This is a genomic window from Collinsella sp. OM08-14AT (assembly GCF_003438115.1).
Classification (GTDB): domain Bacteria; phylum Actinomycetota; class Coriobacteriia; order Coriobacteriales; family Coriobacteriaceae; genus Collinsella.
Genome location: NZ_QSTE01000004.1, coordinates 1 through 57,671, shown reverse-complemented (window position 1 = coordinate 57,671; position 57,671 = coordinate 1). Strand labels below are relative to the sequence as shown.

Sequence of the window (57,671 nt, the reverse complement as noted above, 5' to 3'; positions counted from 1 at the left end):
AGCGAGGACTATCTCCCACTTTGAGTGCGAAATTGCGCCCAAAACGGGAGATAATCCACGCTCGATATTTCGACGGGAGAAAAACCTCGCTCGGTTACTCGTCGACGATCTCGGCAAGCCAGACGTTCAGCGTATCAATCTCGGGGCAGCAGAACTTTGCCGTGCCAGGCTCGTTGCCAGGCACGGTTCCGCCATAGCGCAGGATATCGATATAGGGAAAGCCCACGTGACAGGCCATGGCGCACATCTTGCCGCGGTCTCGGTCAAAGTCAAAGACGTCGCCCGGCTTGTGACCATGGTGGCAGCGGCACGTCCCCAGCTGGTCCACGCAGCTCACGCGGATACGCGGCCGCTTGCCACGCGGCGCGCCGAGTGGCCTGTTCTCGCCCGCAGGCTTGACGCCGCCCTCGCCAGCGTTACTCATGGTCAATCACATCCAGGCAGGCCTCGATGGGAAGGCCGGCCGACTTGTCCTCTTGGTCGGCATTGCGCTCGATAAGCTCAGCCACCACACGCATGGCATCGGACGTCGCGCGCTGCAGACTCCAACCTGCCATAACGCGGCCCATGAGCACCGCCGAGAACGTATCGCCCGTACCCGGGAAATAGACCGGAATGAGCTCAAAGGGAATCGTGAAGTACTCCCCCGCCACATGGTCGTAACCGATAACCGCGTTCGTTCCATTTACCACGGCGCTCGTAATGACCACCGACTTGGCACCCAGCTCGCGCACGGCGTCCACAAGGGCGCGGGCCTCATCGGGCGTGATCTGCTCTGCAACAGGCGTATCGGCGAGCAGACAGGCCTCGGTGTAGTTGGGCACCGCGTAGTCTGCGCACTCCAACAGGTGCCGCATAAGACCAATCGTGGACTCGGGCACACCGGCATAGAGCTTGCCGTTGTCGCCCATGATGGGATCGACGAACACCTTGGTGCCCTTTTGCGCGCGGCGGTGGCAAAAGTCCGAGATGATACGCGTCTCTTCCTCGGTCACGATAAAGCCGGTCGAGATGGCGTCGAACTCAAAGCCGAGCTCCTCCCAGATGGCGAGGCTCTGGCGCACGTACTCGGTGGTGTCGTGGATGTAGAACTTGGGATAGTTGAGCGTATCGGACACAAGTGCCGTCGGCAGGTTATGGATACGGTAGCCCATGTGCGACAGCACCGGCAGCATGGCGGAAAGCGCGACCTTGCCGTAGCCGCACATATCGTTAATCAGCAGCAGCTGAGTATTCTTCATGAGGGTCTCCCTTGTTTCGGGCATGGCGCGACGGCACAACAGTGCAACCAAGTGTAGCGCAGGGGACGTTGTGAGCGGAGGCGAGCGGTGCGAAGTGCAAATTGTTGCGGAAAGGTTTCGGAAATGGGGGCTGTTTGCTCCATGGCGGCCTAGTTGATGCTACTCATATAGCGCCATTTCAAAACTATGCCTATTTACTACGTTTAACCGCCCGCCTCTAACCACAACGAATTTCTCTCCAACAAAACCGCAGGTAGATAGCTTGCGTTTTTTCAGAAACAGCTGTTGTGGTCAGCGATGCTGGATTCATCGTAGTAATTAGGCATAGTTTTTGGCAAGGCCGCTTCGAAAGGCATCATCGCAGCCCAAAACGATACCTTTTCCTCCGTCCCCCCAGGGATCAGATTGCCGTTTAGGAGCGTTTGCAGCGTCGAGCGGTTACGGCGTTTGGCAAAAGGCCGTAACTTAATAAGTTTGGTACCTTGACATTCATTTCTCATGCTCCTAGATTGGTTAGGCACAAAACAATTCCACTACCTAACTAAAGAAAGGAGCAACACTAATTCATGTGCGATGAACCTCTTAACCTTTGTTCGCACGAGCCCGGCGGCGGCCCGTCGCAGCCGGCGGATGTACCCGAAGCGGTTAGCTCAGAAGACAAGCTTGCCAAGCGCATCCTCAATGGCCTGGGCTTTTGCGGCCATTACATGCATTTTCATGGCGGAGGCGTGTCCGGCAAGGCGCCCATCATCTGCCTGCTGGCCAAGCAGCCCGGCGGCGAGATGTCGCAGCAGGAGCTCGGCATGCACTTTGACCTCAAGCCGGGATCGCTTTCCGAGATCCTGTCCAAGCTCGAGCTCAACGGCCTCATCGAGCGCAGCCGTAACCCCAAGGATCGACGGCAACTCACCATTCGCCTGACCGAAACCGGCCGGGAAAACGCCCGCATCGACCAGGCAGCCCGCATCCGCTTTAGAGAGCAGGCCTTTAGCGCGCTCACCCATGACGAGCGCGAGGACCTCGCCGAAATGCTCGATAAAATCCGCGTAACCTGGGAGGAACTGGATGATTAAAACCCTCATGGGCAGCATCCGCGACTATATGAAAGTCACCGTTGCCACGCCGTTGCTCGTGCTTGGCGAGGTGCTCTGCGAGATGCTGATTCCATTTATCACCGCCAACCTGATCGACGCTATCAAAGACGGCGCCACCGTAGCCGAGATGCTTCCCACCGCAGGCTTTTTGGTGCTCATCGCGCTGACGTCGCTTGCTTTTGGCGCCGCGGCCGGCGTCACCTGCAGCCATGCGAGCTGCGGGTTCGCCAAGAACCTGCGTCACGACCTGTTCTACAAGATCCAGACGTTCAGCTTTGCCAACATCGATGAGTTCTCGAGCTCATCGCTCGTCACGCGCCTGACCACCGATATCAACAACGTGCAGCAGGCCTTTATGATGATCATCCGTATCGCCGTGCGCGCGCCGCTGGTATTGATCTTCGCCTTTACCATGGCGTTTATCATGGGCGGCAGCGTCGCCATGGTCTACCTGGTCATCATTCCGCTGCTGGGCTTTGGACTGTTCTTTATCATCTTTAAGGTGCGCCCCATCTTCTCGCGCGTGTTCCACAAGTACGATGCCCTTAACGAGTCCGTCGAGGAAAACGTCACCGGCATGCGCGTGGTCAAGAGCTATGTGCGCGAAGACTTTGAGAAGGAGAAGTTCGCGACCGCCGCGCGCGACGTCCAGATGGACTTCACCCGCGCCGAGAAGCTGCTCGCCTTTAACAACCCCATGATGAACATCTGCGTCAACGGCGCGTTTGTCGTCATCATCTACCTGGGCTCCAAGCTCATCATCACGAGCCAGGGCACGCTGTTCGACGTGGGCCAGCTCTCCTCGACCTTTACCTATGGTTTCCAGATTCTCATGAGCCTGATGCAGCTGTCGATGATCTTTGTCATGGTGACCATGGCCGACGAATCGGCGCACCGCATTGCCGAGGTGCTGGCCGCCGAGCCCACGATCGCCGATCCCGCCGAGCCCGTGCTCGAGGTTGCCGACGGTTCCATCGACTTTGACCACGTGAGCTTTAAGTATTCCAAGCATGCGAAGCGCCAGGCGCTCGACGATATCGACCTGCACATTACGAGCGGCGAGGCCATCGGCATCATCGGCGGCACCGGCTCGGCCAAGTCCACACTCGTTAACCTCATCGCCCGCCTGTACGACACCACCGAAGGCGCTGTGCGCGTGGGCGGCGTGGACGTGCGCGACTACGACCTGGACGCGCTGCGTCACCAGGTCGCCATGGTGCTGCAGAAAAACGTGCTGTTTAGCGGCACCATCGCCGAGAACCTGCGTTGGGGCGACCCGAACGCCACCGACGAGGAAGTCCGCGAGGCAGCGCATCTGGCCTGCGCCGACGAGTTTGTCGACGGTTTCCCCAAGGGCTACGACACCTGGATCGAACAGGGCGGCTCTAATGTTTCGGGCGGTCAGAAGCAGCGCCTGTGCATTGCACGCGCCCTGCTGCGTCGCCCCAAGATCTTGATCCTGGACGACTCCACCAGCGCCGTCGACACCAAGACCGACGCCAAGATCCGCGCAGGGCTGGCAAGCTATCTGCCCAACACGACCAAGCTCATCATCGCCCAGCGCATCAGCTCCGTGCAGGACGCAGACCGCATCATTGTCATGGAGGGCGGCCGCATCGCACAGATCGGCAACCACGAAGAGCTGCTCAAGACGAGCGAGATCTACCGCGAGACCTTTACCTCGCAAAACAAGATGTCTGCCGAGGGCGAAGGGGCCGTCGAGGCCGACACCGAGGCATCCGCAACGCAAGCTCAGACCCAGGAAGGAGGCGAGGCACATGAGTAAGGCAACGACCGCCGAGCGCGCGCTCAACCGTAAGGGCGGCACCATGTCGCGCCTCATCAAGACGCTCTTTGGCTTCTATCCCGTGCTTTTGCCCCTTGTCGTCGCCGGCGTGGTGCTCTGCGCCATCATCAACTCCATCGGCGCGACCTTCCTGCAGAGCGCCCTGCAAATTATTAGCGAATCGTGGCAGTCGGGCGATTGGGAAGCCGCGCAGCCCAAGATTCTGCAGCTCGTGACCACCCTCGCCTGCATCTACGGCGTCGGCGTCCTGTCCTCGCTCTTCTGGAACCGCGCCATGGCTATCGTCACGCAGGGCTCGCTCGAGAAGCTGCGCGAGATGATGTTCAACCGCATGCAGGACCTGCCGATCCGCTACTTCGACACGCACCAGCGCGGCGATATCATGAGCCACTACACCAACGACATCGATACGCTGCGCCAGATGATCAGTCAGTCGCTGCCCAACCTGCTCATGACGATCATCATCATTGTCACGGTGTTCTTTATCATGCTGTACTACAGCGTGTGGATGTGCCTGGTCATCATCGCCGGCGTCGCCTTTATGACCTTTATGACCAAGCTGCTCGGCTCCAATTCCGCGCGTTTCTTCATTGCGCAGCAGACCGAGCTCGGCGTGGTCGAGGGCCATATCGAGGAGGTCATGAACGGCCAGAAGGTCGTCAAGGCGTTCTGCCACGAGTCTGCCGCCGAGGCCGATTTTGACGAGCGCAACGAGAAGCTCTTCGAGGTCTCGCAAAAGGCCAACATGTACGCCAACATCCTCATGCCCATCCTTATGAACCTGGGCAACCTGCTCTACGTGCTGGTGGCCCTTGCCGGCGGCATTTTCCTGGCACTGGGCGTGCCCAACCTGAGCATCTCGGGCATGGCGCTGTCCATCGCCGTCGTGGTGCCGTTCCTCAACATGACCAAGCAGTTCTGCGGACAGATCGGCCAGATCTCGCAGCAGATCAACGCCGTGGTCATGGGCCTCGCCGGCGCCGACCGCATCTTTGAGCTCATCGACGAGAAGCCCGAGGCCGACGAAGGCTATGTGACGCTCGTCAACGCACAGGTGAACCCCGAGACTTGGGAGTTCGAGGAGGCTGACCACCACACCGGCATGTGGGCATGGAAACATCCGCACCGCGCAACCGGCGAGATCGAGTACGTACCGCTGCGCGGCGACCTGGTCATGGACAACGTCGACTTTGGCTACACGCCCGACCACGAGGTGCTGCACGGCGTGTCCGTGTTTGCCAAGCCGGGCCAGAAGGTCGCGTTTGTCGGCGCCACCGGTGCCGGCAAGACGACCATCACCAACCTCATCAACCGCTTCTACGACATCGCCGACGGCAAGATCCGCTACGACGGCATCAACGTCAACAAGATCCGCAAGGCCGACCTGCGCCGAAGCCTGGGCGTCGTGCTGCAGGACGTGAACCTGTTCACCGGCACCGTGATGGATAACATCCGCTACGGCAACCTGGATGCGACCGACGAGGAGTGCATCGCGGCGGCCAAGCTCGCGGGCGCGGACGACTTTATCACCCGCCTGCCCGACGGCTATGACACCATGCTCACCGGCAACGGCGCCCAGCTGTCGCAGGGCCAGCGCCAGCTGATCTCGATCGCCCGCGCTGCCGTCGCCGATCCGCCGGCAATGATTCTGGACGAGGCAACGAGCTCCATCGACACCCGCACCGAGGCCATCGTGCAGGCGGGCATGGATAAACTCATGGAAGGCCGCACGACGTTTGTCATCGCACACCGCCTGTCCACCGTGCGCAACTCTGACGCGATCATCTGTCTGGACCACGGCCGCATCATCGAGCGCGGCAACCACGACGAACTGATCGCCAAGCGCGGGTATTACTACCAGCTGTACACGGGAGCGTTTGAGCTGGAGTAGGAACGGTTACTGACGGAGGGTGCCCCGGGGCGTCGGGGTAATTCCTCCGTGCTCAAACATTCTCGCTTCGCTGCGAAACTGCGCGCGGAGGAAATACCCCGCCGCCCCGGGGCACCCTCCTGCGCGCAATCAGCCCGTTGTTTAAAACGGAATAAAGGTTAGTGAGGCCCTGGCCGTTTGGCCAGGGCCTCGTTTTGTAGCCGTCCTCTGTTGCAGGCTTACCGGCCATCGCGTTGCGGACCGGCTGCCTCGGCCGTCTTTATGCGGTTCTTGTCGATGTACATGTTTTTGTCGGCCTGTGAAAAGAGCTCGCGCATCGTGGGCAGCTCATCAAAATCACTGGAAAGCGCATAGCCCACCGCGTAGCTGATAGGCATGTCGGAGTGAGCCTCGGAATACTCGTTCACGTTCGCACGGACCCGAGCGAGACGGGACTCCACGGCAGCTCGATCGGCATCACACAGCACCGCGATAAACTCATCGCCGCCGTCGCGGCCCACAAAGCAGGCCTCGGACGCCACGCGCCCCAGCTGCTGGGCAAAAGAACGGATGTATTCGTCACCCTTCTCGTGGCCAAAGCGGTTATTGACCGTATGCAGATTATTAAGATCGAAGACACACAGCGCAACGGGCGCTTCAGCGGAAACGGGATGCTCCTGACCCAAGATTTCCTCGCATTTGTTCTTGTTGGGCAGTCCCGTAGCTTCGTCGAGATAAACTTTGCTCTGCAGCTCGCGATTGAGTGCGGCAGTGCGCACCGCGCGAACAAGTTCGACCGCAAAGGTCGTCACCAAGCCCACGATGTCGATGATCACCAAGCCCTCGAGATAGTTGAGCGCCGACGCCTTCTCCTGAGAGTAGTCCTCTGCGAGTCGCGTAGCATCGTCGCAAATACCAAAGAACTCCTCGCTCATGGCGATGATGTCGGTGTTCTCGTAGCCGACTTCGCGCACATGGATGATCTCGGCGCAAAGCTCATCATAATAGTTTGCAAGCTCGGTCATCTTTGCCTGATACTCGTCGTCGTCGAGACGGACGAGGTTGAGGTCATCACTTCCGTAACGCAAACCGTTGATGTATGAATCAACGGCTCTGAGCAGGTCATCTCGAGGCTGGCCCGCGTCCTCGAGCTTAACGATTCGCTGCGTAGTGCCGCGCACCAGACCGGCGTAGTTGACCACGCGCGCTGTGCCCTGGATATCGGAGACGAGCAGCATAACATTGATGAAAAAGAAGATGAGAACTGCCGTGAGCACCATCATGAGCAGGCGCACCGCCCGGCTGGCTTTCTTGGCGACAGAAGGATTCACAAGTTCACTCCTCAAATGACAAAAGTGCAGGTAGCACACAGTGTGCTGAAATTCACGTGAGGTCAACTCTACCAGATGATTTTTCTAGGACGGGGATTAAAGAATCATCGACACGATAGCTATTTAGAAGTTGGACCATGGCGTTGACGAATTTTTGGACTTGGAGGGTGGGCTCAAGCGGGTAGTGCAAATAGACCGGCACCTCGCGGCCACATAGGAACGGTACGCCCACAAAGGCCGGGTGCACGCCCGACCACGCTCCGCAGGTGAGCACCGCATCGCCCTTTTCCTCCGCTTCGTTAAAGAGCGCAAAGTCAAAGCTGTCCACGTCGATCACGTCCACGCCGCCGTCGGCCAACAGGTCGATGCGCAGGCTGTCCATGGCGTCGTTGCCGTGACGAAGCACGCGCAGGCGCATGCCCTCCAAGTCGGCAACCGTGATGCGCGTCTTGCGCGCAAGCCGGCTTGTGCGCGGCACGTCGATATAAAACGGCACGGTAACGATGCGGAGCTTTTGGCAGGCGTCACCCCAGCGCGGGGTCGAAAAACTCGACTGCACTACATCCACCTCGCGCCCCAAGCTGCGCATGACGGATTCACGCTCGTCATAGAGGTCGTTCACCGGCACGATCTCGAAGCGCAGCGATGGTTCCAGCTCGTGTACGCCCGTCCACATCGACAGCGTCTGACGCCCCGGGCACATCATCGACACGCCCAGGCGCACGGCGCCGCCATCGCCCGCCGCGCGTCGGGCGCGACGCAGGGCATCCTCGGACTGGCGCATAATCGAGCGCGCGTCGTCCACCAGAAGCGCCCCCGCCGGCGTCACCTTGACGCCCGAATGCGAGCGCTCGAACAGCGTGATGCCAAACTCGGCCTCGAATCTTGACACCTGTTTGACGAGTGCCGGGGTCGACACGCGCAGTTTTGCCGCGGCGCGCGAGAAGCTTCCCAGCTCAGCGGCGGCCGCTATGGCCTCGAGTCGTCGATCGTACACGTCAATCTCCCGTTTCCAGACGTATGGACATGCGCTGCCGAAGGGGGTCGTTTTGGCAGGTCACACACTCAATTAAGAACAAATTGCCTTGCGTGCTGTAAACCATAGGTTTACGCCATTCTAACAAATATGCAATTCACCTGCGCAAATGCAAAGCATACGATAACCAGCGAAAACCACGTGGGTCGATTAATGGGAGCGACCCACCGGGAGGCACAAGAAGGGAAGTTCCTATGAGCAACTGGCTTAAGCTCGAGGGCGATGTCTGCGCTGTGACCGGCGCACTCGGCGGCATGGGCGTCGAGATCTGCCGCGAGTTCGCCCGCAACGGCGCCAACGTCGTCCTGCTCGACCTGGACGAGGAGAAGGTCAAGGCCGCGGCCGCCGACCTCGCCGCCGAGTTTGGCATCCACGCCGAGGGCTACAAGATGAACGCCACCGACGAGGCCGAGGTTCAGGCCGCTGTCGATGCCACCATCGCCGACTTCGGCCGCGTCGACGTCCTCGTCAACACTGCCGGCATCCTGCGCTTCGCAGCCATGGAAGACCTGCCGCTGAGTGACTGGAACGAGGTCCTCAACGTCAACCTCACCGGCTACTTCATCACCTCGCAGCGCTTTGGTCGCGAGATGATCAAGGCCGGCCATGGTCGCCTGGTGCACATCTCGACCGTTGCCAGCCACTCCCCCGAGACGTTCTCGGGCGTGTACAGCTCCACCAAGGCGGGCGTCAACATGATGTCGAAGATGTTGGCTGCCGAGTGGGGTCCCTACGGCGTGCGTTCCAATTGCGTCGAGCCCTGCTTTGTTAAGACCCCCATGTCGGCGAGCTTTTACGCCGACCCCGAGGTCGAGAAGAGCCGCAGCCGTCTCATCGCCACGCGCCGCATCGGCGAGGTCAGCGATATCGCCAACGCCGTCATGTTCCTGGCGTCCAAGCGCTCGGACTTTACCACCGGCGACGCCATCAAGGTCGACGGCGGCTTCTCCAATATGATGGGCGACCTCACCGCCAAGCCCGGCGGCCGTCGAGCCTTTGCCGACAACTACCTCAAGAACAAGGGTGTCGAGCTTTGGTCCGACGAGTCTGGCGTCGCAAAGCCCACTGACCAGTAAACCAGCCTGACAGGGAGGCCCCGCGGACGTGTCCGCCCCTCCCCCGCATCGATTAGAAAGAGTCCAATGGCTTCCACCAACTCCAACAAGGGTCGCGCCGTCGTGCTTTCCGCCGCGTGCGTCACCATGTTCTTTATCAGCTCCATCGCGCTGTATTCCGTCGTGAGCAAGAACCTGCTCGCCGTCTACCCCGAGTGGTCCAGCGCCCTTACCTGGGCTTTCCCGGTCTTTCAGACCATCATGGCCGTGACAGGCATCTTCGCCGGCCGCATCTCCGATAAGATCGGCCCCCGCAACGTCGTGATCGCCGCCGCCGTGTGCTACGGCCTGGGCTGGTTCATGTCTGGCACCGTCACCGAGCCGTGGCAGTTCTACCTGTGGTTCTCGCTCGTCGCCGCCATCGGCAACGGCCTGGGTTACAACCCGGCGCTCACCACCGGCCAAAAGTGGTTCATCGACAAGAAGGGCCTGGCCTCCGGCATCACCCTGGCCGCTTCGACCGCCGGCCCCGCCGTGCTGTCCCCGGTGCTCGCCTCGCTGCTCATCCCGAGCCTGGGCATCTTTGGCGCCCTCAAGGCACTCGGCGTCATCTTCTTTGCGATGATCGCCGCCTCCGCCCTGTTCCTGAAGGCCCCCGAGGCCGGTTGGCTGCCCGAGGGCTTCGAGGCCCCCAAGGGCGGCGCACACGCCGGCACCTTCGGCGACCTCACCCCGGGCGAGATGGTCAAAACCCCGCGCTTTTGGATCCTCATCGTCACCTTCGCCTTTGCTGCCACTGCAGGCACCCTGCTCGTGGGCAAGGTTGCCTCCATCGCCGCCGTCCAGCTCTTCGCCGACCCCACGTGCGCCGCAGCTGTCGCCCTCGGCGGTGTAGTGGTCTCCGTCAACACCTGCGCCAACCTGGTCGGTCGTCTGTCCTTTGGCCAGATCATTGACAAGCTCGGCGCCTACAAGTCGCTGCTCATCAGCCTTGTCGTCACCATCGTCGCGCTCGTCATCATGTCGATGAGCTTTACGCAGAGCATGTTCTTTGTGGCGCTCGCCCTGCTCGGCTTTAGCTTTGGCGCCCTGCTCGTCATCTACCCGCCGCTTACCGGTGGCGCCTTTGGTACCAGCAACATCGGCGTCAACTACGGCATCATGTTCCTGGGCTACGCCGCTTCCACCTGGATCAGCCAGCCCATCACCGCCGTGCTGTATCACGCCGAGGCCGGCAGCGCCGCCTACCAGCAGTCCTTCTACGGCGCCATCGTGATCGCCGCCATCGCCGTCGTACTCACCGTCTACATGATGGTCTCCGACAGCAAGAAGAAGTCCGCTTAGTTTTACCGATGTGACATGAGGGACCGTCCCTTTGTCACATTCCACCAGCCACCAGCATTAAGGAGTCGAAATGTCTGAGCTCAACCCCGTCCGCATTGCCGTCATCGGCGCCGGCGCCATGGGCCGCAACCACATCCGCTTTGTCACCGAGGAGCCCGAGGCCGAGCTCGTCGCCATCGCCGACGCCTTTGAGGGCGCCCGCGCCACGGCCGAGGCTGCCGGCGTGCCGTTCTTTACCGATCCCGCCCAGATGATGGACGAGGTCAAGCCCGAGGCCGTCATCATCGCCACCCCCAACGACCTGCATCTGGGCGTTGCCCGCGAGGCCGTGAAGCGCAACATCGTGCCGCTGGTCGAAAAGCCGATCTCCAATGACCTCGAGGATGCCCAGACCTTTGCCGCCGAGGCCGAGACCGCCGGCGTGCCCGTGCTCGTGGGCCAGCACCGTCGTCACAACCCCTTCGTCAACAAAGCCAAAGAGATCATCGAGTCCGGCGAGCTGGGCAAGCTCACCGTGTCGAGCTTCCACTACATGATCTATAAGAATGACGAGTACTTCGATGTCGAGTGGCGCCGCAAGAAGGGTGCCGGCCCGATCCTGGTTAACCTGGTTCACGACGTCGACCTGCTCCGCTATCTGCTGGGCGAGCCCGTCGCCGTCCAGGGTATGCAGTCCAGCGCCGCCCGCGGTTTTGAGACTGAGGACTCCGCCGTGGTCAACGTCCGTTTTGCAGATGGCGCGCTCGCAAGCATGACCATCTCCGATGCCACCGCCAGCCCCTGGAACTGGGAGGCCACCGCTCGCGAGGACCCGCAGTACCGTCCCTTCGACGCCGACGCCTACTTTATCGGCGGAACCTTGGGCGCCCTTTCGCTGCCCCGCCTGCACCAGTTCTCCTACAACGGTGCCTCCAACTGGCACAAGCCGCTGCAGATGGAGATCCCGGCCGTGGACCCGGCGCTGCCGCACAAGATGCAGCTCAAGCACTTTGTGAAGGTCGTCCGCCGCGAGGTCGAGCCCGTCGTGACCCCCGCCGACAACGTTAAGACGCTCACGCTGCTTAACGCCATCAAGGAGGCCGCCGAGACCGGCCAGCTCGTCGAGCTGTAATGCCTTAAGAGCGGCCGCGGCAGAAACCCCATGCCGAGTCCCTCGGTCCGCCACAAATAAGCCCCTCTTCTTTGCCCCACGAGCAGCCTCCTGCCCGCGGGGCTTTTCTTTGCAGCCGCGGCGCGCGGGCGGGTGGTAGACTGGGTGGCTCATGCACCTGTAACGTACTCACAGACAGGAATTCCCATGGATCTTATCGCCCAGCTCGCCCGCGAGCTCAACCTTAAGGCCGCCAATGTCGAGGCGACCGTCAAGCTCATCGACGAGGGCAACACCATCCCCTTTATCTCGCGCTACCGCAAGGAAACCACCGGCGGCATGGACGACGTCGCCCTGCGCGCACTCGACGAGCGCCTGTCCTACCTGCGCAATCTTGAGCAGCGCAAAGAGGACGTCATCCTGCTCATCGACGCACAGGGCAAGCTCACGCCCGAGCTCGAGCAGCAGATCCGCGAGGCCACACAGCTCCAGCGTGTCGAGGACCTCTATAAGCCCTACCGCAAAAAGCGCATGACCCGCGCGCAGAAGGCCCGCGAGGCAGGTCTGGAGCCGCTTGCCAACATGATCATCATGCAGGCCTCGGCCAAGGGCAGCGCGCTCGACGCCGCCGCGGAATACGTCAACGAGGAGGCCGGCTTCGACACACCTGAGAAGGCGCTTGCCGGCGCCGCCGACATCGTGGCCGAGACGGTGGCCGAGGACCCTGAGAACGTCGCCGACCTGCGCGCCTTTACGCAAAACACCGCCGATATCGTCGTCGAGGCCACCGACCCCGCGGAGAAGACTCCCTACGAGCCTTACTACAACTTTGACGAGCCGCTGCGCCGCATCCCTAACCACCGCGTGCTGGCTATCGACCGCGGTGAGCGCGAGGGTAAGCTCCGCGTGCGCGTGAACGTCGACGGCGCTGCCGCCACGGCGCGCCTCGGCAGCCGTTGGCCCCGACGCCAGGGCGTGTTTGCTCCCATCTTCGATGCCGCCATCGCCGATGGTTACAAGCGCCTCATGGCCCCCTCGCTGGAGCGCGAGGCCCGCGCCAAGCTCACCGTCCGCGCGCAGACCGAGGCCATCAACGTCTTTGCCAAGAATCTTGAGGGCCTGCTCTCGGCACGCCCCGTGCGCGGCGCCCGCGTGCTCGCGCTCGATCCGGGCTACCGCACTGGCTGCAAGGTCGCCGTCATGGACGAGACCGGCAAGCTGCTCGACCACGGCGTGGTCTACCCCACCAAGCCGCGCCACGACGTCGCCGGCACCAAGCGCGAGCTCGCCCGCCTCGTCAAGAAGGACGGCGTCAACACCATCGTCATCGGCAACGGCACCGCCAGCCGCGAGACCGAGGAAGTCGTCTCGGAGTTCATTGCCGAGCAGGCGCCCAGCCTTCGCTACACCATCGTCAACGAGGCCGGCGCATCGGTGTACTCCGCCTCCGAGCTCGCCAGCCAGGAATATCCCGACCTGGACGTCACCGTACGTGGCGCCATGAGCCTGGGCCGCCGCCTGCAAGACCCGCTGGCAGAGCTCGTCAAGATTCCGCCCCAGTCCATCGGCGTGGGTCAATACCAGCACGACCTTGACCAGGCCGAACTCTCGCGCACCCTGGGCCACGTGGTGGAGGACGTCGTTAACCGCGTGGGCGTCGACGTGAACACCGCGAGCGCGAGCCTGCTGGGATACGTATCGGGCATCACGCCGAGCGTGGCCAAAAACATCGTGGCTTTCCGCGAGGAAAACGGCGCCTTTACCGATCGCCGCCAGCTCAAGAAGGTCCCCAAGCTGGGACCCAAGGCGTACCTCAACGCCGCAGGTTTCCTGCGCATCAGCGGCGGCAAGAACCCGCTCGACGCGACAAGCGTCCACCCCGAAAGCTACGAGGTGGCCACGGCCGTCCTGGAGCGCGCCGGCGTTGCGGCAAGCGAGCTCAGCCGCGGCGGCGTGCCCGACATCGAGCGCCGCCTGGGCAGCATCTCGACGCTGGCAAGCGACCTGGACTGCGGTACCCTCACGCTCATCGACATTGTCAACGAGCTCAAGAAGCCCGGCCGCGACCCGCGAGACGACGCGCCCGAGGTGGTCTTTAGCCGCTCGGCACTTTCCATCGACGACCTGGAACCCGGCATGGAGCTCAAGGGCACGGTGCGCAACGTCGTCGACTTTGGCGCCTTCGTCGACGTGGGCGTGCACCAGGACGGCCTCGTGCACATCTCCAAACTGGCCAACCGCTTCGTCAAGCACCCAAGCGACGTGGTGCGCGTCGGCGACACGGTCAAGGTGTGGGTCGAAAAGGTCGATCGCGACCGCAAGAAGATCTCGCTCACCATGGTGCAGGGGAAATAAACCGCCAAAGCAAGGGTACCCCCTGTAGCAGCGTGCAAAATCGCGAGTATTCTGCAATTTCCGCCGCTCCGAACGCTCCTCAGAGGCAATAAAGTCACAAACAGCCCCCGTTTTAGCGTCGTCAGAGCCAAAACGGGGGCTGTTCCGTGCTTCAACCAGCTGGTAAAAGCCTTTACCTTGCTGAATACTCTCAATTTTGCACGTCGCAGGCGGGGGTACCTTTGCCTACGGCAGGATATGGAAGCCGAGTGCTAACTTGCCGGCAAGCTCGTGTCGGCAGCCCCGGCCTTTCCTTTGCCTAGCGCGACCCTCGCGAAGCGCGTGAGCGATAGGGAAAGGAAAGGCCGGGGCGAACAACCCGCGGCGCAGCCAGTGTTCGCGTTACGGCAGGATATGGAAGCCCAAAGCGGCGATATCCTTGGCAAAGCCGCGCACGGTATCGAGCGAAACCTCATACGGGTCGCGACCGATGTTCTTGCGCTTGGCCAAGATGCTGTTGGGCACCGTGATGATCTGACAGCCGCAGGCCTGCGCCTGGTAAATGTTGATAAGCTCGCGAGTGGACGCCCACAGGACCTCGCAGTTGGGCTTGGCGGCGGCCTTCTTGACCGACTCCGTCATAAACGGAATGGGATCGACACCCGTGTCGGCGATACGGCCGGCAAAGAGCGAGATGATGGACGGCGTCTCGGCGTCGACAGCGTCGACCATCTCGTCGACCTGCGCAGGCGTAAAGATGGTGGTGACGTTGACCTTAATGCCGTCGGCGGAAAGCTTGCGCACCAACTCGGCCGTGGACTCGCCCTTGGTAGTCACGCACGGAATCTTGACGTAGACGTTCTCGGCCCAGGTAGCGATCTCGCGCGCCTCGACCTCCATGGTCTCGACGTCGTCGGCAAAGACCTCAAACGACACGGATACATCGGTGATGTGGGTCAAGACCTCTTTGGCAAACGCGCGGTAATCCGTCACGCCGCCCTTCTTCATAAGGGACGGGTTGGTCGTGAAACCCTGAACGTTGCCGTTCTCGTACATGTCGAGCATGCCCTCGAGATTTGCACCGTCAGCGAACACCTTGATTGCCATCTGCCTGATTCCTTTCGTTAGCATACGGCCGATAAACTGCTAAACACTTTACCTACGTTTATCAAGGCGTGAACTGCGGGTTTTTATCTTCTCGGCGAACGGTTTTGCAGTTTTACCATTTTTATATCGACACCCCAGCGGCAAAACGTTTTTGCTGATCATCGCGGTTGATTCCGTTCGCGGCGCAGAGACAGCGCTTCACCGGTACGTTTTCACAACCACTCCAAAACAAAAGCGGTGACGCCTCATTTGAGACGCCACCGCTTCCGTGTAGGAGCCGGTTATCGGAGCTCCGCCCGATTAGGGCTTAACGTATGCCTGGATTACTCTTCCTCAACGTGGTTAATCACAGCACCCTTGGTGTGGATGAAGTTGGGGACGAAGGCGACGATCAGAAGGACAGCAAGAATCGCGTAGACACCGGTGGTACCGAAGGCCTCGGCAGCGCGGCCAAGCGTAATACCAATGACGGAGAAATCGAAGTCGCCGAACGTAGTGTTCTTGAAGCCAAAGACGTCAAGAACGGGCAGGAGCAGGGCCGGGGCAAAGGTGATGAGCAGGCCGTTGACGAAAGCGCCAAGAGCTGCGCCCTTGCGACCGCCGGTAGCATTGCCGTAGATGCCCGCGGTAGCACCGCAGAAGAAGTGAGGAACCATGCCCGGGATGATGAAGATGCCCAGAGTAGCGCCCACGATGAACATACCGACCACGCCACCGATAAAGGAAGCGACAAAGCCGAGGATGACGGCGGTGGGAGCATAGGGGAAGAAGACGGCGCAGTCGACGGCGGGGATGGCACCGGGGATCAGCTTGTTGGAGATGCCCTGGAAAGCCGGGACCAGGTCGGCAAGGATCATACGAACGCCGTTATAGACGATGGTGACACCAACGGCAAAGGACAGGGCACAGGTCAGGGCATAGACAATCACGTTGTCGCCGCCAGCGGTCTTGGTAACGACCGCAGGATCTGCGATGTAAGCGGCGAAAGCGGTAACCAGGTAGAAGAAGGCCATGGTAAGAGCCGTGGAGATGGTAGTGTCGCGCAGGAAGGCGAACTTCTCGGGAACCTCGATCTTCTCGGTGCTGTTCTCCTCGGCGTCCTTAGCAAAAAGCGTACCGACTGCAGCGGAGATGTAATAGGCGAGTGAACCGAAGTGGCCCATGGCGATTTCATCGCCATCGGTAACCTTCTCGGTGAAACGCTGACCAACGGCAGGAAGCATAGCGCTCACGAGGCCCAGGAACATGCCGCCCACGATGACAAGCTGGACATCCTGGAAGCCAGATGCCTGCAGAACGGCAGACAGCAGGCAGGCCATAAACATGCTGTGATGGCCCGTCAGGAAGATGTACTTAAACTTGGTAAAGCGGGCAATGATAATGTTCACGACATAGCCGAGAATCAGGATCATCATGGTCTGAACGCCGAGGACGCTCTGAGCCATCGAAACGACGACCTCGTTGTTGGGCACGACGCCGGTGATGTGGAAACCGGTCTCGATGAAGGTACCCAGCGGAGCAAGGTTCTCCTGAACAACAGCGGCGCCGGCGGACAGCATGATGTAACCAAGAATGGGCTTCAGGGTGCCCGTCATCACCTTGTGGGCAGGACGCTTAAGCGCGACAAGGCCCACAAAGGCAAATAGACCCATAATCCACGCTGGCTTGGTCAGAATCGATTGGATAAACTCAAGTATGGGAAGGATGGCTTGCATCTGCGCTTCCTTTCTCTCTAACGTGGGCGCGTTTCCCTCTTCCACAGGGAACCGCCCTTTTTTGTGCCGCTTTAGGCGTTAGCGGCGGCCGCCTTGATTGCCTCGAGGGCGTCTTCGCGGATCTTCTTCTTGTTCACATAGCTGCGAACGATCACAACGTTGCCGTGGAGCTCGGGGGCGAGTTCTTTAACGGTGATGAACAGATCCGGATTTGCGGAAGAAGCACCGTTCAGGTCCATAGACTCAACGTCGGCCTTGATGCCCTCCTCCTCGCAAAGCTCCTCGACTTTGCCAGCGAGCATCAGGCTGGACCCGATGCCGTTTCCGCATACGGTGATGATATGCATGGCAACCTTCCTCTCCTACACGTGACGGTTTTCCGTCTATCCAAAAGCGGCGACGCATCGCCGTGCCATTAAGGCCTAAAAGAATGAACGCATGGTCTCCAAAACCTGCTCGGGCGTATCGCATGCGCTGAGCTTGGCAACGCAGTCCTCGTCCTCGAACATCTGCGAAAGCTCCGCCAAGCAGCCAAGATGAGCCTTGGGGTCGGGTGCGCAAATACCCACGAGCACGTAAACCGGATCGAAATCCTCGTGTCCAAACGCAATGGCAGGGTCAAGCGTGACGATACAGATCCCCGCTTCACTCACATTGCCATCTGCCTGAGCGTGGGGCATGGCGATGCCCTCTTCCAAGACCATATAGGGGCCGAATTTGTGAACCGATGAAATCATGGCATCGACATAGCTCTGATCGCATTTGCCAGCGTCTACGAGCAACTTACCGCATGCCCTGATCGCTTCCTCCCAGTCGGAGGCCTCGACGTGGCAGGCAACAAGCTCGGGCTTAAGAAGATCGGTCAGCATGCTCGTCCCCTACTCCTCGGGCAGGATGTGAAAACCAAGCGCCTGAATGTCGCGGGCAAAGCCCTTGACCGTATCAAGCGAGTACTCAAGCAAATCTGTCCCGAAATTCTTGCGCTTGGCAAGAAGGGCATTGGGGACCGTAATGATCTGGCATCCAACGGACTCCGCCTGGAAGATATTGAGGACCTCGCGCGTAGACGCCCAGAGAACCTCGGCAGCAGGCTTAACGGCAGCCTTCTTTACGGACTCTGCCATGAGGGGCAGCGGATCGACGCCGGTATCGGCAATGCGACCGGCAAAGATGGACAGAATAGAGGGGGTCTCAGCAGAGACGGCATCGACAAACTCGTCGACCTGCTCGGGCGTGAAGATAGTGGTGACATTCACCTTGATGCCGTCGGCAGAAAGGCGCTTGACCAGCGCGGCAGTGGACTCGCCCTTGGTGTTGAGCGCCGGGATCTTAACGTAGACGTTGTCTGCCCAGGTTGCGATCTCGCGAGCCTCGGCTTCCATACCCGCCTCGTCGTCGGCGAACACCTCAAAAGAGACCGACACATCAGTAATGTGCTCAAGAACCGTCTTGGCAAAAGCGCGGTAGTCGGTCACGCCGCCGGCCTTCATAAGGGAAGGATTGGTCGTGAAGCCCTGAACGTTGCCATTGTCATGCATGTCAAGCATACCCTCGAGGTTAGCGCCGTCGGCAAACACCTTGATCGCCATGTTCGGTCCTTTCTCATCTAACACTATTGCTATCGAAAGCCTTTTTCTTTGTTTCAAAAGCTTTTCGGTTTTCTTTTATAAACCATTTCAAAAGCTATCGAAAGCTCAATTGTCAACTTTCCGTGAACGGTCGAATATCGGACGTGAACGTACTTCTTTTGGGCGGCACCTTCAGAATGAGACTCTTTATAGCCCGTTTACGTGCGAACTATCTGCTACGCATGCATTTATGACATGCCATTCCGTTCTTTTGATTCATTCGAATTTGCCTTGTTCTTTTCATATCGATACGTTATATTTCGATTACGAAAGGCGCATCTTTTTACCTTTTGTTCAAAAGGAGCGGCATATGGCATCTACTTCAGACCTTTCACCGGCCGAGCGTCAGCGATTTATCATGAATTGGCTGGCCGAAAAGCCAAATATCTCGGTATCCGACATCGTTCGCCGTTTTTCGGTTTCGGAAGTCACCGCACGACACGACCTCATCTCGCTGGAATCCGAAGGCAAGCTGCGTCGCGTACGCGGCGGAGCGGTATCGCTTTCTCGCTCCAACGCAATCTCGTATCCCGAGGAGCGCATCAATGTCCAAGTCGAGGCCAAGGAAGCCATCGCCGCAACCGCAGCAACTCTTGTTGATGATGGCGATGTTCTGGTAATTGATATCGGCACCACAGGCTTTTACTTCGCTAAGGCCCTCATGGACAAGCGTGAGATCACCATTATCACCGGCGATCTTGCAATCGCGAACTACGCCAGCTTCAATCTCCCCAATGCTTCGGTAGTGCTGCTGGGCGGCTCCGTGCGCAAGGGCCACCTCTATCTCGCGGGCGCACTAACGCTCGACTGCATGAGCAAACTACATGCCGACAAGGCGTTTGTCAGTGCCGACGGATTCCACCCCGACCACGGTTTTACCGTCGAGCACGACTTCTCGGCCATGATCAAGCATATGTACCTTACCAACTCAAACCAGGGCTACATGATGGTTGACCAGGGAAAGTTCAATAAGACCAGTTTTTATCAGTCCGCGCAGATCGATGACCTCGACGGCATCATCGTTGATGGAGACGACGAGGGCATCATGACGGCGGCGATCGAGAGCAGTCGCAGTCATCCCAAGCTCTATATTGCAAAATAGCTCAAATGGCCGGGTCGCCCCCACTGCGGGCGACCCGGCCATTTATTAAATCAACCCAAAATGGCGCATCGCTGTGACGGTGCCATCGTGTGCGACATCGTCGGTCACGTAGTCGGCGACTGCCTTGACCTCGGGCATGGCGTTGCCCATGGCTACAGCCGTCTCGACGGCGGCGAGCATACCCAGATCGTTGCCGGAATCGCCAAAGCCAAAGGTGCGCGCGTTGCCGGTGCGACCCAGGTATTCCAGCGCTCGCGCCACGCCCACGCCCTTGTCGATGCCCCTGGGGCTCAGCTCACAGTTTGCTTGCTGAGCCCGCTTGGAAGAGTGGCGGCAAACGCGTCTCCCAGTCAATCCGGCACCGCCGAAGCGAACCCCACACGTGCCCGCCGGCAAGCGGCACGCGCCCGTCAACGCAAAGGTCCGGCGGGACGCACCTAGCATCCCACCGGACCATCAGTCGTCCAGGAGGCCGCCGCGACGAGCCCCTAGATCTTCGCAAGCTCCTCAGAGATGACGCGGCAGACGTCCTCAGCCTGAGGCATCACGCCGTACATCTCGAAGAAGCCGTGGTCGCAGCCGCGATAGCGAATCGCGGTGACGTCAACGCCCGCATCCTGCAGCCTCTTCGCAAACAGCTCGTCCTGATAGCGCAGGTAGTCATACTCGGAAGAGATGATGACCGTGCGGGGGAACGCGCTCACATCCTCCGCGAACAGGGCAGACACCCTCGGGTCGAGCATCTCCTCCGCATTGCCGTTGGTATACATCATTGGCAGGTCGTCGTTGGCGTTGCGGATGCGATCCACCCTGCTCAGAGCCTCGTCCCTCTGGTCGTTCACGATCTCATAGAGGTCATAGGACCATTCCTCCGGAACAGGGCCGCCGTCGACGAGCGGATACAGCTCGGCCACGAGCTTGATCCTGTCCGCATGGGACCCGTCGAGGACGACAGCGTTGGTCAGGCTTCCGCCCGCGGAGTCGCCAGCCACGGCGACCCGCGTCGCGTCGACACCCAGCTCATCCGCATGCTCGACAAGCCAGCCGAGCGTCTTCACGCAGTCCTCGACGCCACCGGGGAACATCGTCTCGGGAGACAGGCGGTACTCCGGGTAGATCGCGACGCAGCCCGTTCGCTCCGCGATGTCGCGCAGGCAGTTCTCGTACTGGCCGATGTTGCCCACCATAAAGCCGCCGCCGTGGATGAACACGAGCGCGGCAGAACCGCTCTCGTGGCTCTCGGGCGTGAAGACGTGCAGGGGAATGCCCCTGTCGCCAAAGTTCATGACAACGGTCTTCTTGGCAACGCCAGCGCCCCTCACGACGTGGGTCTCCTTGTTGGGCGCGGAGCGCCACGCGATCACGTCCACCGGCCCCGCCGGCGCCGGACCGGCAGCGAGCTTCGCGCGGGCGCGCGCATAGACGCGCGGATCGAGCACGTGCTCGCGATCGTCTCCCGGCACGGGCTTCAGCGCGAGCTTCAGCCCGTTGGGCTCGACGACCTCCCTGACTCCACGCTCAAGCACTTCAAGCTCGGAAGTGGGGTACTTCCTCTCATCGGCACCCATGATTAGCCGATCTTCAGCTCGTCGAGCTTGGCGTCAAGCTTGGCCATCTCATCGGCGGAAAGCTCCCACTCGAACGTCTCGCAGTTCTGGATCGCGTGGGCGTCCGTGCGCACGCCAACGAGCGCGGTGCCCACGTACTCCTTCTGGGTGCTCCAGTTCACGGCGACCTGCGCCACGGGCTTGTCGTGAGCCTCGGCGATCTCGTCCATGACCTTGAGCAGCTCCTGGACGCGCGAGAACTTGGGCTCCTGGAAGTAGTCGTAGAAGCCGCCGCGGACGTCGCCCTCCTCGAACTTCGGCAGCTCGCGGAACTTGCCCGACAGGATGCCCGCGCCAAGGGAGCCATAGGTGAAGGAATCGATGCCGCGCTCGTAGCCCCACTTGATGAGGTTCTCGGAAGAACGGTCGACCATGGAGTAGGGCGGCTGCTGGACGTCGACCTGAGCGACCTTCTCGCACTCCTCGATCATCTCGGTCGTGAAGTTGGAGACGCCGATGTGGCGAATCTTGCCCTGCTCCTTGAGGAGCTGGAGGGCGCACATCGTCTCGGAGAACGGGGTCTTGGCGTCGGGCCAGTGCACGAAGTAGAAGTCGATGTAGTCGGTGCGGAGGTTGCGCAGCGAGCTCTCGACCTCCCTCATGATGTTCTTGAACGAGGAGTCGCGGTCATAGCCGGCGGCGCTGGTGATCAGGCCAACCTTGGTCGAGAGCAGGTAGCTCTCTCTGTCGACGCCCCTGAGCGCGTTGCCGACGACCTTCTCGGACGTGCCGTTGCCATAGCACGGCGCGGTGTCGATGAGGTTGACGCCGTGATCGAGCATGGTGCGGATGGCGGACATGCTAGCGGCGTCATCGTTCTCACCAAAGGAGTCGCCGCCGATCGCCCAGGTGCCCACAGCGAGCTGGGAGACGTCGACGTCGGAGTTCTTGAGGTGCGTGTAGCGCATGTTCTCTCCTTCTAATGGGGCGGCACGCGTCGAATGTCCTCGATCGCGTGCCGCCGGGAATTGCCTTGAACAAGCTTCTAATGATCCGAAAGCCGCCTTACACGATGCCCACGAGGCCGAGGACGAGCGCCAGAATCATGATGCCAACCAGGATGATGTTGACGTTCACGTTCTTCTTGCGCAGGAGCCAGAGGACGACGAGCGTAAGCCCCAGGGGCACGATGCCCTTGAAGATCGAGTCGAGGTAGGTCTGGATCATGACGGGGTCAGAGTCCTGAACCGGAATGGACAGGATCGTGTTGAATTGGACGTTCGCCGCAGTCATGGCACCGATCATCACGAGGCCAACCGTGGAGGTCGCCTTGGTGATGAGCTTCATGAGACCACCCTCGTACATCTCGGAAATGAAGTTGGTGCCCATGCTGAAGCCGAGGTAGGTCATGAAGTATCGGCAGAGGATCGACGGGATGTTGTAGATCAGCAGGAACATGATCGCGCCGAGGGGCGAGCCGCTCATGGCGAGGTTGATGCCAATGCCGGCGGCGATGACGCGCAGGACGCCCCAGAAGATTGCGTCACCGATGCCGGACATCGGGCCCATCAGGGAAACCTTGATGCCGTCGATGGACTCGGTGTCGAAGTCTTCGTGCTGCGAGTTCTCCCTCTCCATGGAGGCGACGAGGCCCATGGCGAACGTGCCGACGTTCTGGGTAATGTTGTACCAAGTCGTGTGACGCTTCATGGCTTCGGCACGGGCCTCGGGGTCATCGGCGTAGTAGCGGTTAAGCGCGGGCTGGACGGAGTACAGCCAGCCGTCGGCGCCAGCCTTGACGGAACCGCCAGCGCAGGAGGCGAACACGGAGAAAGAGCGCAGGAAAATGCTGTTGAGCATCTTCTTGTCTTCAGGGCTCACATTCTTGGTCAGGTTGCTCATGCGAAGAAATCCTCCTCGTCGCTGGTTACAGAGTCGTTGGAAACGGCCTGGGTGGCCAAGCCCTTCTTGGTGAGATCGAAAATCTCCTTGTCGCGGAGGGCGGAGGCAACCGCGATGATGACGCCGAGAACCGCGATGGCGATCATCGGGAGGCCGAGGTACTGGTAGAGCGTGAAGCCCAGGAAGAAGTAGATGCTGAGCTCGGTGCTCCACAGCATCTGGAGCAGGAGCGCCATACCAACGGCGGGCAGGAGGGCGCCCACGGCGTTGAGGCCGCTCATGACATTGGCCGGAATCTGGTTGACGATAGCGGCAACGGGCTCAGCGCCAAGGTAAACGCCGAGGAAGGCGATGAGGCCAAAGGCGGCGTACTTAACGAACCAGAGAACGAAGTGCTGAAGCGCGAGGCCCTTCTCGTTGCCCTCGGCGGCCATCTTGTCAAAGGTGGCGGCGAAGAACGCGAGGAACACGTTGTTCATGAAGATCGAGAGGAACGCGGTGACGACGCCAACGGGAACGGCCAGCGTGATGGCGGCGCCTTGGTCGATGCCGGCGCCAACGGTGAAGGCGACGGCGAGGGCGGTCGCGGTAACGGGCTCGGCGGAGATGGCGCCACCGATGTTAACCGCGCCCATGAAGATTGCCTCGAGAGAGGCACCGATGATGACACCGGTCTTGACGTCGCCCATCAGAAGGCCCGCAACGAGGCCGACCACGAGAGGACGCTCGATCATACACTGACCGAGAACCCAGTTGCCGCCGTAGCAAATCAGCACGGTCAACCAGGCCATTACTGCTAACCCAATCATTTGACTTCCTTTCTCTCATTTCATTTGACCGCCTGGCCAAATCCCCTTATTTCTCCGCCGCCTCGATCAGACTCTTGAGAGGAGTCTTGGGATTGGACGGGATAAGCTGATGGAAAACCGGAATACCCTGCTCGCAAAGCTCCTTCGCGGCCTCGAGCTCATCCGGGTTGAGCATGATCGTGGAGTTGAGGGCGACCTTGCTATCCGGATCGGACTTGTCGAAGCGGCCGACATTGGCAACGTTCACGCCCTCGATCTTGCCCGGTGCGCCTTTAACGAGCTCAAGCACGTCACGCACGCAGTTTGTGAGCGCGAAGATGCGCATGGAGTCCGCACGCGGATCGTTCGCGATGCGGCAAGCATCCGGAACATCCTTGACGAGGAGCTTCTGGCCCGCCGGCGTACCCATGGAAAGCGTCATGCGAAGGGCATCGCTCTCCACGGCGTGCTTGTTGGCGACGATGATCCTGGTGGTGTTGAGCTCCTTGGTCCACACCAGGGCGACCTGCCCGTGAATCAGACGGTCATCGACTCGAACCTGAACAATCATTGTTTCCTCTCCTTACTTATTAGTGCTCTCTAATCGAAGAAGTCTCCGTCGGACCCCTCGTTGTCCGCGGCCTTGCTCGGAGGCTCGACGACCTGCATCGTCGCCCTCGCCAGCTCGACGCTCTGCTTGATCGAATCTGCCGTGACCGGCTCAGCGCCGAGGAGCGCCTCGATCACGAGGCCGAGGTTCATACCGGTAACATGGACGATCCCGCGCTTCTCCGGCTCCATGAGGACGACCTTCTGGAAGACGGAGCCACCGTAGATGTCGGTGAAGATGATGGCCTCGTCCTCAGGGCCCACCGAGTCAATAAACGCCTGGATGCGAGGGGTGAAATCGGAGTCGTCCACGTAGCAGTCAACTGCTTCCACCATGTCCGCCATACCGGTCAGGATCTCGATCGAGCTCCTGATTCCGCTTGCGAGGTGACCGTGCGACGCGACAAGAACTTTCTTCATCGAGTCTCTCCTAGAGCGAATAGTGGTTGGGGTTCAGAAGCTGGATCTTGCTTGCGACGAACGCGCGCATGTCGGGGGCGGCGTCTATCAGGAGGCCAACGCCGTTGCCGTCGTTCTTGCCGGAGTTGATGTCCTTCTCGAAGGCGCGGTACATGGAGCGGAAGTACTCCGTGGCGATGTTGAACTTGCTCATGCCGAGGTTCACGGCCTCCTGGAGCTGCTCGTCGGGGATGTCGGAGCATCCGTGCATGACGAGGGGAACGTTGACGGCCTCCCTGCAGGCCTTGATGCGCTCCATGTCGAGGTTCGGGACCTTGACGTAGGGACCGTGGGCGTTGCCGACGGCGATGGCGAGCGAACCACAGCCGGTGCCCTCGACGAACTCCTCGGCGAGGTTCGGGTCGGTATAGTGGTCGCTGTTCACGAAGTCGTTGGCGTCGGAGCCGTTGCCGACGTGGCCGAGCTCGGCCTCGATGTCAACGTCGAAGATCTTGGCGACCTGGACGACGTCCTTCGTGAGCTGGAAGTTCTCCTCATAGGGAAGCGAGGAGCCGTCGACCATGACGGAGGGGAAACCGGCCTTGACGCCCTTGACGGCGATCTCGTAACCAGCGGAGTGATCCTGGTGGACGGCGACGGGCACGCTCGCGCGCTCGGCGTAATAGCGGGCTGCGAAGGCGATGATGTCGAGGGCACAGTGGTCCTCGAAGCCGGGCCAGTACTGGATGATGATAGGCATGTGCTCATCCTCGGCGGCCTGGATCGCATAACGGATGGTCTCCGTGTTGATGACGTTGATCGCGGGCACGCCATAGTGGTGCTCGGTCGCATGTTGAAGAAGCTCGTTGACCTTGATGAGAGACATCTTTGTCTTCCTTTCACTTGGATAACCATTGGATTGGACAGTTCTCAGCTCGTCAGCTGGTTGAACACGAAGAGAAGCGCGAGGCAGGCAGGCGCTTGCAAAACGCGGTGGAGCCTATGCGGCCGACTGGCCCTCAGGCTGTGGCGCTGCGCTTCGACGCCACAGTACGTACGCCACAAGAGCAACGACCGCAGCAATCGTTGAAGCGAGGGCGAAGGCCAGAAAACCCGCGTGCGTGCCGAGCGCGTCGCACGCCCAACCGCCAAACAGGTTCGCAACCACGACGGACAGACCGCTCTGAACCATCGCGAAGGCGCTCTGACCTCGAGCGCGACAATCCTCGTAAGTGTGGTTGGCAATGTAGGTAACGCAGGAGTAGTAGACGGTCATGTAACTCACGCTCTGCAGCAGCTGGCCGCAGATCATGACCGGGACGATGCCGATGCCCACGAGCACGAGCCTGAGCGCCGCCATGAAGCAGGAAAAGATCAGGAGGTTCATCTCGCCGAAGCGCCTGACCAGCTTGGAGGAAACGAGCAGGATGGGGATCTCGCTCGCAGCGGAGACCGCACTCAGGACGCCCACGAGGTTCTGACCCTCGCCAAGCTCGACCGCGTAGCGGCCCAAGAACGCCCCGATGAAGCCAATCGCGGCCGAACTGATGAAGGCGAAGACCAAGACGAAGGCGATCTCATTGCTGGTGAACAGCGAGAGGAGGCCCTTTCCGTGGGAGACCTTGGGATCGTCCGCGGCATTGGCGCGAATTCCCGCCTCGGGGAGGCGCCACATGTGAGCCGCGAAGACCACCAGCGCGGCAGAGACCACCGCGAACTGGATTTGAGGAGCCATGTCGAGCAGCCGACCGACGATCAGGACGACGATGGCATAGCCGATAGTGCCACCCATGCGAATGCGAGAAAAGTCCAGGCCAGAGCGATCCGCGAGCTCGATGACGAGGGAGTCGCTCAGGGGCAGGAGCCCCGAGAAAAACGCCGAGAACGCAAAGGTTACGAGAAGGACCGGGACGAACGTCGACGCCAGGTAATACAGCGGAGCGAGTACCGCCGCCGCAAGGCAGAGGATCACGATGACCGCGCGGCGGCGCCCGAGCTTGTCGGCGATCGTCGACCAGAGCGGCTGGATGGCGAGCGCACACACCGGGGTCGCCGCGAGGAGGATGCCGGTCTGGGCTTCGAAGTGATTCGCCATCTAGCGTGAAACGAAGTTGTGAGGCGTTGGAACAATGTTCTGTTGTTTCATCGTTTTTATGCCGTTGTTTCACGGCTCATAAGATAGCAGCTCAAGATGAGATTGTGCCGGGGAAGCACCGATTTACCGTGAACGGTAGGAAATCAGCGGTGAAACGCTATTTCACCGCTTATGAAACATTTTGCTTTATTTTCACCTCTCTTGACCTAAGATACAAAGCAAACTAGGGCCAAGGAGTAACCATGGATAAGACAGGGGATGTGCTCAGCCACATCTGCGCAGTCATGAGCAGCCTATCCCCCTCGGAGAAGGCAATCGCAACGTATGTGCTCGACCACCCGTCGGACGTCGCAACGATGACCGTCCGCGAACTCGCCGCAGAAACCGGTACGTCACCGGCGTCTGTTTCGAGGTTCGCAAGGACGCTTGACTACCGAACCTATTCGGACATGCGTCTGGCGCTCGGCATATCCATCAGCAGGGCCTCCGGCGAGGAAAAGGCCACGGGCGGCAAGGTTACTCTGGACGACGTCGAGGGCTCCATTAAGTACGTCCTGTCTCACAAGGTCAAGGAGCTCTCCCAAACCGCCTCGCTCATTGACTCCGATGACTTTTCGGCAGTCGTCAATCTGCTCCACAACGCCAACCTCGTCCTGATTGCGGGCGTCGGCAACTCGATTAGCATGGGCGTAAACGCGGCGTTCAAGCTCTCACAGGTTGGAGTCAGGGCGTTTTGCCCCAGTACCACCGATGCCATGGTCTCCGCCGCAACCAGCCTCAAGGAGAATGACATCCTGCTCGTCATTTCGACGTCCGGATACTCGAAGCGCCTCGTCAACATATTCGACTCTGCCGAGGATTCGAACACCCCCATCATCATGATCACAGACAACCCAGATACGCCGCTCGCGAAGCGTGCCACGTATATCATCCGAGCCATCTCGCGAGATCAGGCCATCACCGGAACCGAGGTCGCCTTCTCGCACAGCTCGATCAACTTCGTCATCGAGCTGCTGTTCCTCTTCCTGACCTCTTGCTGGGATGACCCGGTAGAGTTTAACAGGATCATCTCGAAGAATCTCTTGGGAGACAGGCAATACAGCTAGGACGACGCACACCGGCGCACCGACGCCCAGACCGAAACGGGAGGACCCCTTGATAAAGCTCATCCTCGCAGACATGGACGGGACCCTGCTGCCGTTTGGCTCAAGGGTCGTATCGGAGCGCACGCACAGCGCGATTCTTTCGGCGCTTGATGCGGGCATCGCGTTCGGCCCCGCAAGCGGCCGCGACTACGCCGACCTGGCCGATGCCTTTGACGGCGACGCGCGCTGTTTCTCGACCGGCATCATGGCCAACGGAAAGAAGGTCTTCTCCAGCGGCGAACTCGTGTTCAAAAAGACGCTCTCGACGGAGGCCCTCGTCAAGCTCGATAGCGCCGTACGCCCCTACGCGGGGACGTCACTCTGGCTAGTCGCCGATATCGATGAGACAGGCAAACGCTGCGAGCAGTTCCTCTGCGCCGTCGAGCCTGGCGACGAATTCGCCCTGGAAATCGTTAAGGACTCCGGAAGAGACATGGCGCTCGGAGACGTGCCCACGAACCGTGACGTCATCACCGCCGGCATCTTCGTCAACGTCAGCTCCGCCCCGACGGAAGTCGTTCGGAGTCGATGCAAGGAAGCCTGCCCAGAGCTTGATTTCCCCTCGCCCGTCCCATTCTTCCTCGATGTTGTTCCGGCTGGCTGGAGCAAAGTAAACGGACTCGACGCGCTTCTCGGCAGCCTTGGGGTCACGCTGGACGAGGTCGCTTTTATCGGAGACTCGGAAAACGACGTGACGCTCCTCGAAAAGGTGCCGAACTCCTACGCAGTCGCGGGCGCGATGCCAGAGGCGAAGGCCGCGGCCCATCACCTGATCGGGGACGCAGCCGAGGACTCCGTCGCGAAGCTCATCGAACAGATTGTCCAGCAGCGAGGCTAGGGTTCCGCCAGCGTGGCATGCGCCGCGTGCCTCGTCATCCGTTCGTGGCGCGCTACCTCGTGACGATCCAGAGCGTGGCCATCGTCGCGACGCCGATGCCTACGATGAGCGCGACCCACAAGACGCGGACCACGAGGTTCATGTCGCCCGCCACCACCATGTCGTTCGCGTGCCAGAACCAGCTCTCGTTTCCCTTGCGCATGATGCCCTCCCTTGGCCTCGATTACGCCATCTATGGCCGAGCAATCGCAGGTCACGTGCCGTGGATTTGCCCTACGCCCAGCTTTCAGTTCTGTAAGGCGGCGGGAGCCTGTGCGAGACCCCGAGTCCTGAGGCTGTTGCAATGAAAATGGGAATCAAGGAGCACGCATCAATCATATGGGTTCCTTTCTAGGATAAGGGCAAACGAAGCATCCATCATATAATGGAGCGACGCAACCAGAGAGGTCACCCATGGAATTTTACGCAAGCTGCCCCGAGGGCTTTGAGTCCGCACTCGCCGATGAGCTTAAACGCCTCGGGCTTTCGCATGTCCGCCGCCTGAAGGGCCGCGCTACATTTGAGGGCGAGCTCGAAGAAGGCTACCGCGCCTGCCTGTGGTCGCGCCTGGCCAGCCGCGTGTTTGTGGTGCTCGGGCGCTTTGGGGCACAGGATGCCGATGAGTTGTACGACAGCGTTTACGACATCGCCTGGGAGAACATCGTCCGCCCCGGCGCCACCATCGCCATTACCGCCCGCGGCGTGACCGAGCAGCTGCGCAACACGCGCTTCTCGGCCCTGCGTGCCAAAGACGCGCTGTGCGACCGCCTGGCCGAGACCACGGGACGTCGCGCCGATGTCGATGCCGCCGACCCCGATGTTCACCTACTGCTTTCGCTGCGCCAGCGCCGCGCGAGCATAAGCCTAGACCTTTCGGGCGACCCGCTGTTCAAACGCCTGCCGCCCGCCGCGACTCGTGCCGGCGAGGGCGCACACGTGTTGCGCCCCGACTACGCCGCCCTGGTGCTGGCGCAGGTCGGCTGGACCGCACTATGCGAGCGCGAGCTGACGGCCGACGATTACGAGAACGAAGCCCTTCCCACGCTGATCGATGCCTCGTGCGCCGGCGGCGGTCTGCTGCTGGAGGCCGTGAACATTCTGACCGACCGCGCCCCGGGCGTCGCACGCGAGCGCTGGGGCTTTGAGGGCTGGCAGCTGCACGATGCCGCCCTGTGGGAGCAGCTGCTTGCCGAGGCGCGCGGGCGCGAGGCGGCAGCGCGCGAGCGCCAGGCGCGCATCGTGGCCGTGGATGTTGACCCCGCCGCCCGCAAGACCGCTGAGCGCATGGTCAAGTGTGCCGGCTACAAGCGCTTTGTCGATTTTTGCGCCGCCAAGTCCGCCACCGTACTGGACCACGCGGGCGCTGTCGCCGGCGCCGCCGTGGTCGCGGATACGACCGAGACACCGCTTTCGCTCATGCATGACACCATGACGCTCATCGGCGAGTTGCGCTGCGCGCCCGAGCTTGCCGCGGCGCCGGTCGCCGCGCTCACCCGCGACGGATTGCTGGCCCGCGCGCTCCACACCGAGCCCGAGCGCTCGATCGCCGTCATGCCCAACAACGAAGAGGCGACCGTCGAAGTCTGGCCTTCGCTCGACCACGCCGCCGCAGCGTTTGAGGCTGCGACCAGTGCGGATGCCGAGGCCGAGGCTGCGGATGCCAACGAAGTCAACGATGAAGCCGCCGTTTCCGCCATGCCCGAGCCTGCCGCCATGCTCGACCTGGGCGACGGCAAGCCACTGCCCGTGCTCATCCCCGAGTCCGAGCAGTTCGCCAACCGCCTGCGCAAGAATGCCCGTCTGCGCCGCAAGTGGGCCAGGCGCGAGGGCGTGAGCTGCTACCGCGTCTACGATGCCGACCTGCCCGACTACTCCGCCGCTATCGACCTGTACGAGGGTTGCCCGCAGACGCCGGGCCGCTGGCTCGTCATCGCCGAATACGCCGCGCCCAAGACCATCGACCCCGCACTGGCCCAGGCCCGTATGCTCGACATTCTGGCCATCGCGCCGCGCATCCTAGATGTTCCCGCCGAGCATGTGCACGCCAAGGCCCGCATGCGTTCGCGCGGCGGCTCGCAGTACGGCAAGCAGGGCGCCGGCAAGGGCGGCTCGGGCGAGCGCGCCAATATCGCGCGTCGTCGCCTGCCGCTCATCGAAGAGGGCGGCCTCACCTTTGCCGTCAACTTTGGCGACTACCTGGACGTCGGCATCTTCTTGGACCACCGCGTCACCCGCAACCTGGTGCGCGAGCACGCCAAGCAGGCGCGCCGCTTCCTCAATCTGTTTGCCTACACCGGCACTGCCACCTGCTACGCGGCCGATGGCGGCGTCGAGGAGACCGTGACGGTCGACCTCTCCAATACCTATCTGGACTGGGCCGAGCGCAACATGCGCCAGAACGGCTTTGTGGGGCCTCAGCATCATTTTGTGCGCGACGACGTGCTTGCCTGGATTCGCAACCAGCGCCAGACGCGCAACCGCTGGGACCTGATCTTTGTCGACCCGCCCACGTTCTCGAACTCCTCCAAGATGGGCCGCCGCACCTGGGATGTCCAGCGCGACCATGTTGAGCTGTTAGCCGGCGTATCGCGCCTGCTCGCGCAGGGCGGCCATGCCATCTTTAGCTGCAACCTGCGCGGCTTCCGCCCCGAAACGCGCAAGCTCGCGCGCGTGGGCGTGGTGCTGGAGGACATTACGGCGCAGACCATCCCCGAGGACTTCGCGCGCAACCAGAAGGTGCACCACTGCTACATCGTGCGCCGCCTGCCCATCGAGGACGCCATGGCCGAGGTCGGCTTTAGCGCCGAGGAAATTGCCGAGCGCGTCGAGGAGCTGCGCAACCCCGAAGCCCGCAAGCCTCGCGCAACGGCGCCCGCGCACGCGCAGGCAGGCGACCGGGAGCCGCGCGGCAACGGCAAGCCTGACTCCGCCGGCAAGCCCAAAAAGAAGAAGTTCTACGCCAGCAAGCCCAAGGGCAAATAACAAAGTTGCGGTGGAATACGGACTGTTTTGCCTGGAATTAGGCAAATTTAGACCGTATTTCACCGCAACTCATATTGGGATGGTGGTTGGCGATCTAGCCTTGGATGACCAATCGGTAGCCGATGCCCACATGCGTCTGGATATAGCGCGGATGCGCGGGGTCGGACTCGATTTTCTTGCGCAGCGTGCCCATAAAGACGCGCAGGCTCGCCAGGTCGCTCTTGGTCGCCGTGCCCCAAATCTCGTGCAGGATAAACTGGTGCGTCAACACCTTGTCGGCGTTGTGCGCCAGCAGACACAGGAGCTTGTACTCGATCGGCGTCAGGTGCAGTTCCTCGCCATCCATCATGGCGATGCCGGCATCAAAATCGATATGCAACTCGCCGGTATCGAACGAGCCCTCGGAGGCAACGCCGCCCGTTTGCGCATACGAAAGGCGCCTGAGCGTCGTGCGAATGCGCGCGAGCAGTTCCTCGACCGAAAACGGCTTGGTCAGGTAGTCGTCGGCACCGGCATCGAGCGCGCGGATTTTGTCCGCATCCTCGCTGCGCGCCGAAACCACGATAATCGGCATGCCCGACCATGCGCGCACCGACTCCACCACCTTGACGCCGTCCATATCGGGCAGGCCCAGATCGAGCAGCACAATGCTCGGCGCCTGCGATGAGGCGGCGGCGATGGCGGCATGGGCGGTCTCCACAGCCATATGGCGCAAGCCGTGCGCCTCGAGCGCGGCAACAATAAGATTGCGAACGGCGGGGTCGTCCTCAACGACCAAGATGAGCGGTTTTACGGCAGAGTTCGGCACAGCGCTACTCCTTATCAAACGAAACGTCGGCGGCGGGAAGTTCAATCGTAAAGACCGAACCGTGCGGGTCCGCCGCGGCAACCTCTATGCTACCGCCATGTGCCAACGCAATGGAACGGCAGAGCGAAAGACCCAGGCCAACGCTGCGGTGGCTGTCGGCCAGACCATGGTTGGCGGTATAGAACGACTCGAAGATCCGCTCGCGATCCTCGGGTGCGATGCCCGGACCATCATCGGCCACCGAGCACGCCACGCGTCCATCGTCGACGCTAATCGAAATCATGATATGCGAGCCCGCGGGCGTATAGGTGATGGCGTTGTTCACCAGATTGACCACCAGCTGCACCATCAGGCGTGCATCGACGTTGACGAGCGCCGGCTCATCGCACGCCACCACCTTAAGGTCGTGCTCGCGCACGGCAGGGTTCACGTGGCGCAGCGCCTCCTCGACGATATCGTCCATGAGCTCGAGCGTGATCGACAGGCGCATACCGCCACCCTCGAGCTTGGTGATGGCGAGCAGATTCTCGACGGTGGCGTTGAGCCACAGCGCATCCGAGCGAATGGATAGAAGCAGGCCGCGGCGCGTCTGGGCATCGAGCACCGCGGTGCCGGTCGAGCCCTGATCGAGCAGCACGTCGGCATTACCCGAAATACTGGTAAGCGGCGTGCGCAGATCATGCGAGATGGAGCGCAGCAGGTTGGCGCGCAGCTGTTCGTTTTTGGCGAGCACCGCCGCTTCCTCGCGGGCCTCCATGGCGCGGGCGCGGTCGAGCGCCAGCTCGCCTTCGCTCACGATGGCATCGGCAAGCGTCCGCTCCTCATGCGTCAGCACGTCGGGCTCGGCAACGATAGCCAGCACGCCCACCACCGAGGCGGGGTCGCCCGAACGGACGAAGCCGTCGCCCGTGCGAACCGTCAGGTAGATGCCATAAAACGCCGAGCCGCCATAGGTGGCATCGAGCGGCGTTCCCACATAGGCGGACGCCGAGAGCCGCGGCGGCATCTGCGGCGCCAGTTCATGCACCGGCGCGGCATCGCCCACGGCCGTGTATGTCGCACACGGCAGCAGGTCATCGCCCTCGGCGTCGGCGCTGTACCACACGACCGGACAGCCCGAAAGACGCGCCAGCTGCGTTGCCATGGCATGGACAATCTGCTGCTGATCGGCGCACCGCTGCAGCATGCGGTTGGTCTCGAGCACCATATGCGTACGGCGGTCGCTAGCGGCAGCCTGTGCCAAGGCGCGGCGCAGGGCCAACGCAATCGAGCTCGACACAAGCGAGACCACAAACATGATGAAGAACATGCCGGGATAGACACGGTCGATAAACGACAGCGAGTAGCGCGGGCCGACAAACAAGAAGTTGTAGAGCGCCACGGCGGCAGCCGAGCTCAGCAAGCAATACAGGCGACTCCAGGTAAAGAATGCGCACAGCTGAACGGCGAACACATAGACGATCATGATGCTCGGCGCGAGCCCCGGATGGTCGAGCAGCGCGCCCACAATCGTCGCCGCGGCTAGCAGCCCCGCCGATACGCAGGCGTCATACAGAGGGCTGCGACGCGTCAGCGTTGTACGCCGCCACCAAAAGTTCTCGGCAATATCGCCGTCCGCACGGACGTCCATCAGCGCCCCGCCCCTCTCTCAAAAACAAAAACCACCACAAAGGTGACTGGCACCTTTGCGGTGGTGGCCTCCTTGTGGTGGTTTCAAGTGTATAGCCTTTGCAGCCTGCGGTCGCTAGACAAACAGCAGACGTCGACTACGGACGCTCGTCGGGAGCCAGGCGCTGCATCTTGCTCACGGCCTTAAACTTGGTGAACAGCGGCACGTACTCAAAGCTCACGTTGGAGTTCTCCAGGCCGTACCAGCGCGCAGGCGTGCCGGCGGCGCGGCGGATGATGTACTTGAGCGTGATGGCCGTACGCTCGCTGGGCTCCACGTCGCTTTCGGGCGCCAGCAGCTTGCGGATCATGACGAACTTAAACGTACCGATGTTGCCCGGGTCCTTGTAGACCGAGTAGTCATGCGTCTGCGCCGGCAGCTCGCCGCTGGCAGCCAGGTCCTGAACAACCTGGCGCAGGTAAGCATTGACGCGCTGGTTGATCTTATAGCCCAGGTACAGATGCACGCGGAATACGTAGTCGGTGCCGAACGTCTCGACCGAGTAGGCAAAGGTATGCGGCTCCTCCATGGTCTCGACATTCACGAACCACCAGGCGCGAGCGCGCTTGGGGTGCTTATCCAAAATCGAGTAGACGATATCGCGGTCGATATAGTCGGTGTTGGTGTCCTTGGTCAGGTACACGATGTTGTCGCTCATGAGCTCGTAGCGATCGTCGTCGCGCAGGCGTTTGAGCTGCGGCAGGTAGCTGCGCAGCGGCAGCAGCGTAAACTGGCGCTGCTCAACAGCCGTACCGTTGTACCAGCACACCATGATGCCCATGATGAGCGCGGCCATGAGGATGGTGAAATAGCCGCCGTGGAAGAACTTGGTGAGTGAGCTCACGAAGAAGAAGCCTTCGAGCAAAAGGAAGAAAGCCGCGAAGATCCACGGAGCAACCTTGAGCTTGCGCTCCTCGTGCAGGTAGAAGAAGAGCAGCAGCGTGGTGCACATCATAGTCAGCGTAATGGCAAGGCCGTAGGCGGCTTCCATATGCGCCGAGTTCTGGAACAGCAGCACCACGATGACGCAGCCGACAAGCATGACGTTGTTGACCATGGGGATGTAGAGCTGGCCCTTGGTCTCGGCAGGATAGAAGACCTGCATATGCGGCATGAGGTCCAGGCGGCTGGCCTCGGACACCAGCGAGAATGCGCCAGTGATGAGCGCCTGCGAGGCGATGATGGCCGCGACGGTGGAAAGGCCGACGGCAAAGGGGCGCAGACCCGGGGCGAGCATCTGGTAGAAGGGGTTGAGGTCGGCGATACCCATGAGCTCCGGGTTGCCGGCGTTGTTGATAAGCCACGCGCCCTGGCCCATGTAGGACAGCAGCAGGCAGCACTTAACGAACGGCCAGGTGGCGTAGATGTTGCCGCGGCCCACATGGCCCATGTCGGAGTAGAGCGCCTCGGCACCGGTGGTGGCAAGGAAGCAGCTGCCCAGAATCATGATGCCCGCGTGGTTGTTGGGGCTCAGCAGAAAAGCGATGCCACGCAACGGGTTGAGGCACAGCAGCACCGCGGGATACTGGCAGACAAAGAACAGGCCCGTGCCGCCCAGGAACAAAAACCACAGCGTCATGATGGGGCCGAAGGCGTGACCGATCTTGGCCGTGCCGATGCGCTGCACCAAGAAGAGCGCGATGATGATGGCAAGCGTGATGGCGACGACACGACCCTGGTCGTCACCGAGCACGGCATGGACCGCCGGGATGGTGCGCAGGCCCTCGATGGCCGTGGTGACGGTAACGGCAGGCGTCAGGATGCCGTCGGCGAGGAGCGCCGCGCCGCCCAGCATGGCGGGGATGATGAGCCACTTGCCGCAGCGCTTGACCAGGCTGTACAGGGCAAAGATGCCGCCCTCGCCGTGGTTGTCGGCACGCAGCGAGATCAGCACGTACTTGACGGTCGTCAGCAACGTGACCGTCCACACGACAAGGGAGAGCGCGCCGAGCACGAACTCCTGCGTGACGCTTCCGATGCCGCCGTTGCCAGCAACGAGCGCCTTGGTTACATACATGGGGCTGGTGCCGATATCGCCATACACCACGCCCAGCGTGACGAGCATCGCCGAGATGCTCACAGGAATCGCAGCGTGCGAGGCTACTTCCTTTGCCTTTTGTTCCATAAGCCGGTTTCCTCCCAATTTTAACGTTCGACGGGATTATAGGTAATCAGCCCATATTTTAATGGCACCGTTTTCCCAGCTAGATAAACATTTATGCGGCCTTTAGGCCACCGCGGCGATATGGAATGTGACAAAGGGACGCCCCTTTGTCACATTCGTCATTTTCCGAGCCAGTTTTTGAACCACCACTCCATGGAGCGGCTCATCTCGGTCATAAAGGGACTGGTGTGCTTGCGTGTGTAGATATCCACCACGCGCTCGCCCACCTCGCGGGCGTGCGGGCGAAACATCGCGTCCATCTCGGCCACCTGCGCATCCAAGGTCGCGGCGTCGGCGCGACAATAACGCTCCTCATGCACCAGGTTCACCACGGGATGCGCGATCGCCGGGCGCTCCTTGCGGGGCGTGCCGATGATGAGCATCGACAGCGGCATGGTATAGGGAGGCAAGTCCAGCAGCGCGGCGACTTCCTCGGCGTTCTCGACGACATCGCCGATATAGCAGCTCCCCAGCCCCAGGGCCTCGGCGGCAACCACGGCGTTTTGAGCGGCGATCATGGCATCCTGTGCCGCGATGGCAAAGTCGCCCAGGCCCGGCGCACGACGGGGCGACTTGCCCGTGCGCTCGACAAACTCGGGCTCAAAGCAACCCACATGCTCAAACAGATCGATCCACTTGGCATAGTCGACTACAAATATGAGTGCCCAGGGCGCCTTGGCGATCATGGGCTGATGATCGCACAGGTCGGCCAGGCGGTCCAATGTGGCCTGCTCACGAATGCTCACGATGGAATACATCATCATGGCGCCTGCCGACGGCGCACGGCTCGCCGCATGCAGAATCGCCGCCCGCTGTTCGTCGGTCACCGCCACGGGACGGTCATCGTCATCACGCGCGAAGGCACGCGTAGACGAGCGATGCTCCAAGATGTCCAGCACCGCGTTGCCCGTAGTCTCGACCGGATAGCCGTATGTATCCACGACCGCAGCTCCGTCGCTGCCCATGTCCGCCTTGCAAACCTGCTCGCTCATCGCCCTACCCTCGCCATTTCTTTAAGAAGCCTTTACGTTTCCGTGTAATTCCCGTCCATTATCGCGCAGGTCGCCGCTACATTGCGCAACACCGCCACGCACGCGCGTTATTATGGCTGGTTGTTGTGCGCAGTCACCAAATGCAGCGCATATCTTGGTAACAATCGGGTAAACCCCCGCTTTCGTAGGTTTTAGTTTGTGAGGAGTCTCAGCATGTTCGCTGCCGCCATCTCGCTCGTCGGTCTTGCGGCGACCGTCTACCTTGTCTTGCGCGAGGCCAAGGCCATTCGCGCTCAGTCGGGCACCGTTGCCAAAAGCGCTCTTGGATGGAGCGTCGCCTTCGGCCTGTTCCAGCTCTTTTTGACCGTCTGGGGCGCCATTGGCCTCGTCGCCCAAAACGAGCCGCTCGCCTTTGTGATGCTCATCCTGACCAACGCCATCCTCACCGGCTGCGCTTGGGCCAGCATCGCCCGCGACCGTATCGCCCCGCGCGTCTTTGCGTTTGCCGCGCCCGATGCCCCCGCCCTCACCGGCAAGCTCGCCCGCCTGCGCGGCGCCTTTGTGGGCAAACCGCTCGTCGCCGCCGTCTTGTGCCTACTGCTCGCCGGCGTCTTTGCGCTGCTGGGCATGGAGGTCTCGTCCAACCACGACTTTACCTGGATCTACCCCCTGTGCATTCTGCTCGAATGGGCCATTATCACCGTGCTCATGGTCGGCTTGTTCTTCCTATTCCAGCGCCACGGCGCAGCTCCCGCGGTCCTGGCCTTCGCCCTCTTTGTCCTGGGCATTGCCGAGTTTTTCGTCATCACGTTTAAATCCATGCCCATCCAGCCGGGCGACCTTTCGGCCATCTCCACCGCCGCCGCGGTCGCCGGCAACGGCTACACCTTCTCGATCTCGCTGTTCTGCGTGCTGTCCATGGGCTTTACCGCCATCGCCATGCTGCTGTGCGAGTACGCCGGCCTGGTGGCACCGCACCGTCAGAAGGGTGCCGCCAACGCCAAGCGCATGCTGCTCACCAACCTGCTCGTGGCAGTGCTGTGCCTGGGCGGCGTAACCGCGCATGTCACGCTCATCGACTACTACAACACCCTCGGCATCACCGTCTACACCTGGCGCCCGCTCGAGAGCTACTGGCGCGAGGGCTACCTGCCCGCTTTCATTAGCGCAGCGCAGTCCATCAAGCCGCCCAAACCCGCCGACTACTCCGTCGACGATGCCAAGGCCACGCTCAAAAAGTACGCCAAGGCCTACGACAAGTCCGACGCGGCCAAGAGCGACGAGCGCGCCGCCGCAAAGGAGCAGTTCGACAGCGAGAAGCCCACGGTCATCGCCATCATGAACGAGACCTTCTCGGATCTGTCAATCTACCAGAACATGCGCGCCGGCTACGAGGGCCCGCAGTACTTTAAGAGCCTGTCCAACTGCCTCAGCCGTGGCAAGCTCTACGTGAGCGCCTACGGCGGCGGTACCGCCAATACCGAGTTTGAGTTTATGACCGGCAACTCCATGGCCAACCTGGGCTCGGGCGTGTACCCCTACACCATCTACAACATGGAAACGACCGGGAACCTGGCAGAGCAGTTCAAGTCGCTCGGATATTCCACCACGGCCATGCACCCCAACCACGCGACCAACTGGAACCGCGAGAACGTCTACAAGGACTTTGGCTTTGACCAGTTCCTGTCCATCAACGACTTCCAGGGTGCCGACACCCTGCGCGGCATGGTGACCGACCAGGCGACATACGACAAGATTCTTGAGCTGCTCGACCAGAACGCCGACCCGCAGTTCATCTTCGACGTGACCATGCAGAACCACTCGGGCTACGACACGGGCCTGCTGCCGGTCGACAAGCAGATGCACCTGAACATCGACACGACCGACCTGGATGCCAAGACCGTCGAGGATGGCACGCTGTCCGATGTCGACGAGTATGTCTCGTGCATCGAGCAGTCCGATCAGGCGCTGCGCTACTTCCTCAACGCCCTGAGCAAGCTCGACCGTAAGGTGGTCGTGGTGTTCTGGGGCGACCATCAGCCGTTCTTCCCGTCCAAGTTCAACGATAAGTGGTTTACCGGCGAGGACGACGCCACCCACCAGGAACGCTTGTGGCAGACCGACTACATCATCTGGGCTAACTACGACGTTGCCGGTTGCGACCAGACGAGTGAGGTCGACGACCTGTCCACCAACTATCTGTCCACCCAGCTGATGCAGCTGATCGGCGCACCGCTGACCGACTACCAGAAGGCGCATATGACATTGCGCGAGTCGCTGCCCGCCATCAACTCCGTCGGCTACGAGGACGCCAGCCTGCGCTGGGCGCTCTCCTCCAACGTCACCGGTGATGACGCCGTCGCCGCTGCTGCCACCAAGGCGCGCGAGGATTACGCCAAGATGCAGTATTACGAAATGTTCCGCGACGGCAAGAACGTCTACACCGAGCACTTCCAGACCGAGGCCAACGAAACCGACCCTAACTTGGCACCGGGTACGACCAAGATCAAATAGCGGCTAGCTGCGAGTTCATAACTGAAACGTCTGTCCGGGCGGAGGCATATAAGGTTCCCTGCTCGGACAGTCCTGCGCAAGACGAAGGCCACATTAAGTGGCCTTCTTTGTATTCGGAAAGTGTGTCCCGGAATCTGCCTTCGGAATGGGACGCAGTTTCCGCTTGAGGGCCTGTTGGGAAAGCGCATCCCACTTCAAGAGTAAATTCCGGGTCGCACTTTCCGCTAAGGCTCTCAACCGGAAAGTGCATCCCATTCCAAGCCTTAATTCCGGGACATAGTTTCCGGACAAGACATCAACCGGAAAGTGGGGACCACTCTGAGCGCCGATTCTGGGACACACTTTCCGAAACACCGCCCATCCGGAAAGCCCGTCCCACTCCGAATACATCCAGGCATAAAATCATCAGCTTATTAGGCCTTCTATCAATAAAGAGACACCCTCCCGAGCGGCGGGCTCGAAGTTCATCGCGAGTTCCGCACGCAAAGAAGGCCACTTAATGTGGCCTTCGTCTTGCGCAGGACTGTAGAGCAGGGAACTTCGTGCCAGCCGCCCGGGAGGGCGTTGCGTTTAGAAGATGGACCTAGTACTTATCCCTCCGGGACAAAAGTAGCGCGGCTATAAAAGCGATGCTGGCAAGAGTTAGCAAAACTAAAAGCAACGTGAGCGTGTTGTCGCCCGTTGCCGCCAGACCAAGCAAGCCGGGCTTCTTGCTGTCAGCAGACTGCACGGGAATCTTCTCGCCATAGTCCTCGGCGGTAATCTCCCAGCGAATGGTCTTGTTTGCGTCGGCAAGCTCGTTGCCCACCGACGTCGGAACGCTTAGCTGCAGATTAAGCACCGTGCTGTCATCGCTCGTAAACGTGGCGATTTGCGTGGGATAGGCGAACACGCTGCCCGGTGTTCCTGTCTGGAGCCAACCTGCAGAGGCATCGCCCACAGTCGCCGTTAAGGTGATGGGCGATAGCAGATGTGCCGTCTCGTGATCGACAACAGCCCGCACAAACACACGTACCTGGGACTTTACACCCGTGGTACGAACCCCAATCTGTTGCTCGCGTACATCGCCGGGCATTAGATCTTTAAAGGCTGGAAACAGATCGGGCTCCCCCGAGGAGTCCGTCGCTCCCGATACCGTTAGCTGGCGTGCATTTCCGTCATAGGCAATCGTGGGAACGTCAGCAAACGCACGTGCAGGAACGGCAAGCGCGATAAGGCAGACGATTGCCGCCATCACGCAGCGCAAGGAACACACAACGTCTTTACGAATCGGAGAAGCCATACCTACGCACCTCCATGCGGCGGCACCAGCACGCCATCCTTGACTGTACAGCCCCATGCCTCTGCAACTGCATCGTCGGGCGTGGATTGAATTGCTTGGGTCGAAATGTCAACGACCAGGTTCTTCCCATCTGCCTTCTGCTCAGTCACGCTCTTGATGAGCACATCGGTTTTGCCCATCGGAGCAACGGGAGACGTCCAGTAGTAGTACCCGTCGGACGCGACAACCCAAGACGAGGCGGTGTTGGAAGCAGATGCCTTGGACACACTGCCCCAGTCAATGACGTAGTCGGTGCCGGCAACTGGCTCATCCCACAGGCGTGCGCCATCCTGGTCCTGCCAGTAGATATCCACTGCAGCACGAATATAGGCGGGCGCAGTACCCGTGTTCTTCGCCTTGACATCGCTTTTCACTTTGCCGTTGAGCGTTTCCTGAACCGATGGCGTCACCGATCCGATGCCGAACTGGTTGACCAGCACGCCCGTAACCGAAAGCCAGGCCAACGTGCCTGCCGTACCGGCCAGGAGGATAACCCCCACCAGCAAGGCGATGATGCGCTTGCGCTTGGACATGCTAATCCTCCTTCTTTGCTACGTTGCCGTTGCTCCAAACGTTATGGGCACGATCGCTGCCGTCGATCCATTTGTCGTTCACACGCGTGTTCGTGCAGGTGAACGTGGCATCGTTCGCGCTCGATGCAGACGAAATCGTCAGCTCGGCAGTTTTACCGGGCGCCTTGCCCGGCGTGCTCAGCTCACCCTGGTAGCGCCATGCCCAAGCCGTATCTTCCTCGACGGTATAGATGCCAGCCGGAGCGGCGAACTGCACGCTGCCGACATAGCAAGTTTCACCGTTTTCGTCGCGCTGCTCGCTAACTTTCACCTCGACCATGCGCGTCTCGGCAGGAGAATCCTGCGACATCTTTCGCGTTACCTTAAAGCGGAACGTTTGCCCCATAGCGCTGACATCGGTCGTCTTTTTAACGATCGTCAGCGCATGAGTCTGGGCAAAGTTGAACACGGCTTTGCCGGGGCCCTGATCGCCCTCGCCCGTCTTCTTGGACTCCAGACGGTTGGCCAGGTCGAACGAGCCGTCACCCGAACCAAGGCTGTAGAGCGAGACAAACTTGCCGTTTACGGGCTCTTCCGCCACAGAAACACCCTCTGTACCAGGCCCGTAGCTTGCCCGCATTACCGTAACGGTCAGCCGCGTTCCCATAAACGGCTTGGCAAAGCAGACCTTAAACGGCGCCTTGTCGGCACTGTCATCGACGGTGTTGGCGGCGGCGGGATCGAGCAGCCACTTAAGCTGGGCGGTCATGGTTTCGGACTTCGCGGGATCAGACGTATCTTTGGCAACCACGCGATATGTAACGGGATACAGGTCCATGTCGCCCTTAATTGGCTCGTCCTTAAACACATCCCAAGGCTTCGTATCACCATCGGCGCCCACATATCGCCACTCCAAGAAGAGCTCACGCATATCGCCATTGGCGGCCGCACGCTCATCGAGCAGCGCGACGATCTTGGAATGGGCGTCCGGGTCGTATGCCACGGACTTTTGCTCCATCATGGGATTCCCGCTGTTGTCATAGACGGGGCGGCCGTTCTCATCCATTTTGGGAACATCAACCGTATAGACGAAGCCGGACTTGCCGTCCTGCGCACGCTCGTCGCCCGAGTCGACCGTCGCCGTAAAGAGAACCGACCCGTCGACACCGTGATAGCGCACCTTATGCGGCGCAATCTTGTACACCGCAGTGTACATCGCGCTCTTAAAGGGCTCATTGCCCTCGAGGGGATACTTGTCGTCACCGGTCATCAGGGTGTACTTGTTATCGGATTCATAGTCACGCGACCAGCCGACAAAGTCGTACTTGGTGCCATCCTTGCCGACAACCTCAGTTGCAGCTTTTACCTCCAGCGAAATTTGATCACCAGAGTCGGTCCGCGAAAGATAACGCACAGAACCGGGGTCATCCAGATTGGCATCGATATTCGATTGAACACGCACCGCGCTGGCGCGGTAGACCGGATACAACTCCATGGGGGCCTTGACCACGGTGCTTTTATTCACCATGGAAACGTCGTCCGACCAAACGACATAACCGTTGCCAGCTACCGGCTTAGTTTCCGTCCAGCCCACGAAGGCATTGTATGCGTTTGTTGCAGCATCGATATCGCCGACGTTATACGTTGGCAGCGGGATGCCGTCCTTAAGGCTGCCGAGAGAATCGCCCTGCTGGGCTACCTTACCGTCCACATCCCTGGCATTGAGATGGTACACAACCGCCAACGGCGAATAGTACGCCACAAATGTATAGGCCCCGCCGGGTTCCACCTGATGGGAATACGAGTTATCGCCGTTAGGTTCGATGTCTTCAACTTCGCCATTCGGAAGCTCGATCTCAACCTTCTGCAACTTATACAGCTCACCGCCTGCTTTATAAACCGGAGTCGTGACGTCAGGGGTCACCGTTGCCGTAGCAGGGTCGGTGCCCGCGTTGATAACGGGATCGATGTCGTACCTAGGCACATTAACCTTGTCCGTGCCCTTAAAACCGGCGCGATACAGGTTGGTGGTGTACCTAACATCGTACTTCGCGTACACCGGATAGGCATCCTGCCACTGGGTGACCTTAAAATCTGGTTTCACCAGATACGGTTCGGCCTTATCCGGGTCAGAAGTGGTGAAGGAATCGCCCTCGACATCGTAGATATACTTCCAGACGTCAGAATCCCTCTGGACCTCGGCGGTCGAAATCCAGCCCAGGAACTTATAGCCCGGCACGGCCATGTCGGCATCGGTCGGGGAAGCTTCGAGGGTCAGGGGGCTCTCATACGATCCCTTCTCACCATCTTCTGGCTTTTCGGCCACTTTAACCGACTTATTAACATGCGGGTAGTAATACGTGAACGTCGGATCCGCCCCGTTCACCTTGGTCTGCAGCAAGTTACTCTCATAGCGCCGCGTGGCAGTCCTCACGACATTATCGCCCTTGTTGTAGAAATTAACGTCCGTGGTAATCATCGCGCGAACGTAGTACTTCTTATCTGTACGCACCATGCTCTCGATGGGATTTTTCACATATGTCCAATATTCACCATCGCGCTCAAGCGTCCAGAAATTCAGGCGATAGCGATCATTCACCGGTTTGACCGTTACGTTCAGCGAAGCCGAAGTCCAAGTATCGCTTAGCGTTGCAGCGCCTGGAAAATCGGTATCGGCATAGAGGTTTTTTAGAGTATCGGCTCCCGTATCGTTTTTAACGTTGTGCGAGTACGCGTTAAGGGGACTCACGACAAGGGTTTCCTTCGTGAAGCGCGTGCCACACGTTTCATAACTATCCTTTATACCGTGGTCAACATGCTCCGGGCCCCAGTGGACGACGTTTTCACGCACGAAGGTACTACCGACGTTTTCCTCAAAGGGCGTTTGATAGCGATTCCAAACGGAACAAAGTAGCTTGCTGTCCGTAAACTCATGGTTGGTATAAGCCCGAACGTAATAATCCACTCGGTACTCAAAGCGGGCGATGTAGGTATGCGGCGCGGTTAAATCGACATCGGCGGGGAGCGTATAGCTGGGGTCGCGGCTTACGCGCACCTCGAGCGGGGCATCCTCGGTTCCCTTGTTTTCATACCAACCCAGGAAACGATAGCCGTCGGGCAGCTGGCCCTCCTCGGATATAGCTTTACCGGATACGTCGAGCACCTGTACGGTATACGCGCTTGTGCCATCTTCTGCAGTCTCAACCTTAACGTCAGTTTTGCCCACACCGTCGCGCCGAGTCTGATCGTCGGTTGCATCCTGCTCATTGCCCTCAAACACCGTCATGATGTTCGACACATAGTCGGTGTACACCGGATAAAAATCGGTAGGGCCAAGCACAGTGATCTCGGTGCCGGCAGGATAGAACGCACCGGCGTTTTTTAACTCGGCAAGCTCAGGCGAGGTGATGGCCGCGTAACCGCCATGCATCCCGGCCTCGCCACTCGGCTGCGTCGTCCAACCGATAAAGGTGGCGCTGGCAGAAAGAGTGCCGCGGTCCGCAGGGGCAGCCGGCGTTAAACCGACGCCATAGCGGTACCAGTCCGTCGACTTGTCGTGCTCCTCGCCGCTCTGCCACGCGAGCGTCTCGCCCTTGACGTTATAGAACAGTACCTGCGCCTCGTACGAAGCAATAAACAGGTCGTTGCCCTTAAAGGCCTCGGCCCCCTTCGCGTTATCGGCGGTATAGCTCGACGTTATCTCGTGCGCTTCGTTCTTCTGGACCTGCTTGCCAGCCTTAACGGCATCGGCATCGGTCTTGCCGTTAAACCAGGCGTTATCGGCATCGATACGGTTCACATTGACTCCGGGCTCACGGAACCAGCCCATAAAGCGGTAGCCGCCGTTGGCCTCGGTCAAACCCTCTGGCTTTGCGGAGGTATCCTGCTTAAACGTTACCGATGTATCGCCCTGGGCCAGGCCTTGGGCCGTTCCCGCCAGCACGGCGCTCACGGCAAAGGCGTACGGATCCGAGGTCGCCTGGTCTTTGCCAAGTTTGGTCTTCTCGATTGTCGCGGTGCCCGCACCGGGAAAATCGATCGTCGCCTTAACGCTTTGGCCATGCACGGGGATATTCAGCTTGTAATCCATCGCCCACTCATTGGTGTGCTGGCCACCCAGGGCATCGTCGTTGGCGGTCGAGCGCATGGTGCGGGCACAGAAGTCGTAGTCGTGCTCTTCCCATAGCTCACGCGTGATGTAGCGCTCGTCGTCCCACGGGCCATAGCCGTCGCCCTTAGTGGTACCGTCGCCGCCAAACGCGGGGATTTTCTTTTTAGCGGGATTACCCTGGCTATTGCCATTCAAGCTCACGCTCGGTTTAAAGTAGCACTCGGTGACCGTGGCATCATCCCTGTTGGCACGCGCGGCAATGCCGCCCAGGTTCACATCGTTTTGAATGATGGGGATCACGGCGATGGGATTGTACTGGCGCGAACTCAAATCGCCCGCAAAATGGCTGCGGACGAGCTCGTTGCCCTCGGCGGTCAAAATTCGGCCCGCCAGGCCGCCTGTCCACGCACGCGTCACGGCGACGACGCCCACATATGACGCGGCATAGCTGTAGCACTGCGCCGTCGAGAAGCAGTCGATAATCTTGGCCTCGCCCGCCATGCAGCCCACAAAACCCGAGGCGTACACGTTGTTGCCGCCCAGGGCGCCAATTGCCACGTCGTACTTATTGGTGACGTCGGTCATGCCCTTCTCGGCAATCGAGCCGTCGTCCTTACGCGTCGGCGTCACGCGGCAGTACTCGATAGTCGAGTTCTTAACGTAGCCGGCAAACGCCGCCATATACAGACCCTCACCGCCGAGCGCCTGCACGCCCGAGGTCGCGTTGTTGACGGCACGGCCGCCACGGACCTCGCAGTTGTAGAGGGTGCAGCCGTCGAGCTCGCCGGCGATGAGACCGCCCTCAAAACCTGCGTTGGTAATGAGGTTGAGAGCATTGTTGGCGCAGGTCACGTGCAGCGTGCTCTCCATGACCATAACGTTTTCGAAGCGCGTTTTGACGGCCTTGCCCACGATAATGCCACCGCGGAAGTCCGCCCACACGTTGGCGTCCTTGACCAGGAAGTTTTTGATGGTGGCACCGTTGGTCTCGGCAAAAAATCCCGTATCGCGCTCGGGGTCAAAAGCGTCTTTATCGTAGCTCAGGCCCTCAACGGTGTGGTTTTGACCATCGAACACGCCCTTAAACGGATGCTCCTTGTTGCCAAACGACAGATGCTTAACGGTGTGCGAGACAATGGTCTTCATGTCGTCATCATTAAGCACGATATCGTTATCGAGATAAACGCGCCAGCCGGACGTATCGCGCTCACGCGAAAGCGCCACGTACACCAAAAAGTCGTTCGCGTTTTTGATGTGGTATTCGTTTGTGTTCTCGGGCACGTCCTCGGCATGCACCACCGTTGGCAGCGCCATAACGCAGCAAAGGGCAATCGCTGCGACGGCAACCAGCCTGCTAAGCATGCCCCGGTTTATGTTCCTGATCTTCATAGGCTAGTTCGCCTCCGGCCAACCCACAACGTCAAGTACGTCGAGGGCGGTATCGCTTGTCTGCTGGTTTTTGGCCTGCACGGCCTGAACATCGATATCGAGCCTGAATGAGCCACCGCGCGCGGCATCATGGTAGTCGCCCACAAAACGCAGCGAGTCCATGAGGCTCTCCGTCATAGCATCGGGGTCGAGCACGCCGCCACGCCCGGTCAATCCACGGTAGTAGTACCACCCATCGCCGCCATCGATCCACGGAGACCCCTCGCCCGCGTTCACATGAAACGCGACGTTGTCCGAGGCATCCGCGCTCGAACCGTCGGGCGCCACCGACGTCATGCGCAGGCGCGCGCGAACGTACTCAGGCTGCGCGCCGACGTTCTCCACGCGCACAATGCGGCTGATGTCAGAACCCCCGGCCTTGGTGTCGGGATAGTCACCGTGCTCGTTGGGATCAAACGGAATCTCCTCGCCCTGCACGTTGAGGGTGTATTCGCAGACTCGTACCTTCACGCTGCCAAACGATAGGACGTTGTTCGCCGGAACCATATCAACGGTAAAAGCCAGCGTGCCGCACAGGCACGCCAGGGCCAACAGCGCCATCGCAGCAAGCGCCAAGGTGCGTTTCTGATTGTCGGAAAGATTATTGAGCATTACGTTCGCCAGTCGTCGATAAAAAGGGGGACCGAGATCCCAGCCCGAAAATGGGGATGGGGAGCGGGCCGGGATCTCGGTGGAGGGGGATTAAGCCTGAGTCTTAGCCCATTCCTTGGCCTGCTTAAGGGCATTCTGCGCGTCAGCATTTTCACCCTGCTCGGTGCCATTCTGGCCCGCGCCAAAGATGTAGGCAGAGACCGTCATCGTGGGAGCCTGTTTCGGGTCAGTAGTAGTCTCGACAACATCGGTGTTGTTCATGGCAGAGGGAATCGTCACGGCAGTGAAAAGCTCATCGGTATAAACGTCCTGCGCTGCTTTGTTGGCTTCGAGCTTTGCAGGCAGGTTCTCTGCGGCAGGGTTCTTGGAGTACATAAACAGACCGCTCACGTACTGGTTGCCAGAGTTGTCAGATTGGTTGGTCTTGACTTGACCCTCAACGGGCTTCCAATTCGTATTTTTGAGCGTAAAGTACGGGGTCTTTTCAAGGCTGGTGCCAGGCTTGACGATGGCATTCTTTACGTAAATGAATACGTATGCATCATCAGAGCCAGCCTTGATGCCGACATTGGGGTTCTTGGCCACAGTGGCGCCAGGAACCATCTTGGAGTTGGCAACCCACTGGGTCTCGAACAGGTAGGCCTTTTCAGTGTTCGGATTATCGGGGGCCGGTTTCTCGGGATCGGTCGGATCAGGCTTGTTTTCCGGGTGGCCAAAGCTACCCACCGTGAACACGTTGTCAATGTGCTCCTGCGCCGTCAGCCATGCATAGGTACCCACGCCGGCAGCCAGCACCAACAGCAACAGGGCGGCAATGATGCCGTAGCGCTTTTTCTTCTTGTTTTCCATCGTTCTCTTCCTTTCGAGAATCGTTTTCCCCGGCAACGGCCCCTACCGCCGCCGACGCTTTTCCCTGCCGCTATGAACGCCGCTCCCTCGCATGCACGCGGGTATGCTTGCCCGCAGGCTCGTCGGGAACCATCCGATCGAGCACAATCGACGCCGCGGCCAGCAGCGCCAGAACGGCCACCACAACAAGCAAACCGGGCATCGTCGTGCAATATGCGTTAACGAAGCCCAGGTAAGGGACACAAAAAGAAACAGTGCCGATAACACTCGAAAAAGGCGTCTGCTCGGCATCGTGCATGATGCTTCCGTCTGCATTTTTGTTCGCAATTCCCTGCGTGCCGATCATCTGCGCGGCAGGGTCGATCTCGTACACCTGGTGCGTCACCACGGCGCCGTCCGATCGGTAAAAGGTTGCATTGTCGCCCACGGTAATATCCGTTGGCTCAACCTGGCGGACAAACACCATGGAGCCAACGGGAAGATCGGGTTCCATAGAGCCCGAGAGCACAGCAAAGGGCATGTATCCAAATGCACGAGGAACAAAAGAAACAACGGCAAGGGCTATGACAAGCGCGAACGCCAAGCTACTCAAAAGTGCAATAAATCGTTTGAGTCTACGCGCCGTCAAAGTGATAATTCATCCCCCTTGAGGACCTATTCGACCCATCCAAAGGTCAGCAAGTTTCAACAGGAACCGCAAGGCGCTTGAAAAGTGAGTCCGAAATAAGCCAATTTGGAATCTTTTCGTAATAAAAACATAGCGATGTGCTACACATTTTTCAATGTTTTGTCGCTAAATGCTACTAATTTTGGCGTAAGTGGTCATTTATCCCCAAATTGGTCTGCTTTATCCAATATCTGTGACTAACCCCCTACGCAACTTCCCCATAGAGGGATTATTTTTTGCGAAACTAAAATAATGGTACCCCCCCCCCCACATTAAAACAAATTGCTGGAAGTGTCCTTTATTTCCGACCCCTTTTACTGGAGTTTTATGACAGCCCCATGTAGTTCGCAGCCCATAACCCTCTGAAAACCGTGTCCCAGAATTCCCGTCCGGAGTGGGATGCGGCTTCCGCTTGTGCCCCCGTTGGGAAGCCGTATCCCGCTTCGATCACAAATTCCGGGTCGCACTTTCCGCCAAGACCCTCAACCGGAAACTTCATCCCATTTCTCGACCGAATGCTGGGATGTAGTTTCCACAGAGCCCTTCACCGGGAAACCGCATCCCATTCCAAAGGCAAATTCCGGGACGCAGCTTCCGCAACTCCACCCATCCGGAAATCCCATCCCACTCCGCACACATCCGGGCATAGAGCAATCAGCTTATTAGGCCTTCCATCAATAAAGGGGCGCCCTCGTGTCACGAAAAAAGCCTCGAGAACTTCGAGGCTTTCACATTTGTATTGTTTTGCACGAAGGACCACGAACGGCGAAGCTACTCTCCCAGCACGGCCTTCTTGGCGGCTGCAGCCATGTTGTCCAGGTCTTCCTTGGTGGGATGGTCCTTCGCGGCAACCCAGTTGTCGAGCAGCATCTTAAATCGGGCGTTTTCGGGATCTTGCTCGAGCATGGCCTCGTAGCGCTGCTTGACCGCGGGGCCCATCTTGCCCTGGCACATCGCCCAGCCCGCAAGCTCGGCATCCCCAGCCAAATTGGAAGTTACGCGATCAATAATCTGCTGATAGTAGCTCTGGTCGGCGCCAAAACCGCAGGTGCCAAACAGGAAGACGCGCTTACCGTGCAAGGCGGAGAGCAACGCCGCGACCGAAGGCGTGCACGCGCCCTTGTCACACCAAAAACCGACGAGCACCGTGTCGGCCGCGCAGGCGCCCTGCGCCTCGAGCGCAACCTGATCTGCATCCGCATCGTCGCTCAACGCCGCGGCATGGACAAACTCAACGCCCGCAGCCTGCAGCGCGCGCTTGATCGCACCCGAAACCATCCTGGTATTACCGCTCTTGCTGTTAACCACCAAAGAGCACGTCATAGTCACGTTGCCTCGTTTCCCCCAAAACTAAAGCCACTAATGCAATTTATTAGATGAATATCTTAGTACTAACGTGACAGATGTAAACCACCGTCTGTCGATTGATTCATTTGCCCCACGGGCTTGCTTACTGGGCGAATTGGCTGCGGTAGAGTTCGGCGTAGAAGCCGCCTGCCGCGAGCAGCTCGTCGTGCGTGCCGCGCTCGATAATCTCGCCGTCGCGCATGACCAGGATGCAATCGGCGTTGCGGATCGTCGACAGGCGGTGCGCAACCACAAAGCTTGTGCGACCGGCCATGAGCTCGTCGAACGCCGCCTGCACCTGTAACTCGGTGCGTGTATCGATGCTCGAGGTCGCCTCGTCCAGCAAAAGGATCGCCGGATCGGTGAGCATGACGCGTGCGATGCACAGCAGTTGCTTTTGGCCCTGGCTAAACGTGCCGCCGTCCTCGCCGATCACTGTATCGTAACCGCCTGGTAGCTGCACGATAAACTTGTGCGCATGCGCGCGCTTGGCCGCCTCGATAACCTGTTCGCGTGTGGCATCGGGACAACCGTAGGCGATGTTTTCGGCCACGGTGCCCTCGAACAGCCAGGTATCTTGCAGCACCATGCCAAAGGCGCGGCGCAGGCTTGCGCGCGTGTAATCACGCGAGGAACGGCCATCGACCGCAATGCGACCGGCGTCGATATCGTAGAACCGCAGCAGCAAATTGATGAGCGTTGTCTTGCCACAGCCCGTAGGACCGACCAGGGCAAAGCGCATGCCGGGCTTAGCCTCGATGCAGATATCCTGCAGCAGCTTGCGGTCGGGCACATAGCTAAAGTCCACATGCTCAAAGGCGACCTCGCCCTGCGGGGCGGCAAGCTCTACGGCGTCCGACGCGTCGGGCTCCTGCTCGCGTGCATCGAGCAGTGCAAACATGCGGCGCGCCGAGGCGTACGCCGTCTGGATCTGCGTAATGACGTTGGTGACCTCGTTGAAGGGCTTGGTGTACTGGTTGGCGTAAGACAGGAAAATCTGCACGCCGCCCACCGTGAGCGCCGCAGGCACGCCCGTGATCACGCCCACGCAGCCGATCACAGCGACCACGGAATAGATGATGTTGTTGATAAAGCGCGTACCGGGGTTGGAGAGCGAGCCCATAAACTGAGCGCGTTCACCTGCCGTATAGAGCTCGGCGTTGAGGGCATCAAAGCGCGCTTGGGCGTTCGAACCGTAGGCAAACGCATCCACCAGCTTTTGCTCGCCCACATACTCCTCGATATGACCGCCCAGTTGACCCTGAATGCGCTGCTGCGCCGTAAAGCTCTTGTTGGAGAGCTTGGCGATGGCGCCGGCTGCAAAAATGGAAAGCGGCGTGACAAGCACCACCACGAGCGTCATGGTCAAGTTAATGGAGAGCATAAACGCGAGCGTGCCAACGATGGTGATGACGCCGGTGAAGAGCTGGGTAAAGCCCTGCAGCAGGCCGTCGCCCACCTGGTCGACATCGTTGACCACGCGGCTCATCAGGTCGCCGTGGGCATGGCTGTCGATAAAGCTGAGCGGCATGCGGCTGAGTTTGTCGCTTGCCTCCACGCGCATGTCGCGCACCGTCTCGTAGGACAGGCGGTTGACGCAATAGCCCTGCAGCCACTGGAAGGCTGCGGCTCCCACCACCACGAGCGCGAGCTTGGTGACAAGCGGCAGCAGCGAATCGAAGTCCACCTGCCCGGCGGCGACGATCAGGTCGATGCCCTCGCCGATGAGAATAGGTGTGTAGAGCTGCAAGATCACCGAGATGGCAGCGCTCACAAACGACGCCGCAAACGAAATGCGATGCGGGCGGACGTAGCCCAGCAGACGGCGAGTTACCGCGCCCACGGGATAGCGCTCGGGGTCGCCGGGCTGACGCGGGCCGTCACCCAAGTCGTTAAGGTTATCGTTGCCGGACACGTTAGCGGTCATCGTGGCAACCGAACCGGAAGAAGTGTACGGGTTCATTTAGCAGCCCTCCTCTGCGCAGGCGAATGTGGAGGCGATCGGGGCGCTTGGGACGGACGCGGGCGCCGCGCTCCCCTGCTGACCCTCGAGCTCCTCACGACGAAGCTGCGACTGGCAAATCTCGCGATAGAGCTGGCAGGTCGCGTACAGCTCGTCATGAGTGCCCAGGCCTGCAACCGAGCCGTGGTCGAGTACGCAGATCATGTCGGCGTCGCGCACGGTCGAGACGCGCTGGCTCACGATGACGGTCGTCAGCGGCAGCCCGCCCTCGGCGGCACCGCGCACGCTGCGTTCGCGAATGGCGTGACGAAGCGCCGCATCGGTCTTAAAGTCGAGCGCCGAGGCGGAGTCGTCCATGATCAGAATCTGCGGCGAGCCCACCAGGGCACGCGCGATGGTCAGGCGCTGGCGCTGGCCACCGCTAAAGTTTTTGCCGCCTGCCTCGACCGGAGCATCCAGGTCCTGGGGCTTGTTGCGCACGAACTCGCTGGCCTGCGCCATATCGAGCGCCGCCCAGAGCTCCTCATCGGTCGCCGCCTCATCGCGCCAGGTCAGGTTGCTGCGGATCGTGCCGCTCACCAGCGACGCGCGCTGCGGGACGGTTGCGACCACATGGCGCAGCTGGTCGAGCGGCCATGCGCGCACGTCGGCGCCCATCACGCTCACGCTGCCGGTGCCCGCATCGTACAGGCGTGGGATAAGCGAGACGAGTGTGGACTTGCCGCTGCCCGTGCCGCCGATGATGCCGAGTGTCTTGCCCAGCGGCAGCTCCAGCGTCACATCGTTGACGGCGTTGGCAGCGCCGGCGCCAAACGAGAAGCTCGCATGGCTCAAGCTCAGCGCGGAGGCCGGAGCGGCATTGCCCGTCGCACCCGGCTTGGGCAGCGCGACCGGCTGGTTGTCCCCGTCCGTGATGCTCGGCTCACAATTGAGCACCTCGTTGATACGCGACGCACTGGCGCTCGCCTTGGTAAAGACCACGACCAGGTTGGCCACGTACACGATGGAGGTCAGGGTCTGCGTCATGTAGTTCACAAACGCCATAACCTGACCCTGCGTGAGATCGCCCACGTTGACCTGGATGCCGCCCACCCACAGGATGGCGCACACGCCCAGGTTCATCACCAAAAACGTAACGGGGTTAAGGATCGACGAGAGCTTGCCCACCGCGATGGCAGTATTGGCCTGGTCATCGGCAGCTTGGGCAAAGCGCTCGCGCTCGTGGTCCTCGCGCACGAAGGCGCGAACCACGCGAGCGCCCGAAAGGCCCTCGCGGCAAATGAGCGCGATGCGATCGAGCTTTGCCTGCAGCTGCTTGTAGTAGGGAATGCAGCGCGCCATGACAAGCCAAAACACCAGGCCGATGGCGGGCGTGCAAATCAAGAAAATCACGCCAAGCTTAAGGTCGATGGCAAGGGCCGCGACCATGGAGCCCACCGCCAGGAAAGGCCAGCGGATGAGCATGCGCACGCCCAGCGCCACGGCAAGCTGCACCTGGTTGACGTCGTTGGTGATGCGCGTGATGAGCGACGGCGTGCCAAAACGGTCGAGCTCGGCATAGCTCAGTTTGTTGATGTGCTGGTAGAGCGCACCACGGATATCGGTGCCCATGCCCTGCGAGGTGAGCGCCGCCATCTTTTGGCAGACGAGCGTAAACGAGATGCCGATCACAGCCATGGCGGCAAGCACCATACCGTAACGGACGACGGCATCCACGTCGTGCGAGCCAATGCCCTTATCGATCATCTGGGCAATCACCAGCGGCGTCAGCAGGTCAAAGATCACTTCGATCAACTTGCACGCAGGGCCGATCACCATATATCGGCGAAACTTACCACCAAAACGCCTGAGCAACTCAATCATGTATAGGCGCTCCCTATCATCATCCACATTCAATTCGAACCATGATAGTACCGCCACCCCAAAAGAAGCGTAAACAACTCGTCATTTCTAACGGGATTCAGTTTTCAGAGGAGCATACGCGCACACCCAGCCAGTGGCGGGCCAATCGCTTGGTATACTTACATTAGTGCTACCAAGTTAGTCGCCGACCCTTGAAATGAGGTGCCGAGATGAACGACATTCTCGCGAGAAGAGCAAGACGAGCAACCTTGGGCATCGCCCTTTCCGCGGCACTTGTCGCGGGAATCGCCCCCGCAACGGCGATCGCGGCAGAAACCAGTTCCCCCACCGGTGCAGTTGCCTTGCAGACGGAAGATGCGGCCGCCGCAAAAGAAAAAGCGTATGCAGCCATGCAGGAAGCGCTCAAAAACCTCGAGGCCGCAAAAGACGCCGCAAGTCCCGAGAAAATTGCGGAAATCGATACTAAAATTGCCATTTTTCAAGAGAACTACGACACCAATTTGGCGCAAGCCGCCATATATAAGGAATCCCTTCCTACCATGCAAGCGAACGTCGATGCAGCTCAAGCCGAATGCGATAAGGCCCACAACCGGACAAGAGCCCTTGAGGCAGAATTAAATAAAATCGACTACACGACTCCTGCCGAAACTATTCGGCAGTTGCAAGAGGCGATCACAGAGGCAATAATGCAAGAAGATTTCTGTGAAGATAAGCTTGAGCACTGCCGAATGCGCCTCGAAAGTCATAAAAGCCTGATTAATTTCTTTGAAAGCGAAGTGGAGTTTAATAAAACCCATCTCGACGGAGAAACAGCCAAGCGGGATGCGCTCCTCGACGATTTGAAAAGAGCGCAAATAGCCTATGACGATGCCTGCAAGGCATACGAAGAGGCAAAGGCCGCGGCGGACAAGGCCGCCTCGCCCGAGATAACGCAACCGACCGAGACGACAAAACCCTCCAGCTCAGCGCAGCCGGCCGAGACGGCACAGCCCGCCAGCTCGCCCGCGACCGGCAAAGACGCTCCATCGAGCTCCACCAAGCAAGCAAATACGACCACCGGCAAGCTCGCGAACACGGGCGACACAGCGCCGAGCGCAATCGCACTCGCAGCAGTCGCCGCCGCAGGCCTCGGAATAGCCACCGCGGGCGTACGTCGCATCAAGAACTCAAAGTAGCTGCCAGCGGTTATTGTCTTCGCCAATCCACAAGCCAAGAGACAAAAAGAGGTCCGCTTCCCCAACCCAGGGAAACGGACCTCTTTACTTGAAAAAACAAATGGTAATGCCGCCGTCTCTTGTACCACGCAGCCATCAATGCCCAGACAACACTAGCAAGCCGCGTTCCTTAAGGGATAGATTTAATGGCTGTTAATCAAGGGGTATACGCGCACACCCAGCCAGTGTCGGGTCAAATAGCTTGGTATACTTACAGTAGCGCTACCAGCCGAGCCGCCGACCCTTGAAATGAGGTGCCGAGATGAACGACATTCTCGCGAGAAGAGCAAGACGAGCAACCTTGGGCATCGCCCTTTCCGCGGCACTTGTCGCGGGAATCGCCCCCGCAACGGCGATCGCGGCAGAAACCAGTTCCCCCACCGGTGCAGTTGCCTTGCAGACGGAAGATGCGGCCGCCGCAAAAGAAAAAGCGTATGCAGCCATGCAGGAAGCGCTCAAAAACCTCGAGGCCGCAAAAGACGCCGCAAGTCGCGAGAAAATTGCGAGATTCAATGATGACATTGCCCGTTTTCAAGAGCTCCGCGACAAGATGGCGGCGCAAGCCGCCGAATTGAGGGAATCCCTCCCCACCATGCAAGCGGACATCGATGCAGCCCAAGCCAAAAACGACGAGGCCATCAACCGGGTAAGCAAGCTCCAGGAAAAATTAGACAACAAACATGAGGAGCTTAAGGCAGTCGAAGCACTCGGCGACGAGGAGCTTGCCGAAACTATTAAACAGCAAATAAAGTCGTTGCACCAAGAGATCGTAACGGCAAAAGCGCGAGTTGACTTTTGCGAAATGGAGCTCCGCGAGGCCCAGGACCGCCTCAAAAGGCAGGAAAGACAAGTTAATGACCGTGAGCGTGATGCAGAGAAGTATAAAGCCCATATCGACCAGTTCACAGCCTGGCGAGATGCGCTCCTCGACAATTTGGAAAAGGCGCAAGCGGCCTATGACGACGCCTGCAAGGCATACGAAGAGGCAAAGGCCGCGGCAGACAAGGCCACCTCGCCCGAGATAGCGAAACCGACCGAGACAGTGCCTCCCTCCGGCTCAGCGCAACCCGCCGAGGCGACACCGCCCGTTGGCTCACCTGCAACCGGCAAAGACGCCCTACCAAGCTCCACCAAGCAAGCGAACACAAGCAGCGGCAAGCAAGCAGATACGACCGCCGGCAAGCTCGCAAACACGGGCGACACAGCACCGAGCGCAATCGCACTCGCAGCAGTCGCCGCCGCAGGCCTCGGAATAACCGCCACTGCCACACGCCGCATCAAGAACTCAAAATAGCTGCCAGCGGTTATTGTCTTCGCCAATCCACAAGCCCAGAGACAAAAAGAGGTCCGTTTCCCCACCTAGGGAAACGGACCTCTTTAACTGCAAAAATTCAAACAACAGCACCGCCGCCTCTTAAACTACGTAGCCATCAATGCCCAGACAACGCCAGCGAGCAGCAAAAGGCACGGGATTAAATTATTCAGATAAATGTGACCCTTCAGGCGGTTTTGGTCGGCTACCCGCGAGTGCCGGCAGGG

The 57,671-nt window shown here is 60.0% G+C and carries 46 protein-coding genes; 14 read left to right on the top strand and 32 right to left on the bottom strand.

All coding sequences use genetic code 11. The features are described from left to right. Positions 1–94: 94 nt before the first annotated feature. Together DXC18_RS03665 and DXC18_RS03660 are read right to left on the bottom strand one after the other, a co-directional pair. Positions 95–424 (bottom strand): TIGR04076 family protein, encoded by a 330-nt coding sequence (locus DXC18_RS03665; RefSeq protein ID WP_199412187.1) that lies wholly within the window; start codon positions 422–424, stop codon positions 95–97. After that, positions 417–1,241 (bottom strand): PfkB family carbohydrate kinase, encoded by an 825-nt coding sequence (locus DXC18_RS03660; protein ID WP_117716366.1) that lies wholly within the window; start codon positions 1,239–1,241, stop codon positions 417–419. Before DXC18_RS03660 ends, DXC18_RS03665 begins: the two co-directional genes overlap by 8 nt. Positions 1,242–1,807: 566 nt before the next feature. On the opposite strand from DXC18_RS03660, the gene DXC18_RS03650 reads away from it, so the two are divergent. From DXC18_RS03650 to DXC18_RS03640, 3 genes are read left to right on the top strand one after another with little or no spacing between them, the layout of a single operon-like run. After that, positions 1,808–2,314: a MarR family winged helix-turn-helix transcriptional regulator gene (locus DXC18_RS03650; protein ID WP_117716364.1), complete on the top strand. Its 507-nt coding sequence runs from the start codon at positions 1,808–1,810 to the stop codon at positions 2,312–2,314. Next, the gene (locus DXC18_RS03645) at positions 2,307–4,121 is read left to right on the top strand and encodes an ABC transporter ATP-binding protein (RefSeq protein ID WP_117716363.1); all 1,815 of its coding nucleotides are present in this window, start codon (positions 2,307–2,309) and stop codon (positions 4,119–4,121) included. Before DXC18_RS03650 ends, DXC18_RS03645 begins: the two co-directional genes overlap by 8 nt. Beyond that, complete coding sequence (locus DXC18_RS03640; protein WP_117716362.1) at positions 4,114–6,033, top strand: ABC transporter ATP-binding protein; 1,920 nt, start codon at positions 4,114–4,116, stop codon at positions 6,031–6,033. Before DXC18_RS03645 ends, DXC18_RS03640 begins: the two co-directional genes overlap by 8 nt. 218 nt (positions 6,034–6,251) lie before the next feature. Here DXC18_RS03640 and DXC18_RS03635 read toward each other — a convergent pair whose 3' ends face one another. Both DXC18_RS03635 and DXC18_RS03630 read right to left on the bottom strand, forming a co-directional pair. Continuing rightward, on the bottom strand, positions 6,252–7,343 hold the full coding sequence (locus DXC18_RS03635) for a GGDEF domain-containing protein (RefSeq protein ID WP_199412186.1): 1,092 nt from the start codon (positions 7,341–7,343) through the stop codon (positions 6,252–6,254). Positions 7,344–7,395: 52 nt separating this feature from the next. After that, a complete protein-coding gene (locus DXC18_RS03630) occupies positions 7,396–8,340 on the bottom strand; it encodes a LysR family transcriptional regulator (protein WP_233508991.1) in 945 nt (314 codons plus the stop codon). A gap of 233 nt (positions 8,341–8,573) precedes the next feature. On the opposite strand from DXC18_RS03630, the gene DXC18_RS03625 reads away from it, so the two are divergent. The 4 genes from DXC18_RS03625 to DXC18_RS03610 all read left to right on the top strand — a co-directional run bounded on the left by DXC18_RS03625 (position 8,574) and on the right by DXC18_RS03610 (position 14,223). Next, entirely contained in the window at positions 8,574–9,455 is an 882-nt protein-coding gene (locus DXC18_RS03625; RefSeq protein ID WP_117582973.1) for an SDR family NAD(P)-dependent oxidoreductase, read from the top strand. A gap of 66 nt (positions 9,456–9,521) precedes the next feature. Then, the gene (locus DXC18_RS03620) at positions 9,522–10,778 is read left to right on the top strand and encodes an MFS transporter (protein ID WP_117582972.1); all 1,257 of its coding nucleotides are present in this window, start codon (positions 9,522–9,524) and stop codon (positions 10,776–10,778) included. A gap of 70 nt (positions 10,779–10,848) precedes the next feature. Beyond that, a complete protein-coding gene (locus DXC18_RS03615; protein ID WP_117582971.1) occupies positions 10,849–11,889 on the top strand; it encodes a Gfo/Idh/MocA family protein in 1,041 nt (346 codons plus the stop codon). 186 nt (positions 11,890–12,075) lie between these two features. Continuing rightward, positions 12,076–14,223 carry a Tex family protein gene (locus tag DXC18_RS03610; protein ID WP_117582970.1) on the top strand — a complete coding sequence of 716 codons (2,148 nt, stop codon included), beginning with the start codon at positions 12,076–12,078 and terminating at the stop codon, positions 14,221–14,223. Between the two features lie 381 nt (positions 14,224–14,604). On the opposite strand, the gene DXC18_RS03605 is transcribed toward DXC18_RS03610, so the two are convergent. The 5 genes from DXC18_RS03605 to DXC18_RS03585 all read right to left on the bottom strand — a co-directional run bounded on the left by DXC18_RS03605 (position 14,605) and on the right by DXC18_RS03585 (position 18,613). Beyond that, a complete protein-coding gene (locus DXC18_RS03605; protein WP_233508990.1) occupies positions 14,605–15,309 on the bottom strand; it encodes a transaldolase in 705 nt (234 codons plus the stop codon). A gap of 323 nt (positions 15,310–15,632) precedes the next feature. After that, the gene (locus DXC18_RS03600) at positions 15,633–17,024 is read right to left on the bottom strand and encodes a PTS ascorbate transporter subunit IIC (RefSeq protein ID WP_117635569.1); all 1,392 of its coding nucleotides are present in this window, start codon (positions 17,022–17,024) and stop codon (positions 15,633–15,635) included. A 71-nt stretch (positions 17,025–17,095) separates the two neighbouring features. Continuing rightward, positions 17,096–17,371 carry a PTS sugar transporter subunit IIB gene (locus DXC18_RS03595; protein ID WP_022094539.1) on the bottom strand — a complete coding sequence of 92 codons (276 nt, stop codon included), beginning with the start codon at positions 17,369–17,371 and terminating at the stop codon, positions 17,096–17,098. 75 nt (positions 17,372–17,446) lie between these two features. After that, the gene (locus tag DXC18_RS03590; RefSeq protein WP_117716360.1) at positions 17,447–17,893 is read right to left on the bottom strand and encodes a PTS sugar transporter subunit IIA; all 447 of its coding nucleotides are present in this window, start codon (positions 17,891–17,893) and stop codon (positions 17,447–17,449) included. Positions 17,894–17,902: 9 nt separating this feature from the next. Beyond that, complete coding sequence (locus tag DXC18_RS03585) at positions 17,903–18,613, bottom strand: transaldolase (RefSeq protein ID WP_117716359.1); 711 nt, start codon at positions 18,611–18,613, stop codon at positions 17,903–17,905. Positions 18,614–18,962: 349 nt separating this feature from the next. Between DXC18_RS03585 and DXC18_RS03580 the strand changes: the two genes are divergently transcribed. Next, positions 18,963–19,754 carry a DeoR/GlpR family DNA-binding transcription regulator gene (locus DXC18_RS03580; protein ID WP_158548938.1) on the top strand — a complete coding sequence of 264 codons (792 nt, stop codon included), beginning with the start codon at positions 18,963–18,965 and terminating at the stop codon, positions 19,752–19,754. 45 nt (positions 19,755–19,799) lie between these two features. Here the strand turns inward: DXC18_RS03580 and DXC18_RS03575 are convergent, their stop codons facing one another. The 9 genes from DXC18_RS03575 to DXC18_RS03535 form a co-directional block, all read right to left on the bottom strand. Then, entirely contained in the window at positions 19,800–20,198 is a 399-nt protein-coding gene (locus DXC18_RS03575; protein ID WP_117716357.1) for an HAD family hydrolase, read from the bottom strand. A 44-nt stretch (positions 20,199–20,242) separates the two neighbouring features. Further along, positions 20,243–21,322 (bottom strand): alpha/beta hydrolase, encoded by a 1,080-nt coding sequence (locus tag DXC18_RS03570; protein ID WP_117716356.1) that lies wholly within the window; start codon positions 21,320–21,322, stop codon positions 20,243–20,245. Between the two features lie 2 nt (positions 21,323–21,324). Then, the gene (locus DXC18_RS03565) at positions 21,325–22,269 is read right to left on the bottom strand and encodes an aldo/keto reductase (RefSeq protein ID WP_117716355.1); all 945 of its coding nucleotides are present in this window, start codon (positions 22,267–22,269) and stop codon (positions 21,325–21,327) included. 97 nt (positions 22,270–22,366) lie between these two features. Further along, on the bottom strand, positions 22,367–23,203 hold the full coding sequence (locus DXC18_RS03560) for a PTS system mannose/fructose/sorbose family transporter subunit IID (protein WP_055251948.1): 837 nt from the start codon (positions 23,201–23,203) through the stop codon (positions 22,367–22,369). Next, entirely contained in the window at positions 23,200–23,994 is a 795-nt protein-coding gene (locus DXC18_RS03555) for a PTS sugar transporter subunit IIC (RefSeq protein ID WP_199412185.1), read from the bottom strand. Before DXC18_RS03555 ends, DXC18_RS03560 begins: the two co-directional genes overlap by 4 nt. Before the next feature lie 64 nt (positions 23,995–24,058). Next, positions 24,059–24,562, bottom strand: a complete 504-nt coding sequence (locus tag DXC18_RS03550) for a PTS sugar transporter subunit IIB (RefSeq protein WP_055251944.1) — start codon at positions 24,560–24,562, stop codon at positions 24,059–24,061. Between the two features lie 29 nt (positions 24,563–24,591). Continuing rightward, the gene (locus DXC18_RS03545; protein ID WP_055251942.1) at positions 24,592–25,020 is read right to left on the bottom strand and encodes a PTS sugar transporter subunit IIA; all 429 of its coding nucleotides are present in this window, start codon (positions 25,018–25,020) and stop codon (positions 24,592–24,594) included. Between the two features lie 10 nt (positions 25,021–25,030). Continuing rightward, positions 25,031–25,885, bottom strand: coding sequence for a class II fructose-bisphosphate aldolase (locus tag DXC18_RS03540; protein WP_117716354.1), 855 nt, complete (start codon positions 25,883–25,885; stop codon positions 25,031–25,033). Between the two features lie 114 nt (positions 25,886–25,999). Then, the gene (locus tag DXC18_RS03535) at positions 26,000–27,094 is read right to left on the bottom strand and encodes an MFS transporter (RefSeq protein ID WP_117716353.1); all 1,095 of its coding nucleotides are present in this window, start codon (positions 27,092–27,094) and stop codon (positions 26,000–26,002) included. A 242-nt stretch (positions 27,095–27,336) separates the two neighbouring features. Between DXC18_RS03535 and DXC18_RS03530 the strand changes: the two genes are divergently transcribed. Then, positions 27,337–28,200: a MurR/RpiR family transcriptional regulator gene (locus DXC18_RS03530; protein WP_117716352.1), complete on the top strand. Its 864-nt coding sequence runs from the start codon at positions 27,337–27,339 to the stop codon at positions 28,198–28,200. A 49-nt stretch (positions 28,201–28,249) separates the two neighbouring features. Continuing rightward, on the top strand, positions 28,250–29,077 hold the full coding sequence (locus DXC18_RS03525) for an HAD hydrolase family protein (RefSeq protein ID WP_117716351.1): 828 nt from the start codon (positions 28,250–28,252) through the stop codon (positions 29,075–29,077). 52 nt (positions 29,078–29,129) lie between these two features. On the opposite strand, the gene DXC18_RS10415 is transcribed toward DXC18_RS03525, so the two are convergent. Beyond that, entirely contained in the window at positions 29,130–29,279 is a 150-nt protein-coding gene (locus tag DXC18_RS10415) for a hypothetical protein (RefSeq protein WP_158551958.1), read from the bottom strand. A 251-nt stretch (positions 29,280–29,530) separates the two neighbouring features. Between DXC18_RS10415 and rlmKL the strand changes: the two genes are divergently transcribed. Further along, complete coding sequence (gene rlmKL / locus DXC18_RS03520; RefSeq protein ID WP_117716350.1) at positions 29,531–32,098, top strand: bifunctional 23S rRNA (guanine(2069)-N(7))-methyltransferase RlmK/23S rRNA (guanine(2445)-N(2))-methyltransferase RlmL; 2,568 nt, start codon at positions 29,531–29,533, stop codon at positions 32,096–32,098. A gap of 94 nt (positions 32,099–32,192) precedes the next feature. Here the strand turns inward: rlmKL and DXC18_RS03515 are convergent, their stop codons facing one another. The 4 genes from DXC18_RS03515 to DXC18_RS03500 form a co-directional block, all read right to left on the bottom strand. Continuing rightward, the gene (locus DXC18_RS03515; RefSeq protein WP_117716349.1) at positions 32,193–32,906 is read right to left on the bottom strand and encodes a response regulator; all 714 of its coding nucleotides are present in this window, start codon (positions 32,904–32,906) and stop codon (positions 32,193–32,195) included. Positions 32,907–32,910: 4 nt separating this feature from the next. Further along, a complete protein-coding gene (locus DXC18_RS03510) occupies positions 32,911–34,536 on the bottom strand; it encodes an ATP-binding protein (protein ID WP_117716348.1) in 1,626 nt (541 codons plus the stop codon). A 136-nt stretch (positions 34,537–34,672) separates the two neighbouring features. Next, on the bottom strand, positions 34,673–36,700 hold the full coding sequence (locus DXC18_RS03505) for a KUP/HAK/KT family potassium transporter (protein WP_117716347.1): 2,028 nt from the start codon (positions 36,698–36,700) through the stop codon (positions 34,673–34,675). Between the two features lie 158 nt (positions 36,701–36,858). Beyond that, a complete protein-coding gene (locus DXC18_RS03500) occupies positions 36,859–37,731 on the bottom strand; it encodes a nitroreductase family protein (protein ID WP_117716346.1) in 873 nt (290 codons plus the stop codon). Between the two features lie 213 nt (positions 37,732–37,944). Here DXC18_RS03500 and DXC18_RS03495 point away from each other — a divergent pair, with 213 nt between their 5' ends. Beyond that, positions 37,945–40,245, top strand: a complete 2,301-nt coding sequence (locus DXC18_RS03495; protein WP_117629825.1) for an LTA synthase family protein — start codon at positions 37,945–37,947, stop codon at positions 40,243–40,245. A gap of 583 nt (positions 40,246–40,828) precedes the next feature. Here DXC18_RS03495 and DXC18_RS03490 read toward each other — a convergent pair. The 9 genes from DXC18_RS03490 to DXC18_RS03450 form a co-directional block, all read right to left on the bottom strand. Then, a complete protein-coding gene (locus DXC18_RS03490) occupies positions 40,829–41,527 on the bottom strand; it encodes a hypothetical protein (RefSeq protein WP_117716345.1) in 699 nt (232 codons plus the stop codon). Positions 41,528–41,529: 2 nt separating this feature from the next. Next, complete coding sequence (locus tag DXC18_RS03485; RefSeq protein WP_117582958.1) at positions 41,530–42,099, bottom strand: hypothetical protein; 570 nt, start codon at positions 42,097–42,099, stop codon at positions 41,530–41,532. A gap of 1 nt (position 42,100) precedes the next feature. Further along, positions 42,101–47,503: a hypothetical protein gene (locus tag DXC18_RS03480; RefSeq protein WP_199412184.1), complete on the bottom strand. Its 5,403-nt coding sequence runs from the start codon at positions 47,501–47,503 to the stop codon at positions 42,101–42,103. A 78-nt stretch (positions 47,504–47,581) separates the two neighbouring features. After that, positions 47,582–48,229, bottom strand: coding sequence for a hypothetical protein (locus DXC18_RS03475; RefSeq protein WP_117716343.1), 648 nt, complete (start codon positions 48,227–48,229; stop codon positions 47,582–47,584). Between the two features lie 90 nt (positions 48,230–48,319). Then, positions 48,320–49,078 (bottom strand): SipW-dependent-type signal peptide-containing protein, encoded by a 759-nt coding sequence (locus tag DXC18_RS03470; RefSeq protein ID WP_117716342.1) that lies wholly within the window; start codon positions 49,076–49,078, stop codon positions 48,320–48,322. Positions 49,079–49,148: 70 nt separating this feature from the next. Next, positions 49,149–49,670 (bottom strand): signal peptidase I, encoded by a 522-nt coding sequence (locus tag DXC18_RS03465; protein WP_255413454.1) that lies wholly within the window; start codon positions 49,668–49,670, stop codon positions 49,149–49,151. An 846-nt stretch (positions 49,671–50,516) separates the two neighbouring features. Then, positions 50,517–51,068 (bottom strand): flavodoxin family protein BilS, encoded by a 552-nt coding sequence (gene bilS / locus DXC18_RS03460; RefSeq protein WP_117716340.1) that lies wholly within the window; start codon positions 51,066–51,068, stop codon positions 50,517–50,519. 127 nt (positions 51,069–51,195) lie between these two features. Then, on the bottom strand, positions 51,196–53,055 hold the full coding sequence (locus tag DXC18_RS03455; protein ID WP_117716339.1) for an ABC transporter ATP-binding protein: 1,860 nt from the start codon (positions 53,053–53,055) through the stop codon (positions 51,196–51,198). After that, positions 53,056–54,918 (bottom strand): ABC transporter ATP-binding protein, encoded by a 1,863-nt coding sequence (locus DXC18_RS03450; protein ID WP_117716338.1) that lies wholly within the window; start codon positions 54,916–54,918, stop codon positions 53,056–53,058. 209 nt (positions 54,919–55,127) lie between these two features. Here DXC18_RS03450 and DXC18_RS03445 point away from each other — a divergent pair, with 209 nt between their 5' ends. Both DXC18_RS03445 and DXC18_RS03440 read left to right on the top strand, forming a co-directional pair. Then, entirely contained in the window at positions 55,128–56,093 is a 966-nt protein-coding gene (locus tag DXC18_RS03445; RefSeq protein ID WP_117716337.1) for a hypothetical protein, read from the top strand. Between the two features lie 301 nt (positions 56,094–56,394). Further along, positions 56,395–57,426, top strand: a complete 1,032-nt coding sequence (locus tag DXC18_RS03440; protein ID WP_117716336.1) for a hypothetical protein — start codon at positions 56,395–56,397, stop codon at positions 57,424–57,426. The last annotated feature ends 245 nt before the right edge of the window (positions 57,427–57,671 follow it).

What these genes read in the sequence shown, in the direction of transcription:
- DXC18_RS03665 (WP_199412187.1), bottom strand. Translation starts at nt 424, where the DNA reads ATGAGTAACGCTGGCGAGGGCGGCGTCAAGCCTGCGGGCGAGAACAGG.
- DXC18_RS03660 (WP_117716366.1), bottom strand. Translation starts at nt 1,241, where the DNA reads ATGAAGAATACTCAGCTGCTGCTGATTAACGATATGTGCGGCTACGGC.
- DXC18_RS03650 (WP_117716364.1), top strand. Translation starts at nt 1,808, where the DNA reads ATGTGCGATGAACCTCTTAACCTTTGTTCGCACGAGCCCGGCGGCGGC.
- DXC18_RS03645 (WP_117716363.1), top strand. Translation starts at nt 2,307, where the DNA reads ATGATTAAAACCCTCATGGGCAGCATCCGCGACTATATGAAAGTCACC.
- DXC18_RS03640 (WP_117716362.1), top strand. Translation starts at nt 4,114, where the DNA reads ATGAGTAAGGCAACGACCGCCGAGCGCGCGCTCAACCGTAAGGGCGGC.
- DXC18_RS03625 (WP_117582973.1), top strand. Translation starts at nt 8,574, where the DNA reads ATGAGCAACTGGCTTAAGCTCGAGGGCGATGTCTGCGCTGTGACCGGC.
- DXC18_RS03620 (WP_117582972.1), top strand. Translation starts at nt 9,522, where the DNA reads ATGGCTTCCACCAACTCCAACAAGGGTCGCGCCGTCGTGCTTTCCGCC.
- DXC18_RS03615 (WP_117582971.1), top strand. Translation starts at nt 10,849, where the DNA reads ATGTCTGAGCTCAACCCCGTCCGCATTGCCGTCATCGGCGCCGGCGCC.
- DXC18_RS03610 (WP_117582970.1), top strand. Translation starts at nt 12,076, where the DNA reads ATGGATCTTATCGCCCAGCTCGCCCGCGAGCTCAACCTTAAGGCCGCC.
- DXC18_RS03605 (WP_233508990.1), bottom strand. Translation starts at nt 15,309, where the DNA reads ATGGCAATCAAGGTGTTCGCTGACGGTGCAAATCTCGAGGGCATGCTC.
- DXC18_RS03600 (WP_117635569.1), bottom strand. Translation starts at nt 17,024, where the DNA reads ATGCAAGCCATCCTTCCCATACTTGAGTTTATCCAATCGATTCTGACC.
- DXC18_RS03595 (WP_022094539.1), bottom strand. Translation starts at nt 17,371, where the DNA reads ATGCATATCATCACCGTATGCGGAAACGGCATCGGGTCCAGCCTGATG.
- DXC18_RS03590 (WP_117716360.1), bottom strand. Translation starts at nt 17,893, where the DNA reads ATGCTGACCGATCTTCTTAAGCCCGAGCTTGTTGCCTGCCACGTCGAG.
- DXC18_RS03585 (WP_117716359.1), bottom strand. Translation starts at nt 18,613, where the DNA reads ATGGCGATCAAGGTGTTTGCCGACGGCGCTAACCTCGAGGGTATGCTT.
- DXC18_RS03580 (WP_158548938.1), top strand. Translation starts at nt 18,963, where the DNA reads ATGGCATCTACTTCAGACCTTTCACCGGCCGAGCGTCAGCGATTTATC.
- DXC18_RS03575 (WP_117716357.1), bottom strand. Translation starts at nt 20,198, where the DNA reads ATGCTAGGTGCGTCCCGCCGGACCTTTGCGTTGACGGGCGCGTGCCGC.
- DXC18_RS03570 (WP_117716356.1), bottom strand. Translation starts at nt 21,322, where the DNA reads ATGGGTGCCGATGAGAGGAAGTACCCCACTTCCGAGCTTGAAGTGCTT.
- DXC18_RS03565 (WP_117716355.1), bottom strand. Translation starts at nt 22,269, where the DNA reads ATGCGCTACACGCACCTCAAGAACTCCGACGTCGACGTCTCCCAGCTC.
- DXC18_RS03560 (WP_055251948.1), bottom strand. Translation starts at nt 23,203, where the DNA reads ATGAGCAACCTGACCAAGAATGTGAGCCCTGAAGACAAGAAGATGCTC.
- DXC18_RS03555 (WP_199412185.1), bottom strand. Translation starts at nt 23,994, where the DNA reads ATGGCCTGGTTGACCGTGCTGATTTGCTACGGCGGCAACTGGGTTCTC.
- DXC18_RS03550 (WP_055251944.1), bottom strand. Translation starts at nt 24,562, where the DNA reads ATGATTGTTCAGGTTCGAGTCGATGACCGTCTGATTCACGGGCAGGTC.
- DXC18_RS03545 (WP_055251942.1), bottom strand. Translation starts at nt 25,020, where the DNA reads ATGAAGAAAGTTCTTGTCGCGTCGCACGGTCACCTCGCAAGCGGAATC.
- DXC18_RS03540 (WP_117716354.1), bottom strand. Translation starts at nt 25,885, where the DNA reads ATGTCTCTCATCAAGGTCAACGAGCTTCTTCAACATGCGACCGAGCAC.
- DXC18_RS03535 (WP_117716353.1), bottom strand. Translation starts at nt 27,094, where the DNA reads ATGGCGAATCACTTCGAAGCCCAGACCGGCATCCTCCTCGCGGCGACC.
- DXC18_RS03530 (WP_117716352.1), top strand. Translation starts at nt 27,337, where the DNA reads ATGGATAAGACAGGGGATGTGCTCAGCCACATCTGCGCAGTCATGAGC.
- DXC18_RS10415 (WP_158551958.1), bottom strand. Translation starts at nt 29,279, where the DNA reads ATGCGCAAGGGAAACGAGAGCTGGTTCTGGCACGCGAACGACATGGTG.
- rlmKL (WP_117716350.1), top strand. Translation starts at nt 29,531, where the DNA reads ATGGAATTTTACGCAAGCTGCCCCGAGGGCTTTGAGTCCGCACTCGCC.
- DXC18_RS03510 (WP_117716348.1), bottom strand. Translation starts at nt 34,536, where the DNA reads ATGGACGTCCGTGCGGACGGCGATATTGCCGAGAACTTTTGGTGGCGG.
- DXC18_RS03505 (WP_117716347.1), bottom strand. Translation starts at nt 36,700, where the DNA reads ATGGAACAAAAGGCAAAGGAAGTAGCCTCGCACGCTGCGATTCCTGTG.
- DXC18_RS03500 (WP_117716346.1), bottom strand. Translation starts at nt 37,731, where the DNA reads ATGAGCGAGCAGGTTTGCAAGGCGGACATGGGCAGCGACGGAGCTGCG.
- DXC18_RS03495 (WP_117629825.1), top strand. Translation starts at nt 37,945, where the DNA reads ATGTTCGCTGCCGCCATCTCGCTCGTCGGTCTTGCGGCGACCGTCTAC.
- DXC18_RS03490 (WP_117716345.1), bottom strand. Translation starts at nt 41,527, where the DNA reads ATGGCTTCTCCGATTCGTAAAGACGTTGTGTGTTCCTTGCGCTGCGTG.
- DXC18_RS03485 (WP_117582958.1), bottom strand. Translation starts at nt 42,099, where the DNA reads ATGTCCAAGCGCAAGCGCATCATCGCCTTGCTGGTGGGGGTTATCCTC.
- DXC18_RS03480 (WP_199412184.1), bottom strand. Translation starts at nt 47,503, where the DNA reads ATGGCGCTGCCAACGGTGGTGCATGCCGAGGACGTGCCCGAGAACACA.
- DXC18_RS03475 (WP_117716343.1), bottom strand. Translation starts at nt 48,229, where the DNA reads ATGCTCAATAATCTTTCCGACAATCAGAAACGCACCTTGGCGCTTGCT.
- DXC18_RS03470 (WP_117716342.1), bottom strand. Translation starts at nt 49,078, where the DNA reads ATGGAAAACAAGAAGAAAAAGCGCTACGGCATCATTGCCGCCCTGTTG.
- bilS (WP_117716340.1), bottom strand. Translation starts at nt 51,068, where the DNA reads ATGACGTGCTCTTTGGTGGTTAACAGCAAGAGCGGTAATACCAGGATG.
- DXC18_RS03455 (WP_117716339.1), bottom strand. Translation starts at nt 53,055, where the DNA reads ATGAACCCGTACACTTCTTCCGGTTCGGTTGCCACGATGACCGCTAAC.
- DXC18_RS03450 (WP_117716338.1), bottom strand. Translation starts at nt 54,918, where the DNA reads ATGATTGAGTTGCTCAGGCGTTTTGGTGGTAAGTTTCGCCGATATATG.
- DXC18_RS03445 (WP_117716337.1), top strand. Translation starts at nt 55,128, where the DNA reads ATGAACGACATTCTCGCGAGAAGAGCAAGACGAGCAACCTTGGGCATC.
- DXC18_RS03440 (WP_117716336.1), top strand. Translation starts at nt 56,395, where the DNA reads ATGAACGACATTCTCGCGAGAAGAGCAAGACGAGCAACCTTGGGCATC.